The sequence below is a fragment of the Streptomyces sp. NPDC057565 genome (assembly GCF_042801455.1).
In the GTDB taxonomy this organism is placed as follows: domain Bacteria; phylum Actinomycetota; class Actinomycetes; order Streptomycetales; family Streptomycetaceae; genus Streptomyces; species Streptomyces yanii.
Map to the genome: position 1 here is coordinate 1 of NZ_JBHVFU010000023.1, position 48469 is coordinate 48469.

At 70.7% G+C, this 48469-nt stretch carries 41 protein-coding genes and 2 pseudogenes; 12 read left to right on the forward strand and 31 right to left on the reverse strand.

The window, feature by feature from the left end; translation table 11 throughout:
• Positions 1–542: 542 nt before the first annotated feature.
• Together ACFU8W_RS30525 and ACFU8W_RS30530 are read right to left on the reverse strand one after the other, a co-directional pair.
• Entirely contained in the window at positions 543–1304 is a 762-nt protein-coding gene (locus ACFU8W_RS30525) for a MerR family transcriptional regulator (protein ID WP_384043833.1), read from the reverse strand.
• A gap of 100 nt (positions 1305–1404) precedes the next feature.
• Positions 1405–2079: a hypothetical protein gene (locus ACFU8W_RS30530; RefSeq protein WP_384043835.1), complete on the reverse strand. Its 675-nt coding sequence runs from the start codon at positions 2077–2079 to the stop codon at positions 1405–1407.
• Between the two features lie 88 nt (positions 2080–2167).
• Between ACFU8W_RS30530 and ACFU8W_RS30535 the strand changes: the two genes are divergently transcribed.
• A complete protein-coding gene (locus ACFU8W_RS30535) occupies positions 2168–3154 on the forward strand; it encodes a tetratricopeptide repeat protein (protein ID WP_384043838.1) in 987 nt (328 codons plus the stop codon).
• A gap of 47 nt (positions 3155–3201) precedes the next feature.
• Here the strand turns inward: ACFU8W_RS30535 and ACFU8W_RS30540 are convergent, their stop codons facing one another.
• The 3 genes from ACFU8W_RS30540 to ACFU8W_RS30550 all read right to left on the reverse strand — a co-directional run bounded on the left by ACFU8W_RS30540 (position 3202) and on the right by ACFU8W_RS30550 (position 5173).
• Positions 3202–4212 carry a helix-turn-helix domain-containing protein gene (locus ACFU8W_RS30540; RefSeq protein ID WP_384043841.1) on the reverse strand — a complete coding sequence of 337 codons (1011 nt, stop codon included), beginning with the start codon at positions 4210–4212 and terminating at the stop codon, positions 3202–3204.
• A 7-nt stretch (positions 4213–4219) separates the two neighbouring features.
• Positions 4220–4447, reverse strand: coding sequence for a hypothetical protein (locus tag ACFU8W_RS30545; protein ID WP_384043843.1), 228 nt, complete (start codon positions 4445–4447; stop codon positions 4220–4222).
• Positions 4448–4942: 495 nt separating this feature from the next.
• Positions 4943–5173, reverse strand: coding sequence for a hypothetical protein (locus ACFU8W_RS30550; RefSeq protein WP_384043845.1), 231 nt, complete (start codon positions 5171–5173; stop codon positions 4943–4945).
• Positions 5174–5457: 284 nt separating this feature from the next.
• Between ACFU8W_RS30550 and ACFU8W_RS30555 the strand changes: the two genes are divergently transcribed.
• Together ACFU8W_RS30555 and ACFU8W_RS30560 are read left to right on the forward strand one after the other, a co-directional pair.
• Positions 5458–6327 carry an LLM class F420-dependent oxidoreductase gene (locus tag ACFU8W_RS30555; protein WP_384043848.1) on the forward strand — a complete coding sequence of 290 codons (870 nt, stop codon included), beginning with the start codon at positions 5458–5460 and terminating at the stop codon, positions 6325–6327.
• A gap of 296 nt (positions 6328–6623) precedes the next feature.
• The gene (locus ACFU8W_RS30560; RefSeq protein WP_384043851.1) at positions 6624–7151 is read left to right on the forward strand and encodes a hypothetical protein; all 528 of its coding nucleotides are present in this window, start codon (positions 6624–6626) and stop codon (positions 7149–7151) included.
• A gap of 189 nt (positions 7152–7340) precedes the next feature.
• On the opposite strand, the gene ACFU8W_RS30565 is transcribed toward ACFU8W_RS30560, so the two are convergent.
• The 4 genes and pseudogenes from ACFU8W_RS30565 to ACFU8W_RS30580 form a co-directional block, all read right to left on the reverse strand.
• Complete coding sequence (locus ACFU8W_RS30565; protein WP_384043854.1) at positions 7341–7946, reverse strand: TetR/AcrR family transcriptional regulator; 606 nt, start codon at positions 7944–7946, stop codon at positions 7341–7343.
• Between the two features lie 32 nt (positions 7947–7978).
• Positions 7979–8845 carry a hypothetical protein gene (locus ACFU8W_RS30570; protein WP_384043857.1) on the reverse strand — a complete coding sequence of 289 codons (867 nt, stop codon included), beginning with the start codon at positions 8843–8845 and terminating at the stop codon, positions 7979–7981.
• Between the two features lie 30 nt (positions 8846–8875).
• Positions 8876–10504 (reverse strand): annotated as a pseudogene (locus tag ACFU8W_RS30575) (IS200/IS605 family accessory protein TnpB-related protein).
• Between the two features lie 168 nt (positions 10505–10672).
• Positions 10673–11152, reverse strand: a complete 480-nt coding sequence (locus ACFU8W_RS30580; protein ID WP_384043860.1) for an MFS transporter — start codon at positions 11150–11152, stop codon at positions 10673–10675.
• A 520-nt stretch (positions 11153–11672) separates the two neighbouring features.
• Here ACFU8W_RS30580 and ACFU8W_RS30585 point away from each other — a divergent pair.
• Positions 11673–15395 carry a S8 family serine peptidase gene (locus ACFU8W_RS30585; RefSeq protein ID WP_384043863.1) on the forward strand — a complete coding sequence of 1241 codons (3723 nt, stop codon included), beginning with the start codon at positions 11673–11675 and terminating at the stop codon, positions 15393–15395.
• 321 nt (positions 15396–15716) lie between these two features.
• Here ACFU8W_RS30585 and ACFU8W_RS30590 read toward each other — a convergent pair whose 3' ends face one another.
• From ACFU8W_RS30590 to ACFU8W_RS30610, 5 genes and pseudogenes are all read right to left on the reverse strand, one after another.
• On the reverse strand, positions 15717–15983 hold the full coding sequence (locus ACFU8W_RS30590) for a metal-sensitive transcriptional regulator (protein ID WP_384043865.1): 267 nt from the start codon (positions 15981–15983) through the stop codon (positions 15717–15719).
• 54 nt (positions 15984–16037) lie between these two features.
• Positions 16038–16975 (reverse strand): annotated as a pseudogene (locus tag ACFU8W_RS30595) (sulfite exporter TauE/SafE family protein).
• Positions 16972–17556, reverse strand: a complete 585-nt coding sequence (locus ACFU8W_RS30600; protein ID WP_345516766.1) for a rhodanese-like domain-containing protein — start codon at positions 17554–17556, stop codon at positions 16972–16974. The pseudogene ACFU8W_RS30595 and the gene ACFU8W_RS30600 overlap by 4 nt, the downstream one beginning before the upstream one ends.
• 151 nt (positions 17557–17707) lie before the next feature.
• Positions 17708–19096 (reverse strand): rhodanese-like domain-containing protein, encoded by a 1389-nt coding sequence (locus ACFU8W_RS30605; RefSeq protein WP_384043868.1) that lies wholly within the window; start codon positions 19094–19096, stop codon positions 17708–17710.
• A 91-nt stretch (positions 19097–19187) separates the two neighbouring features.
• Positions 19188–19511: a rhodanese-like domain-containing protein gene (locus ACFU8W_RS30610; RefSeq protein ID WP_384043871.1), complete on the reverse strand. Its 324-nt coding sequence runs from the start codon at positions 19509–19511 to the stop codon at positions 19188–19190.
• A 210-nt stretch (positions 19512–19721) separates the two neighbouring features.
• Here ACFU8W_RS30610 and ACFU8W_RS30615 point away from each other — a divergent pair, with 210 nt between their 5' ends.
• Positions 19722–20990, forward strand: a complete 1269-nt coding sequence (locus ACFU8W_RS30615) for an MFS transporter (protein ID WP_384043874.1) — start codon at positions 19722–19724, stop codon at positions 20988–20990.
• Between the two features lie 118 nt (positions 20991–21108).
• On the opposite strand, the gene ACFU8W_RS30620 is transcribed toward ACFU8W_RS30615, so the two are convergent.
• Genes ACFU8W_RS30620 through ACFU8W_RS30630 form a run of 3 tightly spaced genes read right to left on the reverse strand, consistent with a single transcriptional unit; the run spans position 21109 to position 22569 of the window.
• Complete coding sequence (locus ACFU8W_RS30620) at positions 21109–21450, reverse strand: MBL fold metallo-hydrolase (RefSeq protein ID WP_384043877.1); 342 nt, start codon at positions 21448–21450, stop codon at positions 21109–21111.
• Positions 21447–21902: a PaaI family thioesterase gene (locus ACFU8W_RS30625; RefSeq protein ID WP_384043880.1), complete on the reverse strand. Its 456-nt coding sequence runs from the start codon at positions 21900–21902 to the stop codon at positions 21447–21449. Before ACFU8W_RS30625 ends, ACFU8W_RS30620 begins: the two co-directional genes overlap by 4 nt.
• Positions 21903–21951: 49 nt before the next feature.
• Entirely contained in the window at positions 21952–22569 is a 618-nt protein-coding gene (locus ACFU8W_RS30630; RefSeq protein ID WP_384043883.1) for a LysE family translocator, read from the reverse strand.
• A 111-nt stretch (positions 22570–22680) separates the two neighbouring features.
• Here ACFU8W_RS30630 and ACFU8W_RS30635 point away from each other — a divergent pair, with 111 nt between their 5' ends.
• Entirely contained in the window at positions 22681–23133 is a 453-nt protein-coding gene (locus tag ACFU8W_RS30635) for an Lrp/AsnC family transcriptional regulator (RefSeq protein WP_384043886.1), read from the forward strand.
• Positions 23134–23380: 247 nt separating this feature from the next.
• Here the strand turns inward: ACFU8W_RS30635 and ACFU8W_RS30640 are convergent, their stop codons facing one another.
• From ACFU8W_RS30640 to ACFU8W_RS30675, 8 genes are all read right to left on the reverse strand, one after another.
• On the reverse strand, positions 23381–24877 hold the full coding sequence (locus ACFU8W_RS30640) for an IMP dehydrogenase (RefSeq protein ID WP_345516759.1): 1497 nt from the start codon (positions 24875–24877) through the stop codon (positions 23381–23383).
• 207 nt (positions 24878–25084) lie between these two features.
• Positions 25085–25243: a hypothetical protein gene (locus ACFU8W_RS30645; RefSeq protein WP_384043889.1), complete on the reverse strand. Its 159-nt coding sequence runs from the start codon at positions 25241–25243 to the stop codon at positions 25085–25087.
• A 77-nt stretch (positions 25244–25320) separates the two neighbouring features.
• A complete protein-coding gene (locus ACFU8W_RS30650; RefSeq protein ID WP_384043892.1) occupies positions 25321–26427 on the reverse strand; it encodes a hypothetical protein in 1107 nt (368 codons plus the stop codon).
• Positions 26428–26876: 449 nt separating this feature from the next.
• Complete coding sequence (locus ACFU8W_RS30655) at positions 26877–27872, reverse strand: ArsR/SmtB family transcription factor (protein ID WP_384043895.1); 996 nt, start codon at positions 27870–27872, stop codon at positions 26877–26879.
• Positions 27873–28360: 488 nt separating this feature from the next.
• Positions 28361–29131 carry a type 1 glutamine amidotransferase gene (locus ACFU8W_RS30660; protein WP_384043898.1) on the reverse strand — a complete coding sequence of 257 codons (771 nt, stop codon included), beginning with the start codon at positions 29129–29131 and terminating at the stop codon, positions 28361–28363.
• Complete coding sequence (locus ACFU8W_RS30665) at positions 29128–29871, reverse strand: amino acid ABC transporter ATP-binding protein (protein ID WP_384043901.1); 744 nt, start codon at positions 29869–29871, stop codon at positions 29128–29130. Before ACFU8W_RS30665 ends, ACFU8W_RS30660 begins: the two co-directional genes overlap by 4 nt.
• A 1-nt stretch (position 29872) precedes the next feature.
• Positions 29873–30985 carry an amino acid ABC transporter permease gene (locus tag ACFU8W_RS30670; protein WP_384043904.1) on the reverse strand — a complete coding sequence of 371 codons (1113 nt, stop codon included), beginning with the start codon at positions 30983–30985 and terminating at the stop codon, positions 29873–29875.
• Positions 30982–31884: an ABC transporter substrate-binding protein gene (locus ACFU8W_RS30675; protein WP_384043907.1), complete on the reverse strand. Its 903-nt coding sequence runs from the start codon at positions 31882–31884 to the stop codon at positions 30982–30984. The genes ACFU8W_RS30670 and ACFU8W_RS30675 overlap by 4 nt, the downstream gene beginning before the upstream one ends.
• A 191-nt stretch (positions 31885–32075) precedes the next feature.
• Between ACFU8W_RS30675 and ACFU8W_RS30680 the strand changes: the two genes are divergently transcribed.
• The 3 genes from ACFU8W_RS30680 to ACFU8W_RS30690 all read left to right on the forward strand — a co-directional run bounded on the left by ACFU8W_RS30680 (position 32076) and on the right by ACFU8W_RS30690 (position 35713).
• On the forward strand, positions 32076–33116 hold the full coding sequence (locus ACFU8W_RS30680; RefSeq protein WP_345516749.1) for a LacI family DNA-binding transcriptional regulator: 1041 nt from the start codon (positions 32076–32078) through the stop codon (positions 33114–33116).
• A 316-nt stretch (positions 33117–33432) separates the two neighbouring features.
• Positions 33433–34611, forward strand: coding sequence for a hypothetical protein (locus ACFU8W_RS30685; RefSeq protein ID WP_384043910.1), 1179 nt, complete (start codon positions 33433–33435; stop codon positions 34609–34611).
• Between the two features lie 358 nt (positions 34612–34969).
• Positions 34970–35713, forward strand: a complete 744-nt coding sequence (locus ACFU8W_RS30690) for an SAM-dependent methyltransferase (RefSeq protein ID WP_384043913.1) — start codon at positions 34970–34972, stop codon at positions 35711–35713.
• 225 nt (positions 35714–35938) lie between these two features.
• Here ACFU8W_RS30690 and ACFU8W_RS30695 read toward each other — a convergent pair whose 3' ends face one another.
• Positions 35939–36967 (reverse strand): serine hydrolase, encoded by a 1029-nt coding sequence (locus ACFU8W_RS30695; RefSeq protein ID WP_384043916.1) that lies wholly within the window; start codon positions 36965–36967, stop codon positions 35939–35941.
• 458 nt (positions 36968–37425) lie between these two features.
• On the opposite strand from ACFU8W_RS30695, the gene ACFU8W_RS30700 reads away from it, so the two are divergent.
• Entirely contained in the window at positions 37426–38310 is an 885-nt protein-coding gene (locus ACFU8W_RS30700; RefSeq protein ID WP_384043919.1) for an LLM class F420-dependent oxidoreductase, read from the forward strand.
• A gap of 598 nt (positions 38311–38908) precedes the next feature.
• The gene (locus ACFU8W_RS30705) at positions 38909–40069 is read left to right on the forward strand and encodes a DUF3103 family protein (RefSeq protein WP_384043922.1); all 1161 of its coding nucleotides are present in this window, start codon (positions 38909–38911) and stop codon (positions 40067–40069) included.
• 204 nt (positions 40070–40273) lie between these two features.
• On the opposite strand, the gene ACFU8W_RS30710 is transcribed toward ACFU8W_RS30705, so the two are convergent.
• Entirely contained in the window at positions 40274–40765 is a 492-nt protein-coding gene (locus ACFU8W_RS30710) for a lamin tail domain-containing protein (protein WP_384043925.1), read from the reverse strand.
• 859 nt (positions 40766–41624) lie between these two features.
• Between ACFU8W_RS30710 and ACFU8W_RS30715 the strand changes: the two genes are divergently transcribed.
• Entirely contained in the window at positions 41625–42644 is a 1020-nt protein-coding gene (locus ACFU8W_RS30715; RefSeq protein WP_384043928.1) for an alcohol dehydrogenase, read from the forward strand.
• A gap of 284 nt (positions 42645–42928) precedes the next feature.
• Here ACFU8W_RS30715 and ACFU8W_RS30720 read toward each other — a convergent pair whose 3' ends face one another.
• From ACFU8W_RS30720 to ACFU8W_RS30735, 4 genes are all read right to left on the reverse strand, one after another.
• Entirely contained in the window at positions 42929–44773 is a 1845-nt protein-coding gene (locus ACFU8W_RS30720) for a glycoside hydrolase family 15 protein (RefSeq protein WP_384043931.1), read from the reverse strand.
• 183 nt (positions 44774–44956) lie between these two features.
• Positions 44957–46015 carry an NAD(+)/NADH kinase gene (locus ACFU8W_RS30725; protein ID WP_384043934.1) on the reverse strand — a complete coding sequence of 353 codons (1059 nt, stop codon included), beginning with the start codon at positions 46013–46015 and terminating at the stop codon, positions 44957–44959.
• 813 nt (positions 46016–46828) lie between these two features.
• Positions 46829–47422: a TIGR03086 family metal-binding protein gene (locus ACFU8W_RS30730; RefSeq protein ID WP_384043937.1), complete on the reverse strand. Its 594-nt coding sequence runs from the start codon at positions 47420–47422 to the stop codon at positions 46829–46831.
• A gap of 555 nt (positions 47423–47977) precedes the next feature.
• Positions 47978–48379, reverse strand: coding sequence for a hypothetical protein (locus tag ACFU8W_RS30735; RefSeq protein ID WP_384043940.1), 402 nt, complete (start codon positions 48377–48379; stop codon positions 47978–47980).
• Positions 48380–48469 lie beyond the last annotated feature (90 nt).

Consider the following 48469-nt stretch of genomic DNA (forward strand, 5'->3'; position numbering starts at 1 on the left):
CCGCGTGGCAGGGCCTGGGGGACGGACCGTGGTGGTGATCGGCGGCACCAGCGGGATCGGCGCCGCGATCGCAGGCCGCTTCGCCGCCGACGGGGTTCGAGGAACTGCACGTCCTCATCAACGCCGCCGGCGTCATCGCGCGGGGCCCTGACGCGAACGGACGACGGGGCGGGATGCCGGGCGCAGCGCTCGGCACCCCGCCCCTCTCGCACACGCGGCCGCCACAAACCGGGGGCCTCCCCCCGTCTGGTGCACACCCTGGCTCCGGGCCTTGTGAGGGTGACCGATTATGGTGATGAAGATCTATTCGCACGGGTTCAGGACCGACGCCGTGGCCCTGTACCACTCGGCGGGGAAGAGCCTCAAGGCAACACGGCCCCCGACCGTCACTCACAGTGCCCGCGTCACGGAATGTGTGCCAGAGCCTGAGAACGGGCAGCACCTCGCCCGGCACCTGCGGGGTCGGGCGAGGTGAGCCTGCCGGTGCGACAGCCAGGGGCCGCTGTTGCGGGCCGGTTCCCGCGGGGCAGCCCGGTCCCGGTTCAGCTCAGATGGGTAGCGGCGTACGCCTCGATGGCGTTCCGCTGGTACGCGGCCAGCCCCGGTGTGATCGCCTCGTATGCGGCGCGCCAGGCGTCGTTGTCCACGCAGGAGCGCCCCATGGCGCGGTACTCCTCGGCGGACACGGCCCGCAGCTGGACCAGGGCCCGGTACTGGGCGTCGATCTCGGCCTGCACAGGCTCGGCGTCGGCCGGGTGGCCGGCGGCCATCAGCTCGGCCAGCCGGATCATCTGCGCCGTGCGCTCGCGCTGTCCGGCCTCGACGTCCTGCGGGGTCATCGCAGCGACCCTGCGGGCGACTTCCTCGGCGTGCTCGGGGAAGTCATGCAGGCTCTCCTCGTACTGGGAGGGCTGCACGCCCTCGAACAGGTTCTCCGGTCGGTTGATGGCGGTCATGGTTCTGCCGTCCTTCCTGGACTGCTCCAGTTCGGCGATCGTGCGGGAGACGGTGCCGGCCAGGGCGTCGAGCCGGTCCCGCTCGGCGAGCAGCCGCCGGTAGTGGCCACGCAGGGCTTCCACCTCGTCGAGCTGCTCGGCCAGGATCCGGCCGATCTCGGGAAGTCCTACACCCAGCGCCCGCAGTACGAGAATCTGCTGCAGCTGCAGCAGCTGGCGCTCCTCGTAGTAGCGGTGGCCGTTGGCCCCGATCCGGGCAGGCGGCAGCAGGCCGATCTCGTCGTAGTGCCGCAGGGTCCGGGCGGTCACACCCGACATCCGTGCAACCTCCGCGATCGGCCAGTCCATCGCCGCCTCCCTCACGAACGCGTCACCGGGCCGGTCTCTCCGGCCCTGCTCAGGACGGTAGAAGCTGCCGCAACGACAACTTCAACCCCGGAACCCAGGCTCACCCGATTCTCGGCTTCGCGACCGTACGGACGACGCCCAGACGGACCCCTATGGAGGCCGACTGCTGTCGAAACTCGTGACCATGTCGCTGCCGTCCTAGCTGCCCGATGCCTCCCGAACCAGCGTCGAAACGCTGCCTTCTCTCGTGAACAGAGCCACATGGCGCATCCGTGCCGATGCCTGCGACGCCGCGGAGCAAAAAGGACCGCGCGGCTCGCAAATGCCGTCGCCGTCCATGATGAGGCAGATGCCCACGGGGCCCGCCGTACGACTTCAGGCGCTTGGCCGACGGAGCTGGCACGCCGGCAGGGGTGAGGGTGGTGAGCGCCTTCTTGGGCGGCTGGGCCGTGGCGGGGGCGGTAACTTCCGCGACCGCGAACCGGTAGTGGTCGGTGGCCGCCATGGTGAGTGTCTCGCCGTCCGGCGTCATCTGGACGCCCGTGAGTGTCGGCAGGGTGTCATCGTGGCCCGCACTTGTCAGCACACGGTTCCGTACCTGTTTTTGAACCTCGCGGGCTCCTGGCTGAAGCCGTCCTGGTTGCGGTACTGGCGGGGTGGGGTGGGCGCGTGCTGGTCCAGCCAGGGCGAGAGAGGACGCCCGCCCGGACCCGATCTCTCCGTGCAACGCAAGCGTGGGGTCAGTGGCCGCGTTCGCCGGCGTTCTGGTCCACATGCGAACGTGAAAGCGGCCGCGCAGGGGAGCGAAGTTCTCCTGTCCTGGCGGCACGGTCCGGGGGATTTCGAGTCTCCACTATCCTCGGATGATGTTGAATCGAGCGGCAGCTGCTGGGGTCGGTCTGGCACGGGTGATGGCGCATTGCGGGGGCAACCCCACGGCAGCCGTGCACTATGTGGCCGGCGCTATCGCCTCCGCGCCTGAGGACCCTGAGCCCTACGCGGTACTCGCCGAATTGTGGGAAGAACAGCGGACGGGCCTGGGCGAGCTCTTCCAGGGCGCTGACTCCCTGAGGACGGTGCTGGCGCAGTCGTACATCAGCTTCCTCGAGAACAAGATGGACGGTGCAGTGCTGGCGCTCGGCGCGGTCACGGGCGCGCAACCCACCATTGCCTGGGCCAAAGCCCCTTGGTTCAGCGACGCGCGCTTCCTCGACGGGGTGAGTGCCGACGCGCTGGCCGAGGCTGCCATGCGGACGATGGATTACGGCCATGATCTCGACGCCCACAGCATGCGGGAAGGGTTCCGTCCCTGGTTCCGTGCCATCGAGGTGGTCTGTACCCGCGAGCCGTTGCCGGAGGTGATGGCCAAGATGGCGATCTTCCTGCGGGCATGTGGTCTCACCGATGCGTCGTTCGCCCTTTGTGATCGGGCGGACTCCATTGAGCGGATCATGCTGACGGAAGTCGTGCGGGCGGGCACGTGGCGCAAGTTGGGTGATCCTGACCAGACCGCGGCGGCGTTCCAGCGCGCTCTTGTCCTGGACCCGGCCAACTGGTCGCTGTATCTCGACCTGGCCGACGTACGCGCCGAACAGGGCGACTTCACCACCGCGGTCCAGTTCATCGATCAGGGATTGGAGCACGAGCCGGCCGAGGTCACGCTTCGCGCGGCCGGGGCCGCCTACCGTGCCCGGCTCACGGGTTCGCACGACGACCTGCGCGAACTGATCGGACTGGCACCGCACCTGCCGAACGACTCGTACCGGGGCCTGCTGATTGATCACGCGTGTGCTGGTCCCGCCCTGCCCAGCGAACTCATCGCCGAGGCCCGCCGCCTCCAGAACAGCTGACGCGGACTCCGGCAGTCAGTCGCAGCTTCGCGGCTGCACCTCCCGCGCTACGCGTCGCGGAGCAGGCGTAGTTGAAGGGTCTTCTCCAGGGTCTGGGAAGCGACGGAGCGTGGGCGGCCAGGTGCGGCAAGGGCGGGTGTGGCGCTGGTTGGGCTGGGTTTTTTGTGAGTCTGAAGGCGGTGGGCCGGGCGTTCGTAGCGTCGCGGAATCCGGATGGGCAGGCCGGAGCGAGTCTGCCCTGCTGGGGGGTAGGGGCGCTGCGGGCCCTTCCAGATGCGGGGCATGTCGGTGTTCATGTAGTCGCTCACCACTTGGTCACGAAGGTAGTCGTAGTCGGGGCCGTTCGCGGCTGTGGTCATCAGTAGGACGGGGTGTTGGGGTGGCACGGCCGCGGGGCCGTCCGCGACGCGGATCTCGACCACAGCCGGAGGCTGGCGGGCGTAGGTGTGCGCGATCCGGTCCCAGGCTCGTTCCCACGGTCCGACTTTACGGGGGGAGGCGCCGAGGGCTTCCATGAACGCGGTGACGTGCTCGCGGGAAGGGACCGCTTCCCCCCGCAGGACAGCGCTCAGACTGCTCTTCGGGAGCCGGAAGTGCCGGCCGTCAGCGGTTCGCCCGGCCTCGGATTGCAAGTAGCCCAGAGACGGCTGGCCTTCCCGAGCACGGACCTGGATCATCGCCCGGCGTAACTGGCCGAAGGTCTCGATCAGTTCCGGGTGAGTGAGTGCGGAGCGCACCGAGGTGGCCAGGTCCTGAAACTCTGTGGCGGTCTCCTCCCGGCGCCGGAGTTCTTCCTCGGAGCGGCGGGCGGCTTTCCACAGGCGGATCGCTTCTGCGGGGTCGGCTTCGCAGGCGCGTGCGTAGGCTTCGACGAGTTGACGGGAGGGGACTTTCCCGCTGGCGCCGCGCGAGAGCATGGACGCGGTGAACCGGTATCCGATCAGTTTGGCCATCGCCGCGTAGGTGACGCCTCGGCGCTCGCGCTGGGCACGTAGCCACAGCGCGAGCGCTTCGGACTGCCGGGTTTCTGCGGCGACGGCGTTCTCACGCCGTCCCATGGGTGGGTCAGACTGCCTCGAGCGAGGGCGCTGTCGTCGTGCGCATCGCCCTGAGCGAGCTGACGGCGACGTAGAGGGCGCCCGCGATGAACTCAACAGCGCCGAACATCGGCAGACCAGCCAGGGCGAGGGCTCCTGCCACGAGGATGACGACGAGGATGATGACCACCTCGCCGGGCGTCAGCGCGCCCGGAGAAGCACTGGGCGAGAACGGCGTGAGAAAGGATGAACGCATGCATGTCTCCAACTGGCGTCGTGTCAGAACCCTGAATGGGGCGCGGACTTGGGCTGCACCGTGACAGCTGACGGGGACTTCCAGGTCTGGTCCGTCAACCTGCGGGCGATCCTCTCACCAGTAACCGACCATCACAATGCGTGCCTCTTCGTGCAAGGGCGTTGATTCATAAGCGTCCGGAGCACGGGTCCACGATGCAGGCGAACGGGTGGACGAGCCGACAGCCGATCATCAGGAGGCCGCAGGTCAGGAGAGTGAAACCAATTTTTTCATTCGTTTCCGTCCATCCGGCGTTGCCGAAGACACGCACGCGATGACACCCTCCTAGCAACGCTGTCTCGGGTACTCGTACCCGAGGTTTCCCTGGCGTCGTGGCTGCACCATGGAACAGGGACCGGGCATCACCGCGTTCCAGCGCGGCGCCCCAGAGGGTGGCGCATCCTCACCGGATGCGGCCACCCTCCGCACTCTCATAAGCCGAAGTGATCAACCGGTTCATGGATTCCGTCCCTGCACACGTACGGCCTCGGGAATGACGGTCTCGCCCAGGGTGATCGCCGCCGTGCTGGTGACCGGCTTGAGCGAGTACCGGACGGGCGAGCGGCTGGGCTGTGTCGGCAGGTACAGGCGGGCGACACCAGCCGGGAGCTCGGCGCGCAGCGCTCCGTGCCGGCGGATCCACAGCGCAGGGTGTCCGCAAAGGGCCTCGTCGCGGAGCTTGTCCACGGCGGTACTGGCATCCTCGCGGTCGATCTCGACAGCGACGGGGAGGCGTCGCCGTTCCTGCGGAGGATGCAGTAGAGGCGCAGGCGTAGCTGACGGCTCCTGCCCGGCCGGCGGCTGGGCTCGGGCCTGGCAGCCCTCCTTCTGAGCTCCTCTTATGGGCCTGCTTCTCCGCCTCCCACATCGTCAGGTCGCGCTCCCGCTGCGCCTGCACCTCCGCCCGCGTTGGGCCACGTCACCCGAGCGCGTCCGCGCTTCGCACTTAAGGTGACGCCCGGAGGTGGAGAATGCGAGTGGGGTTGCACGCGCTCGGTATCGGTGACGGTGCCCGTCCCGAGGTGATCCGTGCGGTGGCCACGGCCGCGGAGACGCACGGCTTCGCGAGGCTCTGGTGCGGTGAGCACGTGGTGCTCGTGGACGCGCCCGCCTCGCGCTACCCCTACTCCGCGGACGGCCGGATCGCCGTGCCCGCGGACGCGGACTGGCTGGACCCGCTGCTTGCCCTGACCTTCGCGGCGGCGGTCACCAGCCGGATCGAGCTCGCCTCCGGCGTACTCCTGCTGCCTGAGCACAACCCGGTCCTGGTCGCCAAACAGGCCGCCACACTCGATGTGCTCTCCGCCGGGCGGTTCAGCCTCGGGGTCGGGGTCGGCTGGTCGTCCGAGGAATTCGCAGCGCTCGCAGTCCCCTTCGCCGAGCGCGGGCGGCGCACCGAAGAGTATCTCTCCGCGATGCGCGCCCTCTGGGCCGAGGACCCGGCCTCCTTCGCAGGGGAGTTCACCCGCTTCGACGCGATCCGGGTCAACCCGAAGCCGCTGCGCGGCGGCCGGCTCCCGGTCGTGGTCGGCGGCAACAGCGACGTCGCCTTGCGCCGCGCGGCCACGCTCGCCGACGGCTGGTACGGCTTCAACGTCCCGGCGGCCGACGTCCCGGCGCGCATCGCCGTTCTCGCCGATGAGTGCGCCCGCCACGGTCGCGCTCTTGACGAGCTCACGGTCGCCGTCGCGCTGAGCGACGGCATCCCGGAGCAGCTCCCCGCACTCGGTGCGGCGGGCGTCACCGAACTCGTCGTCGTCGGCGCACCCCCGCCCGCTCCCGAAGCGGCGGCCGCCTGGGTCGCGGAACTCGCCCGGACCTGGATTCGCCCGGAGGAATAACCAGGGCCGGCCGGAGCACCAGCCGCACTCTTTCACGCCCGCAAGGCGCCCCTGATGGGGATCTTTGAATGTCTCACCCCTCGCTCAGGGGGAGGACGGACCTGCGCACACGGGCTCCTCATGCTGGTGCGCCAAGAAGCCGTCCGGCCGGCAGACCGGTCGATGCCGAACCGCAACGGAAGGCGGGGCCGGGGCACACGGGCGGTGCAGCGCGACGCCCCGGGAGGGCCGTCCTCCCCTGTGGTGTCGGTTATTGTTCCCGGTCCAGAGGGATGGCGGGGATTGAGGGAAACATCGTGGCGCAGCACCTGGGGCCGCTGGAGCTGGTCGGAGACCGGTGGATAATCGGGGATCCGAAACGGAAGGACGGTCTGTGCGTGGTGCTCACGCCCGAGGGCGTCGAGCACTACAGGCGTGCGGATCGGGTGCCTCAGTCCGTCGTCCGGTGGTCCCAGTTCGTGCAACTGGGGGTTCATGCGACCTGCTGGAAGTGGGAGGCCACCCGTACCGGAGGTTTCGTCGGCGCATTCGGCAATACCCCTTATCAGACCGGGCGTGACGGCTGCTCCCTGCAGGGGCTGCTCCGCCACCCGTCCGAGCCGTGGTCGGTGCGGTACACGCACCACAAGCGCCACTACACGGGCAGCCATGTGTTCCTGCTGAAGGCCCTGGTTCGCAAGCTTTCCGAGGCGAAGGCACTGGATCGTCTCGGTGATCCACAATGGCTGGGCGCGGCCGTCAACAAGTTGTCACCGGTGACCGCATGGCTTCCCAGCTCAGGCAACCGCCTGGTGCAGGAGACCATCGAGAGCCTCGGCACCTGAGATGTCGTCACGGCTCGCACACTGCAGGAGCGGGAGGCCCTGACCCACTTGTCCATCGCTCAACGAAGTGGGAACCCGGTTGAGCCTGGTGGATTGCGCACGTCCTGTCCGCAGCTCCGCGCGACGAGTCGGCGCATCCGGCCCAGCCGGCCGGCTGCGGTCGGGGACGGGAACGGTCCCCCTGGACCTTCAGCTTTCCGGGCCGGTGGTCGCGGGCTCCGCGAGCGGCGCCGCGTCGAGCAGGACGGCCGCGGCGGCGCGGGCGGTGGTGGAGGCCGACGGGTCGCGGTCCATCCACGCGGACAGTGCGGCGCCGTCGTAGAGCAGGTGCAGCTGGCGGGCCAGCCCCTCGGGGTCGGCGTAGCCGGCTTCGGCGGCCAGTTCGGTGAACAGGCCGCGCACCCAGGCCCGGTAGTCGTCAGCCGCGCGGCTGATCGAGCTGTCGTCCGGCGCCTCGGCGGTGGCCCGCACGAACGCGCAGCCGTTGTACTGGGGGGCCGTGAAAGACTCGCCCTGTGCGTCGAAGACGCCGAGCAGGCGTTCGCGGGGGGTCCTGAAGCGGGTCAGGGTCCGCAGGATCCGGTCCTGAATGCGCGTCTTGCGGGACTCCAGGTAGGCGCAGACCAGGCTCTCCTTGTTCCCGAAGGTGTTGTAGAGGGATGCCTTGGCGACTCCGGCATGCTCAATGATGCGGTCGATGCCGACGGTCTGCACGCCCTCGCTGTAGAAGAGCTCGTTGGCGGCCTTGAGCAGGCGCTCCCGTACAGACGGCTTCGTTGCGGTCCTGGTCGCCATGACGATCATCCCTTCAGACAGATCAGTCTATTCTAGCCGGAGACGGTTTGCGGCACCCGTGCGGTCTGCGGTGCGGGTGCGGCCTCGGAGAGGGGACCGGCTGCCGTCCGGAGCGCTGCCACCGGCTCCGCGAGGCGGCCGCTGAGCAGCAGGCCGATCAGCGCGGCGGCCGTCAGCACGATGACGGCGATGCCGTACTGCCGGGCGGTCTGCAGCAGCCCGCCTCCGTGCACGACCAGCACGCCGCCGATCACCGCGGGTACGCCCAGGCCCAGGTAGGACACCACGTACAGCAGGGACAGCACCCCGGCCCGCTCGTGCGGCTCCGTCTGCGGCATCACCATCCGGATGCCGCCCTGGAACCCGCTGCCGAAGCCGAAGCCGGCGATCGCACTGCCCGCGAAGAACCCGGTCGCGGCGGCTGCGCCGCCGGTGCCCGGGCCGATGGACACCAAGGTGATCGCCACACCGGCAATCAGTGCGCCGACGCCGAGCAGCATCACCGTGCGCGTCGAGGTACCGCGCAGCACCAGGACGGCCAGGCCCGCGGAACCGGCGAGCACGAACAGCGGCAGCCCGCCCCATACGACGGAGGTGGAGTGCACCAGGGTCCGGATGATGGCCGGGCCCAGCGCGCCGTAGAAGCCGGCCAGTGCCCACACCGCGAACAGTGCGGGGGCGGCGATCGCCACCGGGGTGCGGACGGCCATGGGCAACTTGATCTCGGGGGCCATGCCGGCCAGCGCGCCCGGCTTGCGGCTCACCGTCTCGCGCAGAGCGAGCACACCGAGCGCCTGCAGGACAAATATGCCGAGCAGTACGAAGTAGGCGAGGCGGGTGGGCACGGGCAGGTACTGCACGATCAGCCCGGAGACCAGGGCGCCGCCGGCGGTGCCCACCGCGGGCGCGAAGGAGTTCAGGAACCGTTCCTAGCCAGTGTGCGTGAGTGAGTCCTGGACCCACTGCTGCGTACTGGGCGCATCCCGAGCGGTGTTGGATGCGCTGGGTTCCCGCGTTCGCGTCCCGTTCGGTGACGGCCCTCCGGGGGGCCGGTCCGTTGCGAGTGGGCGGGTTCCCTCACGCCCCCGGTCACCTGGCCCGGCCTGGGCGGTCCGATGCCCCGCACGATCACTCCGGTCGTGCGGGGGCGGTGCCGTCCGACGCCGGATCGGGTGTCCGAGGGCGCGTCGTCCGATCGCGATGCCCGCGGCATCGTGACGGGACATCTTTCGGTGCACGGTGACCAGCGGTTTCTGTCAGTGCTGGGCACCCCACCGGGAGGTGTAGGCGGGGTCGACCGCGACAATGCTCAGGCCGTGTTCGGCGGCCATCGACACCAGCCGGGCCTTCAGTCTCCCGGTCGGCATGCCGGAGATGAGCTGCCGGAACCGTTTCCTGCGGCCGTGCTTCTCCCGGGTCTTCTCGGCGGTGAAGTCGAGGTCTTCGATGCCGATCGCGGCGACCCCGACACGCACCGCCCAGTGGATCAGGCGGGTCAGCGCGTGGCGGAGCTGCGCGTCGCGGTGACCGGCGGTCCCGGACAGGTGGTAGGGGAAGCGGTGCGGGTCGCCGACGGGGTTGCCGTGCCGGTCCAGGTGGTAGGCGGCGAAGTGGTCGGCGTTGGTGTCGACACCGATCATGCCCCGGGCACGGGCGGCCTCCAGCGGGATGGTCTTCACGACGGGGCGCTGCCAGGACGCGGTGAGGTACCAGCGGCCACGCCCCGTATCGAGGTGGATGCGGTAGGCGACCGCCCGGTTCGCGGCGATGCGGTCGGCCCACTCCGCACCCCGGTGCGCAAAGCCGATCCGGGAGGCGAGGACGTACCGGCCGTGCCGGGCATTGGCCAGGTGCGCGAGCGGGACGGGCAGCCTGATGGACACTTCGCCGTCCGGGGTGACGCGGATCGTCTCGTTCCCGAACCCCTTCCCCGACTCACCGTCCGCCGCAAGAAACCAGCGCCCCGCCTCCCACCGTTGCCGCCACTGGCCCTCGGTGAGCCCGGCCTGGGCAAGGTGGTGGCGGGTGTTCAGGAGACGTCTGCCGCCCCGCACCACCCGCACCCGCCCGGCCTGCCACTCGGCAACAGCAGCAGCGTGCCGCGCCTCCAGCATCGCGAGGCGGCGGGACTTGCGGAACCACTCGCTCTTCGACCGGTAGCCCCCCGCCGCCCGCTTGGTGCCCTTCTGCCCGATCGGGAGGGACAGACGGTGCCGCAGCGTCCTGATCCCGGCTGCCAGCGTCTGGATGTGTGCTGCCTGGCAACGGCGCGCGAGCGCCCACTGATCGTGGGTGGCCTTGGTGATCGCACCCGCGATCCGCGACGACGACAGCGGCGTCAGGTCCCGCTTACGCGACGCCCAGCTGTCCGCACTGTGCTCCAGACCGTCCGCACAGCGGGCCTGGAGATCACGCGAAGCCAGACGGCCCTGGTGCTCACCGACCGCACGCAGCACCCTCTCGTCCCGGGAGGTGAGGTGCTTGAGACGGTCCCGGACCGCCACCCCGCAAGGCCCGGGCACCACGAAGGACCCGGCCAACTCCCGCACGCCACCCACCGCGCCACCCCCGCCCACAAAGGCCAGCCACCCGCTGTCCAGCCCAACGAGCAGCAGCCGCCAAGGTCACCCATTCGACCACAGAACCCCTGTCCCCACCCCCAAACCCACCGACAGGACCACTCCCGCACACCACCACTCACTTCAGCTCAGCAAACCAACAGCAGCTCACAACCCTCCCCTGCGCGGGTCGATGTCGAGCATGCCGGCGCCGATCGCGCCGAGCGCAGCGCCGGTGCCCACGCCCTGGACGACACGGGCGGCCAGCAGTGCGTCCACCCCGCCGGCGGTGGCGAAGACGACCATTGCCGCGGCCTGCCCGGTCAGGGCCACCAGCAGGACCGGCCGGCGGCCGACGTGGTCGGAGATCTTGCCGAGGACCAGGAGCGAGACCAGCACAGCGAGCGCGTAGACGCCGAAAACGGTGGTGGTGGTGATCGGCGAGAAGCCCCAGCGCTGCTGGTAGATCGCGTAGAGCGGGGTCGGGGCGCTGGATGCGGCCAGCAGCGACACGACGATCGAGGCGAGCAGGGCAAGGGAGGCAATGGGTCCCGGGCCCCGTCGTCGCCGGTGGGCGGCGTACGCAGGGGACCGTCGTGCGGGGCTGTTCGTCCGGGCGGCGTGGCGCGCAGTGGGTGTCAGGCTCATGGGTAACCCTCAGGGTTAGACAGGTCTGTCTAGTGCAGGGAAGAGACTAGACAGATCTGTCTGATCTGGTCAAGCGAAAGGTTCATGCCTCAGGTCACGCGGCTCTACCGAGCGGTCTGATTGTTTTGTTCATGCAGGTTCGCGGCAGGGGCGGGCACCGGCGGCGCGGGCGGGGCGCCGTCCCGGCCGCGAGCCCGGGCGGCGGCACACCGGCCCCCCTGCCGGGGTGTCCGGCCGGCAGCCGCCGGCACCGGTGACCGGCGCAAGTGGTCGCGACCGATGTGACCGAGCTTTCTCCGTCATGGTGCGCAGTTCTGACGGTCCGACAGGAGCAGGGCGGGGCCTGGGTGGAGATGGTCCGCCGGCTGTCCGCCGTGTGGATTGCAGGGGCGGCCCGTCCCTGTGGTGGCACAACTGCGCCATGGCCAAAGGGCGCCAGCCAGAGTCTCTTGTTCGAGGCCGAAGGCAACCCCCATGCTCCGGGTGCTCTCCCACTCTTCGCTTCCCTTGAGGGGTCTCCTTGACCAGCGTTCCCATTCGCAGGCCGGGGCCGATCGCGCTTGCCGCGGTCGCCGCTCTGGCATTCGGGGTCGTACCAGCCACCGCTGCGGCACCTGCGGACCCGGCCGGTCCGGTGCTGCCCGCCGGCGCCGCACACCAGCCGCCGGGAAACGGCGGCACGCACAGCGTCACCCTGATCACCGGTGACAAGGTCACGATCGGCACCGCCGCCGACGGCACCGTCGTCCGGTCCTTCGAAGGCCCGGACGGAACCACCGCCGGCTTCCACCGCGCCGTCGTCGACGGGTCGATGTACGTCTACCCGGATGCCGCCCTGCCCTACGTCGGCGCGGGGCTGCTGGACAAGCAGTTGTTCAACGTGACCCGGCTGATCGCCGACGGGTACGACGACGCGCACGCCGAACGGTTGCCGCTCATCGTCCGCTACACCGACGCCGCCGCCAGGTCCCGGACCGCGCCGGACATGGCCGGCTCGAAGGTCGTGCGCCGGCTGGACAGCATGCAGGGCGCGGCGGTCGCGCAGAACCGCGAAAAGGCCCCGGCGTTCTGGTCGGCGCTCACCGGCCGGTCCGGCGCAGCGGCAGCACGCCGTGGATCGGCACGCCCCGCCTTCGCGGGCGGCATCGCCAAGGTCTGGCTCGACGGCAAGGTGACGGCCGACCTGGCCGACTCGACCGCGCAGATCGGTGCGAACCGGGTCTGGGCGGAGGGCAACACCGCCAAGGGTGTGAAGGTCGCGGTGCTCGACACCGGCGTGGACACCGAACACCCCGACCTCGTCGGGCAGGTCGACGCGGCCACCAGCTTCGTCCCGTACGAGGAGGACGTCGCCGACTACAACGGTCACGGCACCCACGTCGCCTCGACGATCGCCGGCACCGGCAGCGCCTCCGACGGAAAGGAGCGGGGTGTTGCTCCCGGGGTCCGGCTGGACATCGGCAAGGTGCTCAACAGTGAGGGCCAGGGACAGGAGTCCTGGATCATCGCGGGCATGGAGTGGGCCGCCCGGGACGCACAGGCCAAGGTCATCAGCATGAGTCTGGGCGGTGGTGGTGACAGCACCGACCCGATGAGCGAGGCAGTCGACCGGCTCAGCGCCGAGACCGGCGCGCTGTTCGTGGTCGCGGCCGGTAACGGCGGCCCGCGCAGCATCAGCAGTCCCGGTGCCGCGGACTCGGCGCTGACGGTCGGCGCGGTCGACTCCGCGGACAGGCTCGCCGATTTCTCCAGCCAGGGCCCGCGGGACGGCGACTTCGGGCTGAAGCCGGAACTCACCGCACCGGGCGTCGACATCCTCGCGGCCCGCTCGCACCTCCGGCGGAGCGGCTCGGGCTTCTACACCACGATGAGCGGCACGTCGATGGCGACGCCTCACGTCGCCGGCGCCGCCGCGCTGCTCGCCGCCACGCACCCCGACTGGAGCGGCCCGCGGCTGAAGGAGGCGCTGGTCAGCAGCGCCAAGGCGACCCCGTCGTACACCCCGTACCAGGCGGGCAGCGGGCGGGTCGATGCCTCGGCGGCGGTGCACGCGTCGGTCTTCGCCACCGCGAGCGCGTACTCCGGCTTCCACGCGTGGCCCACGAGGGCGGGAGAGACCGATGTCCAGAAGGTGACGTACACCAACGTCGGCGATGACCCGGTCAGCCTGGACCTGGCGGTCGACGCTGCCGCCCCGGTGGGCCTGTTCACCCTTTCCGACGACCGGGTCACCGTTCCCGCGCACGGCACCACCTCGGTGACCGTGACCGCGGCGCTGGACCGGCTTCCGGCCGACCAGCAGATCAGCGGCGTGATCACCGGTACGGACAGCGCCAAGGTCGTGCGGGCCCGGACCCTGATCGGCGCCGCCAGGGAGGGACGGCGGCAGAGCCTGACCGTCGTCGCGAAGGACCGGTCGGGCAAGCCGCTTTCCGGCAGGGTCCTCTTGGTGGCGGAGCACCTCTGGACGACGCTCGAGCTCGACGGGTCCGGCACCGGCACCGTGCGGCTGCCCGTCGGCAGTTACAGCGGATGGCTCACCGGCGACGTGCGGGGGGCGAACGGGCCGCACTCGCTGGGTATGGCGGTGCTCAGCTTCAACGACGTGCAGTTGGATCAGGACCGTACCGTCACCCTGGACGGCCGAAAGGCCCGCCAGGTCCTGGCGCACGTGCCCAAGGAGAGCACCGCGGTCGCGCCCCGGCTGGACGTCCACCGGTCGTTCACCGACACCCTCGCCGAGAGCTCGATGCTGCCCGGCCCGTCGTACGACAGCATCTGGGCGCTCCCGACCGGCACGAAGGTCACCGACGGCAGGTTCGAGTTCGGCGCCCGGTTCCGCCTCGAAGAGCCGGCGCTGACCGTGGGCACGAAGTCGGAAACGTTTGACGACCTGCTGGTCAAGCGTGCGGCCACGCCGCTGCCGGCGGGGTCCGGCAAGCTGACGGCGGTCTTCGCCGGCGGGGGTACGGCCCAGGAGCTGGCAGGGCACAACGTCCGCGGCAGGGCCGTGGTGGTGCGGCGCAACGACACCATGACGATTGCGGAGCAGGCGAAGGCCGCCGCCGCGGCCGGCGCGCGGGTGCTCCTGGTCGTCAACGACGGCATCGGCCGGCTTCAGCCGTGGGACGAGAATCCCTGGAGCCCCGAGAGCCCGGCCCCACTGACGGTGGCGACACTCAACGCCGACCGGGGCGGGCACCTGATCGACGCCATCGGGCACGGCAGCGTCGAGTTGAAGGTCGCTTCCCATCCCACCACCGACTACCTCTACGACGTGGTGCACCACTGGTCCGGCGCCGTCCCGGCCAACCCGACCTGGCGGGCGGAGCCGAACGACCTGGCCCGGGTGGACGTCTCGTTCCGCAACCACCGGCCGGGCAAGGCGCTGGAGTTCCGCACCGACGTCTGGCAGGGCTGGGCCGTCGGAAACCAGCTCACCGCTCCCGCCCAGGGCGAGCGGACCGACTGGGTCACCCCCGACGCCACCTGGCTGGACGACGCCTTCATCGTCGGCGAGACCGGGCAGCACTCGATCGACGTGCTTCGTTACAGGACCGGGAAGACCGGCAAGGTCAGCTGGTTCGGGCCGATCCAGCGGCCCCGGATGGGTCCGATCGGCTATCAGCCGGTGCGCTACCTCGACACGATGTACATCCCCGCGCCGGGCTGGGGCGACTCGGGCGGCCATGTCGGCGAGGCCTACGGCAACTTCGACGTCAAGGACTGGATGTCGCTCTACCAGGGTGACCGGCAGCTCGACTGGGGCAACTCCGAGTTTCTGCCGGTTCCCGGGCTCGCCCCGCAGCGGCTGCCCTACCGGCTGGTGGTCGACAACGACCGGGCAGCCTGGGCCCACCCGTACTCGACGCACACCCGGACCGAGTGGAACTTCACCTGCGCGGCCACCGGAGTCGAGTCGGCCGAGTCCCTGCCACTGATCCAGCTCGACTACGGGGTGAACACCGACAAGGCCGGCCGGGCGAACCGGCACGCGGGGCTGACGGTGGCCGCCTCCCACCTGCCCGGCACGACAGCCGCGATCGGGAAGCCTTCCCTCGCCATCTCGTATGACGACGGGGCGACTTGGCAGCGGCCCGAGCTGGATCGGGACGGCAGCGGATGGCGAACGGCCCTGCACGCGCCGAAGTCCGCCGGCTTCGTCACCCTCCGGGTCACTGCCCGCGACGCTGCCGGCAACAGCGTCTCGCAGACGATCACCCGGGCCTTCGGCCTGCGCTGACGTCACCTGACACAGCGCCTGGGTGTGGTGCACGCGTGGTGTCGGCACTCATGGCGAAGGCCTCCGGTGCGGTGGAGATGTCCGGTCTCCGCCGCACACGGAGCCTTCGTGTGTGCCGTCATGCCGCCGGCAGTCCAACGAGCACCACCGCCCGCGGGCCGGGTGACACGACGGACAGGAACCACACAGTCGCCGCCCTGGACCTGCAACCCGACGAACTACCGGCCCGCCTCAGCGACACCACGACCCGCCTCGCCGCCGCGTCCGCCGCACTCCCCCGTCATCACGGCGCGCCAAGTGGCGCGGCCGCCCCACCGCCGGTCAGGCCAGGGCGAGGAAGAGCCTTTCGAGTTCCTCTTCCGACAGGGGAGGTGCGTCGGCGGCGCTCTCGGCGAGGCACTGTCGCATCCCGCTGGCCACGATCTTGAAGCCGGCCCGGTCCAGTGCCCGGGAGACGGCGGCGAGCTGAGTGACGACGTCCTTGCAGTCGCGTCCGGCCTCGATCATCGCGATGACGCCGGCCAGCTGCCCCTGTGCGCGCCGCAGCCGGTTCAGGACGGGCCCCACGGCCCCTTCTTCCACCTGCACGGGAGTCCTCCTTCACCCGAACCCGAACTTCCATAATACCCCAGGGGGTATATATCAAGGCTTTCCCGCGGTCGCACGACGGCGCGCCTTCGGCTCCGGCCGGCCTCGCACGTCCGGCGGCGCCGGCAGTTGCGAGTCGTGCGAGTGATGCCGTGTCAGCGGGTCCCGCCGCACGCGCGCGGCGGCGACGGCGAGCAGTGCGGTGCCGATTCCGGTCCAGGTGGCGGGGTGGGTCCACACAGCCGTGTCGAGCTGCCGGCCGAGGACGAAGAGGCCCATGACGACGACGAACCATCCGAAGGCCTTGCGCAGGGCGTCCTGGGGGATGCGTCCGGCGAACCGGGCGCCGAGGACGCTGCCGGTGACGGCCGCGGCGGTGACGGCCAGCGCGAGGCCCCAGTCGATCTGCACGCCCGAGAGGTGCCCGGCCAGGCCTGCGAAGGACTTCATGACGATGACCAGCAGGGATGTGCCGACCGCGATGCCCATGGACAGTCCGCCGAGGATCGCGAGCGCGGGCACGACGAGGAATCCGCCGCCGGAACCCACCAGGCCCGTGACGGCACCCACGATCAGGCCTTCGACGGCGATGTGCTTCAGCGGCAGGTCGCGGCGCTGCGGCTTGAGCCTGTCCTGTCGGCGGGGCTTTCGGAGCATGGCCGCCGCCGTGGCGAGCATCATCAGGGCGAAGGCGACGAGGAGCACGGTGCCGGGGACGTACCCGGCGACACGCCCTCCGCCGTACGCGCCGACCATGCTGAAAGCGCCGAAGAGGAGGCCGGTCCTCCATCGCACCCGGCGGGCGCGGGCGTGGGGGATCAGGGCGGCCAGACTGGTGACGCCGACGACGAACAGGGAGGTGGCGATGGCCTCCTTGGTGTCCTGTCCGGCGAGGTACACAAGGATCGGCACGGTCAGGATCGAACCGCCGCCGCCGAGGATGCGAGGCTGACGCCGACGAACAAGGACGCCGCGACGACGAGGACGGTCACGGTTTGCCCCGCAGTTCCGTGATGACGGTACGGATGTCGACGCGCGGCCCCTTGTTGTAGGGGAGCTTGGACAGCAGGACGCCCATGGCGCAGGAGTTGCTGAGGGCCGCGTACGTCAGGCCGGCGCCGACCGCCGTGCCGATCAGGTGCGCGCCGGGGACGAAGACGCCCACCAGACCGGTCGCCAGCACGATCGAACCGGCGACGAGCCGGACCTGACGCTCCATGTCCCACCGGTCGGCGCCGCGGTTCACGGGTGCGCCCGCCATCTCCCAGGCGTTCATGCCGCCCTCCAGGACGCGGAGGTTCGGCAGGCCGGCTTCGGCGAGTGCCTGTTCCGCCTGGGCGGCGCGGGCCCCCGAGCGGCAGACGAGTACGACGTCCTCGTCGAGGTGGGTCAGCAGCTCGGCCCGGTGCTCGCGCAGGGTGCCGAGGGGCACGTTGTAGGCGCCGGGGATGTGAACTGTGCGGAACTCGCCCGGCATGCGCACGTCCAGGACGCGAGGTGCACGGCCTTCCTTGACCAGCCGGTGGAGGACGGCCGGGGCGATCGATGAGGTCTGGGCGGCGTTCTCGGCCATGAAGGAATCCAATCGAAGAATACCCTGGGGGGTATGTGTGGGTGAGTGCAGGGCCCGGGGGTACGGGTGGGGTGAGGGCCCGGGGCGGCCCGCGGGGGGTGGGGGCGCCACTCCCCCGCGGGAATGCCGGGATGCCGTGAAAGGGAAGCGGTCAGGCGTTGACGGATTCGGCGGACAGGGCCCAGGCGGCGTAGCCGCCGAGGATGTCGGAGACGTCGGTGAAGCCGCGGTGGCGCAGGAGGCTCGCGGCGATCGAGGAGCGGTGGCCGCCCGCGCAGTGCAGGACGAGGGGCCGGTCGGTGGGGATCTCGTCCAGGCGGGTCGGCAGTTCGCTCAGGGCGATGTGTGCGGCACCGTCGACGAATCCGTTCGCCTCGCGTTCGCCGCAGGTGCGGACGTCCACGATCAGCGGCGGATTGTCTCCCGCCAGGGCGGCCCGCAGCTGCGCGGCCGTGAGTCGGCTCGCGGGGGTGACCTCCTCGGCCATCTCCGTGAAGGCGTCCTCGGGGTTGCGCAGGTAGCCCGCCACGTGATCGAAACCGATCCGGGCCAGGCGGGTGACGACCTCCTCCTCCCGGTTCTCCGGCGCGATGACGAGAAGTTCGCCGGAAGGATCGAGGACGGTGCCCGCCTGCTCGGCGAACCGGCCCTCGGCCGGCACGTTGACGGCACCGCGCAGGTGACCGGAGGCGAACTCCTGCGGCGATCGGGCGTCGACCACGACCGTGCCGCCCCGCCGCAGCTCGGCGAACTCCTCCAGCCGCAGCGGCCGAGGAGCCGCAACCCGGTCGTACAGCAGGCGCGCCTTGCGGTTCAGGTCGGCGTCGTAGGCGAAGTAGCCGGGCGCCGCGGACTGGCCGGCGGTAACGAGGGCGACGAACTCGGCCTCGGTCATGGGGGCGCAGGCGTAGTTGGTGGCGCGCTGCTCGCCGATGGTGGACTGCTTCTCGGTGGAGAGGTTCTTGCCGCAGGCCGATCCGGCCCCGTGGGCGGGGAAGACACGGACCTCGTCGGGCAGGGCCATCAGCTTGTTCTGGACGCTGTCGTGGAGCATCGCGCCGAGTTCATCCGCGGTCACCCCCACGGAGGCGAGCAGGTCCGGGCGGCCGACGTCCCCGATGAACAGCGCGTCACCGGTCAGCACCCCGTGGGGAACCGTGTCGTCGGCGTGCTCGTAGACCAGCACGCTGATCGACTCCGGCGTGTGCCCGGGCGTCTCCAGGATCTCCAGGGTGACGTCGCCCAGGCTGACGCGCTCGCCTTCGGCGAGCTTGCGGATGGGGTACTCGGTCTCGGCGCGGTGACCGTAGCCGATCCAGGCCCCCGTGCGGTCGGCCATCTCCAGATGCCCGGCGACGAAGTCGGCGTGGAAGTGGGTGTTGATCACCCCGACCACGGTGAATCCGCGGGCCTCGGCGTCGGCGAGGTACTCCGAGACGTCCCGGCGCGGGTCCACGACCACGGCCTGCCCCGTCGTCTCGTCGGCGATCATGTACGACGCCTGGGAGAGGCAGTCGAGGTAGTACTGGCTGAAGAACACGGCAAACCCTTCGTTTGACGATGGCGTACCCGGTCGGGTACGGGGAAGATGGCCGAAGTCGCAGGTCAGCGCCCTGGGGGCGGCTGGGGCTTCAGGCGGCCTCAGCCGCCGTGCCGCGGGCGACCGGGCAGCCGGCCCGAGCCCGTGCGGCGGTACCGCCCGCGACCGATACGGCGTCCACGCCGATGGCCTGAAGGTGTTCGGCGGCCCGGCCGCTGCGGTCGCCGCTCGCGCACATCACGTACACCGGCCGGTCGCCGGGCAGATCGTCCACAGCCGCACCGAGCGTGGACAGCGGCGCCAGTCGTGCACCCGGCACATGGCCGGCCCGGTACTCGTCGGGCTCCCGGACGTCGATCACGAACGCGCCGTTCGCGAGTTCCGCCGCGAAGACATCCAGATCCACTTCACGCATGGAGAATCCTCGCTTCCCAATACCCCCGTGGGTATCGACACCTCCGACCGTAGACAGGTCGGAGGTGCCAAGTCAAATACCCCCCTGGGTATCTTGGATCACGTCGAAAACTGCAGCCCATTAATACCCATGGGGGTATGTTGGCCTGCGGATAGTCACACAGATGCGCTCCGGCCCGCAGATTCGCGGCCGATGAGCAGGAGGGATGCCATGGGCCACCGGACCGCTGCGGTCGCACCCGTGCACAAGCCGGTGCGGCTGGGGCTTCGGGAGAATGGGGCGCAGTTCACCCTGCTCGTCGTCGTCACCGTCTCCGTCGGCGCGCTCGTCGGCCTGGAGCGCACCACCGTCCCGCTCATCGGCGCCGAGGTCTTCGGACTCACGAGCAACCTGGCCGTCTTCTCCTTCATCATCGCCTTCGGCCTCACCAAAGCCCTGACCAACCTCGCGGCCGGAGCGCTCACCGCCCGTTTCCGCCGCCGACAGCTCCTGCTGGCCGGCTGGCTGATCGGCATACCGGTGCCGTTCGCCCTCGCCTGGGGTCCGTCCTGGTGGTGGATCGTGGCCGCGAACGTCCTGCTGGGCGCCAACCAGGGCCTGACCTGGTCGATGACCGTGAACATGAAGATCGACCTCGTGGGGCCGGCCCGCCGGGGCCTGGTCACCGGCCTGAACGAGGCCGCCGGCTACGCAGCCGTCGGCGCAATGGCCCTGTTCACCGGCTACCTGGCCACCGCGCACGGCCTGCGGCCGGCACCCGAGCTGATCGGCGTCATCTTCGTCGTCGCCGGGTTCGGCCTGTCGCTCCTGGCCCGGGACACCGCCGCCCATGTCGCCCTCGAACTCGCCCAGCACCCCGCCCCGAACAGGGAGGAACGGAAGGCGTCGTTCGCAACCACGTTCGCGCGCACCTCGTGGCGGGACCGTTCCCTGCGCGGCGCGAGCCAGGCGGGTCTGGTCAACAACCTCAACGACGGTCTGACCTGGGGTGTCTTCCCTCTGCTCTTCGCCGACCACGGCCTCGGCATCGCCGCCATCGGCCTGGTCAAGGGCCTCTACCCGCTCCTGTGGGGCATCGGCCAGATCCCCGCGGGCCAACTCGCCGACCGGATCGGCCGCAAACCCCTCATCGTCACCGGCATGCTCGTCCAGGCCGCGGGTCTCCTCCTCGCACTGGCGATCCTCGACCGCCCCCTTCTCGCCGGCATCCTCTCCGCCGTGGCCCTGGGCCTTGGCACCGCGATGGTCTACCCGGCGCTCATCGCCTCCGTCTCCGACCACGCCCACCCCACCTGGCGCGCCAACGCGCTGGGCACCTACCGCTTCTGGCGCGACATCGGCTACGCGGCCGGAGCCCTCGTCGCGGGTCTCCTCGCCGACACGCTCGGCCTGAACGCCACCGTCCTCGCCGCCGCCGGCCTCACCGCGGTGTCCGGGGTACTCGCCGCCCGCTGGATCACCGACCGCCCAGGCCCCTGACACCGGCAGGACCGGCGAATGCAGGGCTCACAAGCAGCTTCTGGCGCCGATCTGCCCTCGGGCTGCCGCCGAGGTCATCCCCGGACCGCCGTCCGATGAGTTGTCGGTGCCGGCCGCGTCAAGGAGCTGACCGAGCAGGCCACCGGCACCGGGCGAGTCGGCGTTTTCTTCGAGGCCTTCCTCCCGGCCGGCGGGCGAGGGCCTCGGCCTCCGGCGCCCCGGCGGCGCCGCTCGCCCGGAGGAGGGCGTTGCCGCCGACGTGGTCGCAGTGCCGGTGGGTGTTCACGACCGGGTCGACGGGGCCGGCGTGCGCGCGGGCCCGGGCGGCGGTCTCCTCGGCGTGGCCGACGAAGCCGCTGTCGACGAGGGCCGGCCGACGGCCGTGCAGCAGGGGCGAGTCGGCGTCCGGGAACGGCCGTTGCCACCGGGTCGTCCGGGTGGGCAGCGGCTGCGGGTTCATTGTTCGGGCCTGTTCACGCGGATCAGCGTCTGCTGCCCGTTTGCGACGAGCTTCCGTCGGCCGTCTTGGAGGCCGAAGACCTCCAGCCGGCACACGGTCAGGGTGCGCCCGGGCTTCAGGACGGTTCCGACCGCCTCGATGTGGTCGCCGACGGCGGGCGCGAGGAGGTTGATCTTGTATTCGACGGTGAGCACTTCGGTGTTCTCGGGGAACAGCGTGAACGCGGCGTAGCCGCCGGCGCTGTCCGCGATCGCGCTGGTGGCGCCCGCGTGGAAGTAGCCGTGCTGCTGGGTGACCTCGGGCCGGCTCGGGAGCGCGATGTGGACGCGGCCGGGCGCGATGCGCGTGATCTGTGCACCGAGGTGGCGCATCAGGCCCTGGCGGTCGAAGCTCTCCCGGATGCGTGCCTCTATCTCGGGGCTTGCCTGTTCCTGCTGTGTCCGGTCTTCCACGTGCTCTCCTTCGGGCGTCGCGGTGTGCGTACGGGGTGAGGCGGGTTCGTCAGCCGGCCAGGCGTTCCACCAGCAGGAAACCGCCGATGGCGATCATGATGGCACCGGAGGCGCGGGTGACCGCCCGGGCCGCGGACGGCCGGGTTCTCAAGACAGTGCGGGCCAGGACGCCGACGACAAGGTAGACGACGGCGCAGGCGGTCATGTGGAGCGTGCCGAGCAGTCCGGCCTGCGCGGCGACCGGCCAGCCCGTCGCCGGGTTGATGAACTGCGGGAACAAAGAGAAGTACAGCAGCAGCGCCTTGGGGTTGAGGCCGCTGATCCCGGCTCCCTTGAGCACGATCTGCATGCGGGAGGAGCCCACGGTCTCCACGGAGGCCGTCAAGGTGGCCGGCTGCCTCAGCACGCCCCAACCGAGCCACATCAGGTAGCAGGCCCCGGCGACGGTCAGAGCGGTGAGCAGGGTCGCCGAGCTCGCCACGATCACCACCAGGCCGGCGACGGCGAGCAGCGTGTATCCCGCGTATCCGGCTATCAGCCCGACGACCGCCGGGACCACCGAGCGGTCCCGCAGGCCCGCCGCGATCGCATAGGCCCAGTCCGCGCCCGGGGTGAACACCAGCAGGAGATCCACTGCCAGGAATGCCGCCAGCGTGGTCGTGTCCATGGATCGATCCCTCTCACGTGCTTCGTTACGTGAGGAAGGCTAGGTCGGATCAGCCCGAAAGTGTTCCCGCATTTCCCTCATGATCGCGCGTTCTGGGGGAGAATCTTCTTCATGGATGCCTTGGACCGGAAGATTCTTACCGAGCTGCAGTTGGACGGCCGTCTCACGGTGACCGAGCTGGCCGCCCGCGTAAAGCTGAGCGTCTCGCCGTGCCACCGCCGCCTGCGCGACCTCGAACGCGAGGGCGCGATCCGCGGCTACCGCGCAGTTGTGGACCCGGCCGCCGTGGGCCTCAACTTCGAAGCCCTCGTCTTCGCCACCCTGCGCTGGGAGGACCGCGACACCGTCACCACCTTCGAAGAGGCCGTGGCCGCCGTCCCGCACGTACTGCAGGCCCAGCGCCTGTTCGGCGAACCCGACTACCTCCTGCGCGTCGCCACTACCGATCTGGCCGCCTTCCAGCAGCTCTACGACCAGCAGCTCGCACGGCTGCCCGGGGTCCAGCGCCTGACCTCCACCCTCGTGATGAAGCACGTCGTCGACGACCGCCCCCTGCCCGAATAGCCGTCCGCCGGGCGCACTGCGCCGTACGCGCGCTCGCCTCGCGCTGTCGGCACTGCATGGTTGCCGTGCTCGTCGACGGCGGTCTTGCCGGCACGGCTGTGAATACGGTGCCGGCCAAGGCTCTCGGTGCCGTTCGCGGGCGGGCAGCAGCCGGTGCGCAGACCGAGAACTACTGAGAGGAGGGGGCTGTTTCGACTGTGCGCTGTTCCCCTCCCACCCGTAGTCCTCGATGGACCTCGGCAGCTCGTCAGGAGACCGTCGCCGGGGTGTCCCGCAGGGTGACGTTGGCGTGGCTCTCCTGGAAGCTCTGGTCCGAAACGAGGGTCAGCCGGGCCGTGGACTGGAACTCCGGCAGGGTGGCGGAACCGCAGGAGACCATCGTGGTCTTGAGCTTGGCGACGGTCAGGGCGAGTCCTTCGTTGAGGTCGCCCGCGTAGGGGACGTAGCCGTCCACGCCTTCCTCGAAGACCATCCCCTGACCGCCCTGACCGTAGCGCTGCCAGTTACGGGCACGGTTGGAGCCCTCGCCCCAGTACTCCTTCACGAAGCCGTCACGGGTGGGCAGTTTCGCGCCGGCCGCCTGGTCGAATCGCGCGAAGTAACGCCCCATCATGACGAAGTCCGCCCCCATCGCCAGCGCCAGAGCCACGTGGTAGTCGTGCACCAGCCCGCCGTCGGAACAGATCGGCACATACTCGCCGGTGCGCTCGCGAAAGGCATCCCGCGCCGCCGCGACATCCAGCACAGCGCTGGCCTGGCCGCGGCCGATGCCCTTCTGGTCGCGAGTGATGCAGATGGAACCGCCGCCCACACCGACCTTGACGAAGTCCGCCCCCGCCTCGGCGAGGAAGGTGAACGCCTCGCCGTCGACCACGTTGCCGCCGCCGACCGGAATCTCGGGATAGTGCTTCTTCACCCAGGTCAGGGCCTGTGCTTGCCAGTCGCTGTAGCCGTCGGACGAGTCGAGGCACAGCGCGTCCACGCCCGCCTCCACCAGGGCCGGGACGCGCTCCTGGTAGTCATGGGTGTTGATGCCCGCGCCCACGCGCAGGCGCTTGGCGGTGTCCACGACCTGGTTCGGGAATCGCTTGTTGTCCGTGTAGTCGGATCGGAACACCAGATACTGCAGGTTGCCCTCGCCGTCCAGCACCGAGAGGCAGTCCAGCCGTTCGTCCCACAGCCGGGTGTTGGCCTCGGAAAGCGTGGTGTCGGGCCCTGCATGGGGCAAGTCGGCGATGGCGGTCATCCGCCCGCTGACTGGTTCGGCCAGGTCGTGGCGTTGGGGGTGGAAATCGCGGGAGGTCACCAGGCCGAGCAGGCGGCCGGTGGCGGTCCCGTCGTGGGTGACCGCGGCGGTGCTGTGACCTGTGCGGCGCATGATGTCGACCAGGAGACCCAGGCTGTCATCAGGCCGGACGTTCGTATCGCTGGTGACGAATCCGGCCTTGAAGTTCTTCACTTGGCAGACCGCTGCGACCTGGTCCTGGATCGACTGGTTGTGGTGCAGGAAGCTCAGACCGCCGTTGCGAGCGAGCGCGATCGCGAGTTCCGGTGTGCTGACGGCCTGCATGATCGCGGACGTGAACGGGGAGTGCAGCTCGATCGTCGACGGCTCGCCCACGATGTGCCGCACCAGGGGCGTGCGCAGCTCGACCGTCGCAGGCGAGCAGTCGGTCCGGGTCCGGTTGGGCAGGAGCAGAAACTCATTGAACGTCCGTGAGACCTCGGCGATGATCTGTGCCACTCGTTCCTCCTGGCCCGTCGGCCGGGGCCCGGCTGCCCCGGCGTGAAGATCGCCCCCCGGTGTCCCAGGGCCCAGGTAGGCAGGGGCCAGCACGGCAGCCGTGGAGGTGCCACAAACTTGGCAGAGCCCTGACCAGCCCGTGGATCGAACGGGGGTCGTGGCCTGGCACCTTATCGATTGCCCAGCCGCTGCACGAATCGTGCCCCCTCACCGGCCTTCATCACCTCCTGACGGTTCCTGGGCCTCCGGGTGCGCCTCGCGCCAGGCGGCCGCCGCCCGGTTCCAGTCGTCTCCGGTCAACGCGGTGAGCGAGGCGAGGAAGCGCCCGTCCTCCTCCTTGGCGATGTGCCGGTACAGCTCGTCCACGGCGTCGAGAGCCCCCGGGGCGGCCGGCAGGCTCGCCCGCCCCAGGGGCTGAGGACCCGCGACCGGCCGCGTCGCTGTCAGGACTGGGCCAGACGCTGGAACATGGCGTCGATCTGGGCCTGGTTGGCGATCAGGGGCAGAGTGTCGAAGTACAGCTCCCACTCGCCCGCCGGACCGAAGCGCTCCACGATCCCGAAGGGGACGTTCGTGCCCAAGGGGACGTTCGTGCCCTTCGTACTGGTGACGGTGCCGTGCCACTCCACGAAGGTGTGCGTGCGGCCGAACGCGACCTGGCCCGGCTTCAGCCGGACGTCGGCGTGGTCGAAGAGCCGGCGGAGATAGGCCGCCTTGCCGTCGGCGGTCCTGAGGGGCGCGGCGAGGCCGGGCGCGGTCAGGCGGCCGGGTCCGGCGCCGCCGACGAGAGCGTCGACGTCCTCGGTGTTCCAGGCCGCGAGCCGCGCCGTGATGTCCCCGGCGCGGAAGGGGTGCGGCGCGGGGCTCCGGCCGTCGTCGGCCGCCGGGCCCATGTCCGCGTCCGGACCCGTGTCCGCGACACCCTCGAACAGGTTGCGCAGCTCCGGGGCGGCGGAGCGGAACACGGTGTACCGGTCGTAGTAGCGCCGGGCCTGGATCGTCTTGCCGTCGTCGGAGAGGACGTTGCGGGCGATCTGCGGATAGCCGACCTTGTGGCCCTTGATGGTGACCTCGTTCCACTGGCCGAACATCACCACCGCACCGTCCGCGACGACTTCGGTGCCCCGATAGCGCAGGTCCGGTGCGAGACCCAGCGAGCCGATGATGGATTTCCCGATGACGGCGTGCCCGCGCTGCGGATTGCCCCCGGCCTCCCAGAGGGTGGCCTCCGGGTCGAAGATGTCGAGATAGGCGGCGACCCGCGGGTGTTGGACCTCGCCCGGCTGCGGCGGCGTCCCGGTGGGGGTCTCGCCGAATGTGATCTGCCGCTTCATGAACGCGCAGGCGTTGGGGGTGATGGTCCCTTCCAGCGTGCCGACCTTGTCATGGACCTCCGCGCACGCGACCGGGGCCGGTGCGGCGGCGGCCGTCGCGTGCAGCGCGGCTCCCGCGTCCGTGTTCGTGTTCGTGTGTGCCGTGCCGAACGCTATCCCGGACACCATCGCGACCGTGACGGCTCCCGCACGCCCCAGCATCTGCGTACCGCGCATCTTCGACCTCTCACCCGTCGTAAGGGGAACAACCGTGACCTCAGGCCCTGGTGGAGTGCGCGTCCCGCGCTCCCCGGCCTGTGACGGCAACCCTGCCCGCGTCCGCTCCGAAGATCGATTACCTGCCAGGTAATGGGCCCCGGGGCGGGAGGGATGACGGATGGCAGGCGGTGGTGGCGGGTGGGCGTCGCGCGGGCGCGTGACAGGCGGTCGTGACGTGTGGCGGTACGGCGCGTCAGCAGGCCTGGGCCGTCGGCGGGCCCGCGGGTGTGGCGCCCAGGGGCGGGACGAGCCACTTGTCGTAGATGCCGCACTGAAGTTCCCCCGTGGGGCTGGACAGCCTGGTCCTGGGACGGCCGGTCCCGGAGGAAGCAGTTCCCGGTAGTGAGCAGGAACAGCAACACGAGCAAGCGGTGCACGGCCGGGTTCAAGCGGGACGCGGTTGGTTTTCAGTGCGTAGGCGTGGACGGTTCCTCGCCCGCCAGCAGCGCCAGTCCGAGCGGGGTCAGGCTGTGCAGGACGGACAGGCCCGTCCGGGCGGTGTCCACCAGTCCGGCGTTCCGCAGAACGGTGGCGTGCTGGCTGGCCGTTGCCAGGGAGATCCCGACACGTTCGGCGAGCTCGGTCGTGGTGGCCGGGACGCGCAGAACGGCGAGCACAGCTGCTCTCGTCCGGCCCAGCAGTGGTCCCAGCACGTCGAACGAGAAGGCCGGCTCCCCGGCGAGAAGCATCGGATGGACCAGGACCGTCGGCTTCTGCGGCCGGTACATCACCAGGGCGCTCACCGCGAACCAGGACGGTACGAGCAGCAGTCCGCGGCCGCACAGCGGTATGTCGTGCCGGGACGTCGACGGGAGGGTCAGTACGGGCGCCTGCCAGCTCCATGTGGGGCTGAGCGTGGTGAGCAGGGCGTCGACCCCGCCGCGTAGCAGCATCTCGGCGCGCACCGCCCGGTCGGCCATGGCGTCGGCTCTCACCCGAGGCCACAGGGGGGCGACCGCTGAGGTGAAGTACGCCTGGAGGTCGCGCTGCAGGGCCCGCCGCGCCGCCGGTGAGCCGTTCGCGAGCTCTCGCGCCCACCGGCTCGGCTGCTCCAGGGAACCGTTCCATCCGGGTGTGTCCGCCAGGCCCAGATCCAGGGCCAGTTGTTCGGCGGAAGTTCCGGTGACGAGGTCGAGTGCGGTGGCGAAGTCCCGGGCCGTCGGCTGTTGAAGGAAGTCCGGCAGAAATCCGTTGCGGGGAACCAGGTCGAGCAGGACTCCGGGCCGGGGGCGGGTCTTCTGCATCGCTTTGTGCCACTGGCTGAGGGCGGGGCGGGTGGGGCCCCCGGTGGCCGTCCCGCCCCGCAGACGACGCACGCTGAGCGCCGTTTCCAGCAGGGCGTCGGGAGCCTGGGCCACCGTGACCCGGCAAAGGTCGGCGTCGGTGAAGTGCAATCGGATCACGCCGCCTGATTATCGGCCCGGCCACGCCTTTGTGCGAGGGCCGAAAGGCGATGCGGCCGGATCGCGTATCGGCCGGGCTCCCGTGCGGCACGCCGGTCCATGAACTCCTGGAGGTCCCGACGATGCACGCCACCTGACGGTTCTTCTGTCTCCTCGCCGCCGCCCTCGCTGCCGTCTTCGGCGGTACTGCCGAGCGGGCCGTCGCACGCCCGCTGCCTCGTACCCACGTCGTCTCCGACGCCCCCGGCGTCCTGCCGGAGGGGATCGCCGTCGACCGGGCCGGCACCGTGTACGTGTCCTCCGACGGCACCGGCGCGCTGTGCCGCGGCCGTGTCGTGCCCGGGTGTTCGCGGTGCGCACCGGGAACCGTGTGGGGGGCGCGGGGGGTGTGGTGGTTTCGGGGCCCCCTGTCGACCGGTTGCCCGGCGGGGAGGACCGGTTGGACCGGCCACGCCCGCAGCCCGACCGGTCCGACCGGCGTCGGGCCCTCAGGGCAGCCGCTCCACTGGAACGCGCTGTCGGGCAAACGGGCCCGGACCGTCGGCAACAATGCGCCCCCACTGCTCGGCGAAAGCCCCCCAGAGCGTGCGCAGTCGCGTCTCCTCGCGCCCCACCTCGGCAACGACTGCGCCCGGTTCGAGGCCCAGGGCGTGCAGCGGACCGACGTCCGCCGCACCCCAGGTGCGTATGTCGTCGGCCAGCACCTCGGGGTGGAACTGAACACCCCACACAGCCGTGCCGATCCGGTACGCCTGGTGGGTGCAGCGCTCGCTGGTGAGCAGCGCAACGGCGCCCTCGGGCAGGGTGGCCGTCTCCTCCCAGTGCCACTGCACTGCGCGCAACCAGCTGTCCTGGTCCACGAGGGGCGCGAACAGTGGGTCGGTGAAGGCTGTTTGATGGGATATCAGGTCGTTGAGTCCGACCTCGGGCAGGGCGGCGTGCCGGACCTCGCCCCCGCAGGCCACTGTCAGCAGTTCCATGCCCAGGCAGATCCCCAGCGTGGGAAGGTCCCAGGTTACGGCCTGCCGCAGCAGTTTCCGCACCTGCGGCAGCCAAGGCGCCTGCTCCTCGTCGTACGGGCCCATGGATCCGCCGAGGACCAGCAGCCCGTGGTACGCGTCCAGGGTGCGGGGCAGTGTGTCGCCGGCCCAGGGACGACAGAGGTCGATCACCAGGCCCTGGTCGGCGAGGCGTTCACCGAACTGGGCGGGGCCCGTGCCGTCCTCGTGCTCCACGACGAGCACCCGCGCGCCGCTCACAGCCGCCCCGCCTCGACGATGCGGCGCAGGAAGGCGCGGGTACGCTCCTGCTGCGGGTCGCCGAAGATCTGCTCCGGTGGCCCTTCCTCCAGCAGTACGCCCTGATGAAGAAAGCACACCTTGTTCGACACCTCCCGGGCGAAGCCCATCTCATGGGTGGCCAGCAGCATGGTCATGCCGCCCTCGGCCAGTTCGCGGACGATGGCCAGTACTTCGGCGACGAGCTCGGGGTCGAGAGCCGAGGTGATCTCGTCGAGCAGCAGTGCGCGGGGGCCGGTGGCCAGGGCACGGACGATGGCCACCCGCTGCTGCTGACCGCCGGAGAGCCGGTCGGGCATGCTGTCGGCCTTGTCGGCCAGGCCGACGCGCGCGAGCAGGGCGCGAGCCTGCTCCTCGGCCTCGACGCGCGGTATCCCGCGCACCTGCATCGGCGCGAGGGCGACATTGCGTACCACGCTCATGTGCGGGAACAGATTGAAGTGCTGGAAGACCATGCCGACATCGCGGCGCAGCCGGTCCACATCGGTGCCGCGGCCGGAGGCGACATCACCGCCGACCCGGATCTCACCCCCGCTGATCTCCTCCAGGCCGTTGATGCAGCGCAGCAGGGTGGACTTGCCGCTGCCGGAGGCCCCGATCAGGGTCACCACCTGGTGCTGGGCCACGGTCAGGTCGATGCCGCGGAGCACGGGGGTCTGCCCGTAGCTCTTGTGCACCCCGTCGATCTCGATGAAGGCCATGTCAGGCTCCCTTGCCGCGGCGCTGCTCACGTGCCACCAGCCGGTCCACCAACCGGGCCTGCGGGATCGTGATGAGGATGAAGAGCGCCGCGACCACGGTCACCGAGGACAGGTTGAAGTGGTTGGACGCGAAGATCTTCGACTGGTTGAAGGCGTCGATGGTGCCGATGACATTCACCAGCGCGGTGTCCTTCTGCAGGCTGATGAAGTCGTTGAGCAGCGGCGGTACGACGCGGCGGGTGGCCTGCGGCAGCACCACATGGCGCAGCGTGGCACTGTGCGAGAGGCCGAGTGAACGGGCCGCCGCGCTCTGGCCGGGTGCGATGGACTCGATGCCGGCCCGGAACACTTCGGCGACGTACGCGCCGTAGGTGAGGGTGAGCGCGAGGATCGCGAACCACACCGGGCTGAGGGAGCTGAGCACCGGCACCTCGGCGAGGGGCAGTCCGAAGCCGATCAGATAGATGACGATGATCGCCGGTACGGCGCGGAAGCCGTCGATGTACGCCGTGGCGAGCAGGCGCAGCGGGCGGCCGGTACGCCCCGGCGCCATCCGGGCGAGAGCGAGCGCCAGTCCCCAGACGAGGATCAGGATCTGCGCGGCGACGGCGATGAAGAGGTTGGTGCCGAACGCGGAGGCGGTCTCCCGCAGGCTGATCCCGATCACTTCGCCGTCGAGGAAAGTGCGCTGCACGGCACGGTCATTGGCGAACAGGAACCAGATCGCGCCGAGCAGGACGAGCGCGGCCAGACACCAGCCCAGTACGGTCCGGGCGTCCTCACGGCCCTCGGACGCGGCCCGCCGGGCGTCGGCCCGCCGACCCTGGGACCAGGCCGCGGCGGCCGCGCGGCCCGAGCGCACAGCCCGCAGCGCGGGTTTCAGCAGGGTGAGCACGGCGACGGCCACGACGACCGCCCCGCCGGCGACCGGCAGGCCGGAGCCGGGCAGGACGTTGCTCACGGACTGGGCAGTGGCGGCGGTCAGTGCCACGGTGACCAGGACGGCCGCCACCGCGGCGGCCGCGAGCGGCAGCGCCGGCCGGGGCGGGGTGGCCTTCGGCGGCTCGGTCCGCTCGGCCTTCAACACAGTCAACAGATCGGAGGACACGGTCATTTGGCGCTCCACACCGCGATTGCCGCCGGGTCCCCGCCGAAGGCCTCGGCCAGGTAGGTGGAGGAGAGCTTGTCGAGCGTGCCGTCCTTCTTCATCGCGTCGATGGCCCCGTCGAGGGCGGCGGAGTTCTTGCCGCCCTTGGGGTACAGCGCTCCGTACGACTCGCCGGTGTCGTACTGCCCGATCACCTTGAGCTTGCCCTTGGACTCCTGGGCCTTGCCGAGCACGATGGCGACATCGGTGAGCGCGGCGTCGATCTGGCCCGCCTGGAGCGCGGCCTGCAACTCGACATCGCCCGCGAACACCTTCGGCTGGCTCTTCGGGCGGAGGCGGTCGCGGACGAAGTCGGCGCCCGTCGTGCCCTGCTTCACGCCGAGCCGCAGGCCCGCGATGTTGTCCTTGGTCACCTTGGACCCGGACTCGACCAGCACGCCGATGTCGGAGGAGAAGTACGGCGATGAGAAGTCCACGACCTTGCGGCGGGCGTCGGTGATGGAGATCTCCGCGAGCGCCATGTCGAAGTCCTGGGCCTTGCCCGCGACGAGCGCGTCGAAGGACACATTGCGCACGGTGAGCTTGGACAGGCCGGCCCGGTAGGCGAGGTTCGCGGCCATGCAGTACTCGTATCCGCTGTCGATCTGACGCACGGTGTCGCCGTTCCACCAGCCGGGGCTGGGAAGGTCACCGACCACGGTGAGAGTGCCCTTCTCGACGGTCTTGAGGTGAATCGAGCCGCGGGCGCCGGTCACCTTGCACTTGCCGTAGGCGCGGAACCCCTTGGCATCGGTGGTGTGGGTGGTGGAGTCATCGCTGCCGACCGCGGAACCGCCGCAGGACGTGAGGGCCGCGAGCAACGCGGCGGTGAGTGCGGGCAGGGCAAACGTACGGACGCTGCGCATGGAGCTCCTAGAGGAGAGGTGCCGGGAAGCGGTGGCGCCACATTGCCCAAAACGTTTTTGTACGTCAAGACCTCGAGGTCAGCGAAAGAAAAACGTTTTGGGGTTCGAGGGTGCGGACAGACCGTTCTCTGGCAGTCTTGAGGCCGCCGCGCGTCGGAGCTCGGTGGATGACACGGAAGGGCGACCAAAGCATGACCAGCCGGAAATCGGCACGGGCCGGGGAGGTCGGCCGGCGGATCGGTATCCGCGACGTGGCGCAGGCCACCGGCCTGTCCATCACCACCGTGTCCCACGCCCTGCACGGCAAGGGCCAGATCGCCCCGGCCACCCGCGAGCGCGTCCGCCGCGCCGCCGAGGAACTCGGCTACCGCCCCGACCCCGTGGCCCGCGGACTGGTCTCCGGACGCACCGGCATCCTCGGACTGGCCGTAGGCCATATGTCGGACCGCCCGTGGGCCGGCACCTACCGCCCGTACTATGCGGCGTTCTCCGCCGGCGCCACCATGACCGCCGTCGAGCGGGACTACGCCCTCGTCGTCGTCCCGAGCGATCCGGCCTCCGGGCTGTGGGCCCGCGTCCCGATGGACGGCCTCATCATCGTCGACCCGGTACGGGAGGACCCGCTGCTCGCGGACTGCGCGCGCCGCCGCATGCCGGTGGTCACCGACGGCCGCCCCATCGACCCGGGTTACGAGGATGTACCCACCGTGGAGAGCGACTTGGAGCATGGCATGGCCGAAGTCCTCGACCACCTGCGGGACTCCGGCGCCAGGCGGGTCGGTCTCCTGTCGGGCCCGGAACCCGATGCGTACACCCAGGATTCCGAGCGCCTCTACCGCGAGTGGTGCGCCGCGGCCGGCCGGCCGGCGCTCGTCGAGACACCGGCTGCCTCCGAGGATCCGGTGGAGGCGGCGCTACGGCTTCTGTCCGGCCCCGACCGCCCGGACGCGGTCCACGGCCTCAACGAGACATACGGCCAGGCCCTGGTGATCGCGGCCCGGAGGCTGAGCCTGCGCATCCCCGACGATCTGATGGTCAGCGTGATGCGCGAGAGCGACCAGTCCTGCGGCACCGAGGACTGGGATGTACCGCTGACCGCCCTGAGCCTGGACGCGCGCCGCCTGGGCGCCGAGTCCGTGACGATACTGATCGATGTCCTGGACGGAAAAGCACCGCGCAATGTGATGGTGCCGTGCACCGTCGTGGTCCGGAGGTCCACACTCCGTGCGTGAACGGTGCCGGGCTTGCAGGGGGGCGCAAACCAGGTGGCGCTGATGCGGGGTCAGGGGCGGTGGCCCATCGCTGCCGGGGCCCCATCACCGGCATCCTGGTGGAAGGCGGGGGCACCGCCCGAGGAGTTGGTGACCTCAAGACCGTGAACAGCGGATCGTGGACTCTGTACCGGGCCCACGGTCGAAGTCCTCGCCGCGGTCCCCGCGTTGCAACTCCGCATCACGCCGGGCACCGCTTGCGCCACCCACCGGGCCACGGTCACCCTGTCCTGAACGATCAGCGGGTGGCCGGGATCCGGTACGGAGGAGGACGGTCATGGGCGGCGGCAGAGGGCTGGTCTGGCGGGACGGCGAACAGCCGCTCGATGCGTGGATCGGGTGGGTGCGCACGTGTCTCGTCGGTGACGGCGGCTTCCGGGTCATCGGGGATGTGCGGTGGCCCGACGAACCGTACGGCAGGCAGCTGCACTCCGGACTCGATGCCGCCGGGCTCGCGAAGGTGTTCCGCGCTGCCGGGGTGAGAGCACTGTACGTCTCCACCACGCGCGGCCTGGCACTGTCGTCGCCGACCGTGGAGATCATGCCTGTGCCCGTGGGCCCGCCGGGCCCGCCGCTGCTACGGGCGCAGGCCGAGCCCGGCGGCAGCGTCCGGCTGGGGGCGCCCGTACGGAACTGTGCCGAACTCGACGCATGGCTGGCGCAGTTGTCTCCGCTGCTGCCCCAGCCGGTCCCCGCGCGCGGCGGGTCGGACGAGCCCTTCGCGCGGCCACTCGCCGGCGGGCTGCTGGGCCGGCCCGACGGCATCTGGGTATGTCTGGACACCTTGGAGTCGCGGCTGCGCCCGAACGGGAACCCCACGTCGGTGGTCTCGCTGGTCGCGACTGCCGAGCGGCTCGCGGGCGACACGGCGCTGCTGCGCGATCCACGGGTCGTGGAGGAGACAGCCGTCGCCAATGTGCACGAACTCGCCGAGGTTCTCGCCGCTTTGGAGCGGGTGTGGAGTCCTTTGGGTGTGCCGGGCGGATCGCCGTTCACCGGGCTCGGGATCTGGGCCGGGTCCGCAGTGGTGGGCCCGGGCAGCCGGGTGCGGGTGGTGCGGATCGAGTACGGCCGTGCGCGGCTGAGCATCGCGCGCAAGCGCCTGCCCGAACTCCTGGCCGAGGGGCCGGTCGGTGAACTCGCCCGCTGGGCGGGGCCGTTGCTGGATCCCACCGTGCACGCCACCGCGTACGCGGGCCGGCGGCGGGCTCTCGTCAAGTGGCTGGAGCGGCTGGAGCGGGCCGTGTTCGGCGGGCCGGCCCGGTGGAGTGTCTCGGGTGGGCGGGACGAGGAGGTGCCCCCCGGGTCGCTCGACGCGTCCGGGCTCGGACAGTGGCTGCACTCCCGTTTCCCTGGGCAGAGGGTCTCGGCGGGGCTCGTGACCGCCGACTCGCTCCGGCTGGACGACCGGCTCACGGCCACCGGCCGGCTGACGGTGACCGCACACGCAGCCTGAGGCAGGAAGCGGGGCGGACTCCCGAAGACGGTGTCCGTCCGGCGCCGGCTGCTGCCCGGCGGCGCGCGCCGGGCTGCCCGGTCCCGGACCCCGGGTGGCCCGGCGAGGTGGACAGCACCGGGGCAGAGCTGACCCTCGCCCCGGGTCTGCTGATGCATCCGTGTCCTGCCCGAGGTCCGGGTCCGCGAGGAGGCCGGCCACCGTGCCCTGCGTACTGCGGCGTCCCGGGCGGGACACGGGTCCGTGCCGGTACGGGGCATCAGCATCAGGACCTGTGGATCGGCGGTTGCCGCGGAGGGCTCCGGCCCGCGGACGAAATCGAGGTGCGCGCGACCTCCGGTGTTGACAAGCTGCGCCGGTGAACCGTGAACAGATCTCCAGGATCGCCCATGCTGATCACCCGATAAAGTCTCCGCTCGACGACGACTCGGTGCGCCGGCTGCTGGAACGAGGGCTCCCGCGCGGCGACGAGCGTGTACTCGACCTCGGTTGCGGGGGCGGGGAGTGGCTCCTGCGCGCCCTGGCCACGCGCCCGCGCCTGCACGCCGAGGGCGTGGACATCTCCGAGGACGCCCTGGCACAGGCCCGCCGGGCCGCGAGCGACCTCGGCGTCCAGGAGCGCCTGATCCTCCATCACCAGGAGGCCGGGGACTTCGTCTCCTCGCACTCGTTCGACCTGGTGCTCAGCGTCGGGGCCACGCATGCCTTCGGCGGTCTGCTCCCCACCCTCGAGGCGGCACGCAAGCACCTGGCTCCCGGCGGCCGCGTCCTTATCGGTGAGGGATTCTGGGACCGTGCCCCTTCCCAGGAGGCCATCGAGATGCTCGGGGACTTCACCGACCTGGCGACCACCGTGGACCGCGTCGTCGCCGACGGGTGGACTCCTGTCGGCGGGCACGTCAGCACACGCCGTGAGCTGGACGACTACGAATGGGCCTGCTGGGGGTCGCTGGCCTCGTGGGCCCTGGACCACCCTGCCGATCCGGACAGCTCGCACGCGCTCACGACAGCCACCACCCGTCGCTCCGAATGGCTGCGCGTCTACCGGGACACCTGGGGCTTCGTCTGTCTGGTCCTGCGCCGGGCGTCCGACCGCCCGTGAACCAGCCCTGGTGCTTCAGGGCCCGTCCCGGCAGATCACACCGCTGCGGCGCGGCGGCCGGGCCGGCCGCTTCCGCCGCAGGACGGCCGGTGATCGCGCGGCCGAGGTGCTTGCCACGAAAAGCCCGGAAGGCTCGGGGCAGGACGAGGGGGCTTGCCAGGACATGACCGGGGCCGGCGGGAGCCGTGGCAGTAGGCGGATGCGGTGCCCTGCGGCGGTGCGGGGTCAGGCCGTCCCGTCCAGGGCCTGGACGGCCGCCTTGGCCGCCTTCTCCACCAGTTGGACGCCGTCCGCCATGCTGACGCTGCCCCGCGACAGCACGGCCACCAGGCGGTCGTGTCCGTCCACCCGGACGAGACCGATGCTGTTGACGTCCCAGCGGCCCGTCGCGGTCCGCTGCAGCCAGCCGTTCTTCAGGCCGGTGACGGGGCCGGCCGCAGAAACGCCCCAGTCCTGGCCTGCCGCTATGCCGCCCATGAGGCCGCGCAGGTAGGCCCGGGACGCCTGGTCCAGTGGGGAGTCGGTGCCGAAGACTGCGCTCAGCAGGGCGAGCTGATCGGTCGCGGTGGTCTGGGTGAGCCCCCAGTGCCCGTCGCCGCCCCCGGTCGTGCCGGTCAGGCCGAGCCTGCGGTTGGCGGCGTTCAGGCCCGGCGCCTGGCCGATCACGCGCCACAGCGCGTCGGCGGACGCGTTGTCACTGATCCGGATCATCGACGCGGCGGACGCCTTCTCCTGCACCGTGAGCCCGCGGTGCTGGTCCTGGGCCTTGAGCAGCAGGGCCGCCAGGATGTCGACCTTCACGATGCTCGCCGTGTCGTACGTCGTCCCCGCCTGCACGCCGTACCGTGCCGCGCGGCCGTCGGCCGGATCGAGCACCGCCACCGAGAGCGAGGCGGGGGTGGCCGCCACGACCGGCGCGAGCCGCCGGGCCAGCGCCTGGTCAGGAGCCACACCGGGAGCCGCACCGGTCCCGGCGGTCCGCAGGGCCGCCACGGACACCGACGGCGAGTGCGCCACCGCGGCGGACGCGGACGGCAGCGTGAGGCTCGCGGCCGCCCGGGCGCTGCCGGGCGCCGGCTCCGCCATCGGGCCCGACCGCGGGACGGTCCGCGCCCCGTCGGCCCTGGCCGCGTCGGCGAAGCCGCCCGTCGCCGCCCAGCCGGTCATGACGAGCGCGAGCGCGGCCAGGGCGTAGCGCGAAGAGTGGCGCCGGGCGACCGTGGCGACCAGCGGAGCGAACGAATGGCGAGACATGGCGCGAGGATAAAAAGACCATCCGTGAAATTGCTGTGTCCCACGTAACAGCTACGTGACGCAATTCGTGATTCCGCACACACCCACCCATAAAAGGACTCTGAGGAAGTAGCGCCCAATGAGGTCATCGATGAACTTTTCGTGCGGGTCCAGCCGCTCACAGCGACCATGACGGGGTTCCTCTCCCGCGGCGGACGGGAATGACGGGAACGGCCGAGGAAGAAGCCCTTGCGCTGCTGGGGAGACTCGGTCGAGAGCGCGCGTCCGGTCGGCACGGGCCGTCTCGTCCGGGCAGGACCGGATGCGCTCCCCGCCGGAGGTTCGCCGAGCGGCACGCGACGCTGCGCACCCGGCGGGCCGGCGAGGGCGCGCCGCTCACCGGCGGAATACGAAGACGGGGCTGCCGCCGCTGGTACAACCGACGTCGAACCTCAGTCACCCGGCGGCAGGACGGACCCATGGGTTTCAGCGACAGCGGCGCGCACCAGGCCAGGGCAATCGGCCGGTACGGTCTGTGGACCACGGCTCTGCACGCCCCGGATTCGTCCCGCGACACGGAAGTCGCCGAGGCCGCCGCGGAATTGGAGGAACTCGGCTACGGCGCCCTGTGGCTCGGCGGCAGCGGCGTCGAGCACGCGGCGCCGCTGATCGAGGCGACCTCGGCCATCACCGTCGCCACTGGCATCCTCAGCATCTGGCGATACGAGGCGCAGGACACGGCCGCCCGCTGGTCCGCCCTGGAGGCCGCCCACCCCGGCCGGTTCCTGCTCGGCCTCGGAGTCAGCCACGCCGGGCTCGCCGAGCAGTACAAGCGCCCGTACGCGGCGATGAACGACTATCTGAGCGCACTGGACGCGGCCGAAGTCCCGGCCGGCCGCCGGGTGCTGGCCGCCCTCGGCCCGAAGATGCTCGAGCTCGCCCGCGACCGCGCTGCGGGCGCCCACCCGTACCTGGTCACCCCGGAACACACCGCCCAGGCACGTGAGAAGCTCGGCAAGGGCCCGCTGCTCGCGCCGGAGTTCACCGTGGTCCTGGAGGCCGATCCGGACCGCGCACGGGCGACCGCCCGCCGGATGCTGGCGTTCTACCTGCTCCTGCCCAACTACACCAACAACTGGCTGCGCCTGGGGTTCACCGAGGACGACTTCGCAGGCGGGGGCAGCGACCACTTGATCGACACACTCTTCGGCTGGGGTGACGAGCAACGGGTGCGCGAGCGGATCGATGCTTTCCTCGACGCGGGCGCCGACCACGTCGCCGTGCAGACGCTGGCCCCGGACGGCGATCAGGCCGCCCTGCCCCGGGAGCACTGGCGGCGGTTGGCTGCCGCGCTGGAACTTTGAAAGGTGCCGCAGGGGCCCGGCGGGCATTTCCAGGACCAGGCCGCGCCTTTCCCGGGAACGCTGCGGACCGTGAGCTGCGCGTCGATGCTGTGCGGGGTGCCGCAGCGGGCGCTCTTCGGGGTGACCCCACGCGCGCGCGAATGAGGCGCCGCTACGTGTCGAAGCCGTAGCCGCGATCGGCGAACAGCCGCCGGGGCCGGTGCGTGGGCGGCCGCGCAGCCCCGAAGCCATTGCAGCGGCACTCAGGGCGACTGCGTCGAGGTGACAGCCCGCCCTGCCCCGGCATGATCCCCGTACAGGGGATCCGAGATCCCCGACGGCCCCGTCGGGATCTCACCCGCACACCGGACGAAGCCCGTCACATTCACGGCGTCGTACAGTCGAATAACTGAAGGATCATCATCATCCTTTGGTATCACGGCTGTTCACGGATCGATTACACCCTCTTGCACAGCACACTCGACATGCACATGCTAGTCATCGCGAGTTCTACTCGCATAGATCCGCCGATGGCAACACGGCTTCATCCTGAACGCGCACCCCCCTTTCGCCGACACCCCGCCACCACACGGGGCGCCGCACGCTCACAGGAGGAACCTTGAACAGACGTATGACGCGACGCAACGCCCTGGCGCTCACCCTGTGCGCCACGACGGTCGTCGCGCTGGCGGGCGCCGCCGCACCCGCGGCGGGCGCAGCGGCACGGCCGCAGACCCCGGCGGCCGCTTCGTCGTCGACGGTGACCCGCATCGAGGACCGGACGGCAAAGGCAGTGGCCGCGTCGCTGGCGAACGTTCAGTGGCGGGAGGAACTGCGTTCGGCGGTACTGAAGTCGAACGAGGTCGATCTATGCGCGGTGACCGCGGGCGCGGCAAGCGCGGCGGGCAAGGGGCTGGCGGGCGCGGTGGCCGGCGCCGACCGGCGGATCGTGACAGCGAAGGGGCTGGACAGCGGTGTGGGTTCACTGCTGCGGCTGCGGCTGGGCACGGAGGCGATGAAGAAGGAACTGACTGCGCGAACAAGCCCGTTGGTGGCGGTGACGGCGCAGGATGACGACGCGGCGACGGTGACGGCGTACGACAGCCGGGGCCGGGCGCACACCCTGGACGCGACGAAGGCGCCGCAGCAGGCGGTGTATGTGATCGACCTGGACGTGTCCAAGGCGGTGGCGGCGGGCCTGGACCTGCTGAACAAGGAGCTGGCGAAGGACGGCCTGACCACGCCGGCGGCCGACCGGGCAACGGGGGCGAGCGCAGCGGCGGCGACCGGCGGTTTCTGGACGACCAAAGTCGACGCGGTGTACCTCAACGACGACGAGGAGCCGTGGACTTCGGGTGACGCGGAGATCTTCTCGCTGGTCAGCGGCTTCGGGCTGGACGGCAAGGTACGGGTGGACTCGGTCGACATGCCCTACCTGGACACGGACCATCACACGTACTACCCGAACCAGATCCTGGTGAACTGGTCGAACTACAAGTACAACTTGGCCGACGTGGTGATGATGGAGGACGACGGCGACACGAACTACGCCGCGCTCACCAAGGCCATCGCCAGCGCGCTGCTGACGATCACCGACCAGGGCGCGTACGTGCCCCTGGTGAACGCGGTCCTGGACGCCATCCCCACGTCCTGGTACACCAACGACCCCGACTACGTGGACTCCTGGTACACACTCGCGGTCAACTCCGCCGGCACCCTGCACGGAGCTCGCGGCAACGGCTGGATGCAGGTCTCCAAGTACTGGGTCCAGCAGTTCTGACCCCCCCTTTTCAAACCTGCGGCGTCCCCTCGCCGCTTCGGCCCCTCGGGATGCGTACGCCTGGGCCCTGGGCCCTCGGGCCAGGGCCCAGCAGCATTTCCAGGGGACAGGAGAAGCGGCGAGAACCCGGCGGCCGCCGACTCGGAAGGGCGGCACGCCGGGGTCAGAAGGTGCGCCCTTGGTCAGTGGCGGTGCAGGGGCCGGTCAGCGGCGGTAGCCCCAGGAGTGGGTGTCCACGGTGCGGCCGCGGTCGTCGCGCAGGGTGGCCTTGTCGGCGTAGTTGCCCCAGATGTAGTCCCAGCTGCCCTGGTGGACATCCCGGCGGGTGTCGTAGCCGCGCCCGGTGTGGACGCGGACCGTGGCGTAGCCGGGCAGGCGCAGGTCGTCGAAGCGGTAGCGGTTGCCGTCGCGGTCCGAGAGCGTCCATCCGTCCAGGTCGACCGCGCGGCGGCCGGTGTTGGTGACCTCCACCCACTCCCGGTTCAGGGACCGGTTCGACCAGTCGTCGCGGCCGGGGCTGTTGTACTGGATGTCGCCGAGGACAACGTTGGAGTACGCCTGGTGACGGCCGTGCCCGTATCCGTGGCCGTGCCCGTGGCCGCTGTCGGCGGATGCCGGCATCGTCGCCGCCGCGACGACGGAGCCGGCCGCCAGGGCGGTGGCGGCAATGCGGCGGACGGTACGAGAAGCAGACATTGATGTCCCCTCAAGCAAGTAAGGGCGCCCAGGGCCCGGTCAAGGGCCATGCTGCGCGGTGCGGGTCCTGGCTCCTCGGGTGCCCCGACCGCACCGGTCCGCAAGCCGCCCGTCGAGCAGCACGCCCATCGGCAACAGGCGCAATGCCGTGCATTTCAGACACTCGTCGTGTGGCCGAACATCCGCCCTGCGGCCGGAGCGGTTGCCTCCGTCCGAGGTGGTGGCGAGGTTGACGATGCCCCGGTCCACCCCGATGAAGTCCTCCGGTTCGAAACCCCGGGCCCGGGGATGTCGATGGTGGCGACCAGGAACCACATGCGGCCGGTCCGGCAGCGCCACCGCTACGGCGGGCGGACGGGTGGTACGGCCGACGACCCGTCATGAGCCGCCTTCATCGACGCGAGCGCGGTCCGCCCCGGACGGCTTCCAACGGGTGCAGGCGGATGGCATCGGGGACGGTCTGCGCAACGAGGGAGGGATTCTCCAGCGGCACCCCTGGTGGCGCCCGGGAGAAGGACCCGCTCGGCATGGGCGAGACGCTCGGACGGTGCGCGGTTTCGCGCACGGCGGGCACTGCTGGGGCCGGTGCCGGACACCATCAAAGTCCCCCGGGCCGGGGCGGGGGCGCAAGAAGCCGGACAGTCCTCCTCGGCGCGGACATTTCTTGTCCGGGAGTTCTTCGTGCGCCCGGCTTGCCGGGCCTTTCAGGGGATCGGGAATATCCTGAACAGTAATCTCTTGTCCGGTTATGTCTATCGGGGATTCCGTTTTCTGGAACAACCGTACGAGCCTTGGTTTCCACCAGCATGAGACCGGTCTCATGTCTCCCCCGTCCCCTTGCCCTGCAACGGAGAGGTCCATGAACACCATGCGTGTCGCCCAGGTCAGCGCCGCGGGCGGGAAGTTCGAAATCGTCGAGCGGGAACTGCCGCAGCCCGGCCCCGGCCACGTCCGGATCACCGTCGAGGCGGCGGGCATCTGTCACAGCGATGCGGGCTTCGTCTACGCCGGCTTTCCCGGCGTGCAGTTCCCGCTGGTCACCGGCCACGAGGTCGCCGGGCGGATCGACGCCCTCGGCGAAGGGGTGACTGGATGGCAGGTCGGCGACCGTGTCGAGGTCGGCTGGTTCGGTGGCCACTGCGGCCACTGCCTGCCCTGCCGTGAAGGCGACTTCATCGACTGCCAGAACCTTCAGGTGCCCGGCTGGGCCTATCCCGGCGGCTTCGCCGACGCCATGGTGGCCCCCGATACCGCGCTCTCGCGCATTCCTGACGGATTGCCGGCCGCCCTGGCCGCGCCGCTCGGCTGCGCCGGCGTCACCACGTTCAACGCTCTGCGGCACAGCTCCGCCCGGCCTGGTGACCTCGTGGCGGTCCTCGGCGTCGGCGGTCTGGGACACCTCGGAGTCCAGTACGCCAACCAGTTCGGCTTCGACACCGTCGCCATCGCCCGCGGCCGGGACAAGGAGCCACTGGCCCGAGAGCTCGGCGCCCGGCACTACATCGACAGCAGCGCCGCCAACGTCGCCGAAGCCCTCCAAGCGCTGGGGGGCGCCCGCGTCGTGCTCGCCACGGCAGCCAACTCCGACGCGATGTCTGCCACCGTCGACGGCCTGCGTCACCGTGGGCAGCTGATCGTCCTCGGCGTTACCCCCGAGCCGCTGCAGATCAGCCCGCTGCAGCTGATCGGGAAAAGCCGCTCCGTCCACGGCCACCCGTCCGGCACCGCCCAGGACATCCAGGACACCATGACGTTCAGCGCACAGACCGGGGTGAAGCCCATGGTGGAGACGGTGCCGCTGGAGGAAGTCGACGACGCCTTCCAGCGGATGCTCAGCGGCGCAGCCCGTTTCCGCATGGTGCTCACCACCGGCAACTGACCGCCGGCTGCCCCGGGTGCGTGGAGCGGATCGGCGAGCCTTCCCTGCGCGCCCCGGCACCGGCGCCGCAACCGGTATCGGTGACCTGACCGCCAGGGCCCTGGCTGCCGTCGGCCCGTCTGCGCGGCCTGGTCCGCCGCCCGGGCCGTAAGGGTGCTGACCGCAGCCCGGTCAGGGCGCCTGGAACCGCTGAACCCGGTCGGCCGCACACTCTGCCGCATGACGACGACGGCGCAGGAACCCGTGATCGGCGCAGACCGTTCGGGGCCCGGCCGCCTGCGGGTTCAGCCGAGGGCGCGGTCGAGGTTGAATGCGGCGCTGATGAGGGAGAGGTGGGTGAAGGCCTGCGGGAAGTTGCCCAGTTGTTCTCCCGTCGGTCCGATTTCCTCTGCGTACAGGCCGAGATGGTTGGAGTAGGTGAGCATTTTCTCGAAGGCCAGGCGGGCCTCCTCCAGGCGGCCGGCCCGGGTGAGGGCTTCGATGTACCAGAATGAGCAGATCGAAAAAGTGCCCTCCGTGCCCGGCAGGCCGTCCGGGCTGGCTCCCGTGTCGTAGCGGTAGACGAGCGAGTCGGCGACCAGCTTCGTGCCAAGGGCGTCCAGTGTCGCGAGCCATTTCGGGTCGACCGGGGAGACGAACTTGACCAGGGGCATCATCAGCACGGAGGCGTCCAGGACGTCGCCGTCCAGTTGCTGGACGAAGGCACCGGCCTCGGCCGACCAGCCGCGTCCCATGATCTGCCGGTAGATCGCGTCACGGCTCCGCCCCCATCGGACCAGATCGGCCGGCAGGCCGCGCCGGGTCGCCATGCGCATGGCCCGCTCGATCGCCACCCAGCACATCAGGCGCGAGTACAAGAAGTCCCGTCGTCCCCCGCGGATCTCCCACACGCCTTCATCGGGCTGGTCCCAGTGGTCGCAGACCCAGTCCACCACGGCGCCGACCTCGTCCCAGCGGTGGCTGCTGATGGGCTGCCCCCACTTGTCGTACAGGTAGATGGAGTCGATGAGCGCTCCGTAGATGTCCAGCTGGAGCTGGGTCGCGGCGGCGTTTCCCACCCGCACCGGGGACGACCCCAAGTACCCCTCGAAATGTGATAGTTCGTGTTCGGGCAGCTCGCGGCGTCCGTCGATGCCGTACATGATCTGCAGCGGTCCGGTGGCCTCGTCCTCGCACATGATGCAGGAGGACAGAAAGCCCATGAACGCTTCGGCCTCCGAGGTGAAGCCCAGCCTGAGCATGGCGTAGATGCAGAAGGCGGCGTCCCTGACCCACGTGTACCGGTAGTCCCAGTTACGCCCGCATCCGATCTCCTCGGGCAGGCTCGTCGTCGGCGCAGCCACGATCGCGCCGGTCGGCGCGTAGACGAGCAGCTTCAGGGTCAGCGCGGAGCGGTGCACCATCTCCCGCCACCGTCCGTGGTAGCGCGAGGCGCCCAGCCAGTGCCGCCAGAAGCGGACCGTGGCCTGGAACTCGTCCTCCGCCTCGCGCCGGGCGCACCCCCGCGGAGCGACCTCGGCCCCGATCCGGTCGAGGGCGAAAACCGCGGACTCGCCTTCCAGCAGCTTGAAATGTGACCAGGCATCCGTGCCGTCGCATTCGAGCGGCACGGTGGCCGTCAGCGCCAGGGACAGGTTCCTGGATTCGAAGTGTGCCCTGTCGCCCTGCAGGCGTGCGCTGTGCGGCTCGGTCCCGTATCCGAAGCGGGGAGCCACCCGCGCGGTGAACGGAAGCGAGCCCCGGACGCAGAGCAGGCGTCTGATCAGCCGGTGCCGGTGGGCCTCGCCCGATTCGTCGCCGATGGGCATGAAGTCCTGGATCTCGCCCACCCCGTCCGGGGCGAAGAACCGTGTGATCAGCACATTGGTGTCGGGAAAGTAGAACTGGCGGGTCCGCGCGGGCACGTCGGCGGCCAGCTGAAACGATCCGCCCCGGTCCGCGTCCAGGATGGAGCCGAACACGCTGGGTGCGTCGAATCGCGGGCAGCAGTACCAGTCGATCGTGCCGTCGGTGCCCACGAGCGCGACGGTACGGAGGTCGCCGATCAGGCCGTGGTCGGCGATCGGCAGGTAGCGCGGGGAGCTTGCCCCTTGCCCGTCTCCACTGCATCCGGCACTCTCGAACGCCATGCCAGGCCTCCCTGCCACCGCGACGCCATCGCCACGAAGCCGAAAACAACCCTGAGAACAGTTTAAATCGCCACGCGTTTGTCCCTGGTTCTGCCGCTTTTGCCGCCATCGCCGTGTGCCGCGCCGTGACTGCGACGGCGGTTCGCCGGCCTCGCAGAGCCGGCACAATCACCGGCCGTGCGTTCATGCGGCGGGCGGCGTGGGCCGGCGCAGGTGGGCCAGATCGTCGGGTGGCGGGGTGTCGGGCCGGTGGAAGAGGGGGGTCTGGTCGACGGCGGCCGCCGGGGCGTCGGCCAGCTGGAAGCGCTCGCGCAGCCGGTGGTAGAACTCCAGCGGTGCCAGACGGGCCAGGCGCAGCCGGTACGGTGCGCGGTAGGTCGCCACCCAGTCCCCCGGCTCCAGTACTCCGCGCGTCTGCCCGTCGATGCTCACGGCCACCCGGCCGGAATGCGGCAGCACGCGGACCACCACCGCCTCGTCGGCCGCGGCTATCACGGTGCGGCCGAAGGCCATGTGCGGAGCGACCGGGGTGAAAACGATGGCGTCGGCGGCAGGGTCCAGAACCGGCCCTCCCGCGGCAAAGTTGTAGGCGGTCGAGCCGGTGGGGGTTGCCACGATCACCGCGTCGGCCGAGTAGGAGGCGAGCAGCTGTCCGGCCAGGTACACGGCCACGCTCGCCTGCCGGTCCCGGGCGAGTTTTTCCAGGACCACGTCATTGACGGCGGTGACGTCCAGGGCGACACCCCAGCCGACCGGCTGCGTCCCGACGGGGCGCACAGCCGGGGCGGGCAGCGCGGGACCGCGCCCGTAGCACAGCACCGTGTCCAGGCCGACGGGCGTCCGAAGCGGGCGCGACGCGCGCAGCGTGAGCACCATCCGCTCCTCGATCACTGCCTGATCACGGTGGAGAACGTCCAGAGCCTCCTCCACCTGGTCGGTGGTGATCTCGGTCAGGAAACCGAGCCGGCCCACGTTCACGCCCAGCACCGCCGCCCCGTCCTTGGCGGCGATCCGCGCCCCGCGCAAGAACGTGCCGTCACCGCCGAACGTGATGATCATCCCGGGATGGCCCGCTGCCTCGGCCTCCTCCTGGCCTCCGTGCCGCAGCTCCCCGTCCCGCCACACGTCGATGTCGGTGCAGGCGACGCCGCGCGCGGCACACCACATGCGGGCGGCCCGCGCCGCCGCGACGGCGGCGGGCCGGCCTTGGTGGACAACCAGACCCAGCCGATTCAGAGGCATCACTTCTCACCGTAGACCGCCCCCACCCGCCACGCAGATCGCAACAGATCCCCCCGGCGTACCGGCAGGAGCGGCGTGCCACCGCCCGGTGCGGGTGGTGGCACGCCGGGGTCGCAAGGGTGCGCCCTGGTCAGGGGCGGGCCGGCTCAGCGGGCGCAGGAGTCCTCGCCCGCCGAGCCGGGCCGCGAGGGCGGGGCGGGCTCGTTGCGCACGGTGGTGCCCGCCGGGTCGCTTGCTGCCGGCCCCGGCCCGGCCGGGCCGGCTTCGAGGGCTGCCGGCCGGTTTCGTGCCGGCCGTTTCGGCAAGGTCAGGCCTGCTGCCACGAGGCTCGTGTGCGGCCTCGCCGGCCCCGTAGGAAGATCGGAATCGGGTGTACGCACGGCGGACCGCCGCCGGTCGTGGCCGTCCCGCCGGTGCGATCCCGGTGTTCCCCGCGCCGCCCGTCGCCGTCCGGACAGCGCCCGAGGGCAAGGTGAACGAGCCCGCCGGGCTCGTCCCGCCACCAGGACTTCGCCCTGGGGCAGCGCTCGGGCCTTCACAGCTCGATGCTCTCCCCTGCTTCGAACACCCAGGTGCCGGCGCCGGGTCGTCCGGCCTGGCCCGCAGGAAACATCCCGACCAGGCCCATTCCGGTCTCCGATACGTAGGCGTCGTGCAGGGGGTGGGCACGGTGGGGGACGTTTTCTCCTCGCCGTCGGGCGTCGCCGCTGTGACACCACGGTGGCAAAACCGCTTTGTGGTCGCTCGCTGTGCGGTTTCTCGCCGTCCCCGTCAGCGAGGGCAGTGGGGACCGGCGGTACTGCGGCCTGTGTGTCAGGCAGCCGGGCGCCAGTACGGGTCGCGTCCGACGAAGGCCAGCAGCGTGTGTGCCCGGTCGCCGCCCCGCACCTGCTGCAGAGCCGGGGCGAAGACGCCGAAGGAGTCGCGGAGCCGGTCGACGAGCTGATCCGCCGCGGCCCACAGACCCTCGGCCAACTCCTGCTCCAGGGGAAGGTCCTGGCCGGTCGCGACCGCGATGTCCCAGGCATGTATACCGGCGTCCAACGCTGCTGCCACAGCCCCGATCCGGACGGGCAGCGGGCCCAGCGGCGTCGGCACGCAGGCGGCGTCCGCCGGCAGCCGGGCGAACGCGTCGGACACCGCCGCCAGAGCACCGTCCAGGTCCTGGACGTGATGCCCGCCGAGGACGTCGGCGGGCTGGAAGGGGTCGGACTGCGGGCCGCCCTCTTTGGTGATGGCCGCCGCGTACGCCTGCTGGTCCAGCCTTGCGTGGTTCAGCACCTGACGCACCGTCCACTGGTCGCACGGGGTTGCCGCGTCCCACCGCCCGGCCGGAACGCCCGCAACCGCCGCACGCAGGTACGTGTGAGCCTGCTCCAGCACCTTGAGACCGTCGATCGAGTCCATCTGTGCGCCCCTCCCCCGGATGCCGCCGGGACCTCTCCCGGCCTGCTGAGAGCAAACCTACATACCGTTGAGGACAGATACAGTCCTCAACGGTCGCCCCTACGGCGGCCCCGGGCCCACGTGTCCGGCGGGTGCGACAGCCACGCCCGGCTGCGGGATCGTCTCCCAACGGTGGTCGGCCCTCCTGCGACCCGGCGGTCGCACACGGCAGGCACAGGCGGCGGATCTCGTGTCCCTCCCCGGAAAGCAGCACTTCGGGGAGCACCCGGACGGGTCGCTGCAGATCGCTCGCAGTTCAGCCATGACCTCACGTCGACGACCATGCCCGTGAGGCCCGACGGGACACACTCCTTGCGTGCCAGGTACCGCGTCATGCGATCAGCAAACGGGGCATCAGCAGGCTCCCCTGCGCGATGACGACCGGCCTCGAGAGCCCCACCCTGAGGGCAATCCGCTGCGCCCGGGCATGCTCAGGGTGGAACACGGCATGGACGATTCGCGGGACGCGGCCGGGCAGCGGCCCGTGCGACGGGAACGGAACTTCTCCGGTCCGGCTCAACGCGCCTGTTGTCCGTCCGGTGCCGTGGCCAAGGCCGGCAGACCGCAAAGCCCTGCGAACAGGGCCAGGTACATGACGGTGCTCGCGTCGCTGACGTAATCCTCGACGACGTGTCCGCCGAGGAAGGGCCACGTCACTGCGCCGACGCTCACGAACAGGTGGGTGCGCCGCTCCCCGAGGGCCCGCATCCCGGCCCACAGCAGCACCGGCATCGACACCACGCCCGTGAGCCCCGCCAACAGCAGCTCGAAGGACCCGGCGAACATCGTGTCCGGATCGGCCGCGCTCACATCCTGGGCCCGTTGCCGCAGGAACGCCCAGATCCCGTAGCAGGCGACGGCCGCCACCGCGGACACGAGCGTGCCCCTCACCCAGCGGGCGGTCCTCTTCTTCGTCACGCCCTCACCTTTGCGCGGCACGGCGGCGGGGGGCTTGAGTACGCGTACTCAAGCCCCCCGCCGCCGTGCCGCGCAAAGGTGAGGGCGTGA

Excerpts from the sequence above, each read along its gene's own strand:
- ACFU8W_RS30670 (WP_384043904.1), bottom strand. The coding sequence starts at position 30,985 with ATGACCGTGTCCTCCGATCTGTTGACTGTGTTGAAGGCCGAGCGGACC.
- ACFU8W_RS30600 (WP_345516766.1), bottom strand. The coding sequence starts at position 17,556 with ATGGCCGAGAACGCCGCCCAGACCTCATCGATCGCCCCGGCCGTCCTC.
- ACFU8W_RS30715 (WP_384043928.1), top strand. The coding sequence starts at position 41,625 with ATGAACACCATGCGTGTCGCCCAGGTCAGCGCCGCGGGCGGGAAGTTC.
- ACFU8W_RS30700 (WP_384043919.1), top strand. The coding sequence starts at position 37,426 with ATGGGTTTCAGCGACAGCGGCGCGCACCAGGCCAGGGCAATCGGCCGG.
- ACFU8W_RS30680 (WP_345516749.1), top strand. The coding sequence starts at position 32,076 with ATGACCAGCCGGAAATCGGCACGGGCCGGGGAGGTCGGCCGGCGGATC.
- ACFU8W_RS30665 (WP_384043901.1), bottom strand. The coding sequence starts at position 29,871 with ATGGCCTTCATCGAGATCGACGGGGTGCACAAGAGCTACGGGCAGACC.
- ACFU8W_RS30540 (WP_384043841.1), bottom strand. The coding sequence starts at position 4,212 with ATGGGACGGCGTGAGAACGCCGTCGCCGCAGAAACCCGGCAGTCCGAA.
- ACFU8W_RS30525 (WP_384043833.1), bottom strand. The coding sequence starts at position 1,304 with ATGGACTGGCCGATCGCGGAGGTTGCACGGATGTCGGGTGTGACCGCC.
- ACFU8W_RS30725 (WP_384043934.1), bottom strand. The coding sequence starts at position 46,015 with ATGCCTCTGAATCGGCTGGGTCTGGTTGTCCACCAAGGCCGGCCCGCC.
- ACFU8W_RS30620 (WP_384043877.1), bottom strand. The coding sequence starts at position 21,450 with ATGAACCCGCAGCCGCTGCCCACCCGGACGACCCGGTGGCAACGGCCG.
- ACFU8W_RS30555 (WP_384043848.1), top strand. The coding sequence starts at position 5,458 with ATGCGAGTGGGGTTGCACGCGCTCGGTATCGGTGACGGTGCCCGTCCC.
- ACFU8W_RS30695 (WP_384043916.1), bottom strand. The coding sequence starts at position 36,967 with ATGTCTCGCCATTCGTTCGCTCCGCTGGTCGCCACGGTCGCCCGGCGC.
- ACFU8W_RS30530 (WP_384043835.1), bottom strand. The coding sequence starts at position 2,079 with ATGTGGACCAGAACGCCGGCGAACGCGGCCACTGACCCCACGCTTGCG.
- ACFU8W_RS30675 (WP_384043907.1), bottom strand. The coding sequence starts at position 31,884 with ATGCGCAGCGTCCGTACGTTTGCCCTGCCCGCACTCACCGCCGCGTTG.
- ACFU8W_RS30580 (WP_384043860.1), bottom strand. The coding sequence starts at position 11,152 with ATGAGCCTGACACCCACTGCGCGCCACGCCGCCCGGACGAACAGCCCC.
- ACFU8W_RS30610 (WP_384043871.1), bottom strand. The coding sequence starts at position 19,511 with ATGCGTGAAGTGGATCTGGATGTCTTCGCGGCGGAACTCGCGAACGGC.
- ACFU8W_RS30565 (WP_384043854.1), bottom strand. The coding sequence starts at position 7,946 with ATGGCGACCAGGACCGCAACGAAGCCGTCTGTACGGGAGCGCCTGCTC.
- ACFU8W_RS30650 (WP_384043892.1), bottom strand. The coding sequence starts at position 26,427 with ATGCGCGGTACGCAGATGCTGGGGCGTGCGGGAGCCGTCACGGTCGCG.
- ACFU8W_RS30635 (WP_384043886.1), top strand. The coding sequence starts at position 22,681 with ATGGATGCCTTGGACCGGAAGATTCTTACCGAGCTGCAGTTGGACGGC.
- ACFU8W_RS30730 (WP_384043937.1), bottom strand. The coding sequence starts at position 47,422 with ATGGACTCGATCGACGGTCTCAAGGTGCTGGAGCAGGCTCACACGTAC.
- ACFU8W_RS30720 (WP_384043931.1), bottom strand. The coding sequence starts at position 44,773 with ATGGCGTTCGAGAGTGCCGGATGCAGTGGAGACGGGCAAGGGGCAAGC.
- ACFU8W_RS30535 (WP_384043838.1), top strand. The coding sequence starts at position 2,168 with ATGATGTTGAATCGAGCGGCAGCTGCTGGGGTCGGTCTGGCACGGGTG.
- ACFU8W_RS30630 (WP_384043883.1), bottom strand. The coding sequence starts at position 22,569 with ATGGACACGACCACGCTGGCGGCATTCCTGGCAGTGGATCTCCTGCTG.
- ACFU8W_RS30685 (WP_384043910.1), top strand. The coding sequence starts at position 33,433 with ATGGGCGGCGGCAGAGGGCTGGTCTGGCGGGACGGCGAACAGCCGCTC.
- ACFU8W_RS30710 (WP_384043925.1), bottom strand. The coding sequence starts at position 40,765 with ATGTCTGCTTCTCGTACCGTCCGCCGCATTGCCGCCACCGCCCTGGCG.
- ACFU8W_RS30615 (WP_384043874.1), top strand. The coding sequence starts at position 19,722 with ATGGGCCACCGGACCGCTGCGGTCGCACCCGTGCACAAGCCGGTGCGG.
- ACFU8W_RS30545 (WP_384043843.1), bottom strand. The coding sequence starts at position 4,447 with ATGCGTTCATCCTTTCTCACGCCGTTCTCGCCCAGTGCTTCTCCGGGC.